General features: G+C 72.9%; 50 protein-coding genes and 2 pseudogenes (1 of these 52 cut by a window edge). 25 read left to right on the forward strand and 27 right to left on the reverse strand.

Features of this window, described 5'->3' with window-relative positions; translation table 11 throughout:
* Positions 1-464: 464 nt before the first annotated feature.
* A complete protein-coding gene (locus tag ACZ6JY_RS14010) occupies positions 465-1,694 on the reverse strand; it encodes an amidohydrolase family protein (RefSeq protein WP_469196140.1) in 1,230 nt (409 codons plus the stop codon).
* Positions 1,695-2,068: 374 nt separating this feature from the next.
* On the opposite strand from ACZ6JY_RS14010, the gene afsR reads away from it, so the two are divergent.
* The 3 genes from afsR (at position 2,069) to ACZ6JY_RS14025 (ending at position 5,807) form a co-directional block, all read left to right on the forward strand.
* Positions 2,069-5,044, forward strand: coding sequence for an SARP-family global regulator AfsR (gene afsR, locus ACZ6JY_RS14015; protein WP_469195622.1), 2,976 nt, complete (start codon positions 2,069-2,071; stop codon positions 5,042-5,044).
* A 208-nt stretch (positions 5,045-5,252) separates the two neighbouring features.
* Positions 5,253-5,435 (forward strand): sigma-like protein, encoded by a 183-nt coding sequence (locus ACZ6JY_RS14020; RefSeq protein WP_469195624.1) that lies wholly within the window; start codon positions 5,253-5,255, stop codon positions 5,433-5,435.
* A gap of 183 nt (positions 5,436-5,618) precedes the next feature.
* Entirely contained in the window at positions 5,619-5,807 is a 189-nt protein-coding gene (locus tag ACZ6JY_RS14025; protein WP_469195626.1) for a hypothetical protein, read from the forward strand.
* Here ACZ6JY_RS14025 and ACZ6JY_RS14030 read toward each other — a convergent pair.
* Positions 5,792-6,231, reverse strand: a pseudogene (locus ACZ6JY_RS14030) (ATP-binding protein). The gene ACZ6JY_RS14025 and the pseudogene ACZ6JY_RS14030 sit on opposite strands and share 16 nt — an antisense overlap.
* 215 nt (positions 6,232-6,446) lie before the next feature.
* On the opposite strand from ACZ6JY_RS14030, the gene ACZ6JY_RS14035 reads away from it, so the two are divergent.
* Together ACZ6JY_RS14035 and ACZ6JY_RS14040 are read left to right on the forward strand one after the other, a co-directional pair.
* On the forward strand, positions 6,447-7,298 hold the full coding sequence (locus ACZ6JY_RS14035) for a Scr1 family TA system antitoxin-like transcriptional regulator (protein WP_469195628.1): 852 nt from the start codon (positions 6,447-6,449) through the stop codon (positions 7,296-7,298).
* Positions 7,299-7,309: 11 nt separating this feature from the next.
* Entirely contained in the window at positions 7,310-7,573 is a 264-nt protein-coding gene (locus ACZ6JY_RS14040) for a DUF397 domain-containing protein (protein ID WP_469195630.1), read from the forward strand.
* Here ACZ6JY_RS14040 and ACZ6JY_RS14045 read toward each other — a convergent pair.
* Positions 7,570-8,550 (reverse strand): hypothetical protein, encoded by a 981-nt coding sequence (locus ACZ6JY_RS14045; RefSeq protein ID WP_469195632.1) that lies wholly within the window; start codon positions 8,548-8,550, stop codon positions 7,570-7,572. The two genes, ACZ6JY_RS14040 and ACZ6JY_RS14045, sit on opposite strands and share 4 nt — an antisense overlap.
* Before the next feature lie 55 nt (positions 8,551-8,605).
* Positions 8,606-9,487 (reverse strand): ATP-grasp domain-containing protein, encoded by an 882-nt coding sequence (locus tag ACZ6JY_RS14050; RefSeq protein ID WP_469195634.1) that lies wholly within the window; start codon positions 9,485-9,487, stop codon positions 8,606-8,608.
* A gap of 164 nt (positions 9,488-9,651) precedes the next feature.
* On the opposite strand from ACZ6JY_RS14050, the gene ACZ6JY_RS14055 reads away from it, so the two are divergent.
* Positions 9,652-10,230 carry a hypothetical protein gene (locus ACZ6JY_RS14055; protein ID WP_469195636.1) on the forward strand — a complete coding sequence of 193 codons (579 nt, stop codon included), beginning with the start codon at positions 9,652-9,654 and terminating at the stop codon, positions 10,228-10,230.
* Positions 10,231-10,286: 56 nt separating this feature from the next.
* Positions 10,287-10,682 carry a VOC family protein gene (locus ACZ6JY_RS14060; protein ID WP_469195638.1) on the forward strand — a complete coding sequence of 132 codons (396 nt, stop codon included), beginning with the start codon at positions 10,287-10,289 and terminating at the stop codon, positions 10,680-10,682.
* A 37-nt stretch (positions 10,683-10,719) separates the two neighbouring features.
* Here ACZ6JY_RS14060 and ACZ6JY_RS14065 read toward each other — a convergent pair whose 3' ends face one another.
* Positions 10,720-12,321: a FadD3 family acyl-CoA ligase gene (locus ACZ6JY_RS14065; protein WP_469195640.1), complete on the reverse strand. Its 1,602-nt coding sequence runs from the start codon at positions 12,319-12,321 to the stop codon at positions 10,720-10,722.
* 171 nt (positions 12,322-12,492) lie between these two features.
* On the opposite strand from ACZ6JY_RS14065, the gene ACZ6JY_RS14070 reads away from it, so the two are divergent.
* From ACZ6JY_RS14070 to ACZ6JY_RS14080, 3 genes are all read left to right on the forward strand, one after another.
* Positions 12,493-13,644 (forward strand): lipid-transfer protein, encoded by a 1,152-nt coding sequence (locus tag ACZ6JY_RS14070; protein ID WP_469195642.1) that lies wholly within the window; start codon positions 12,493-12,495, stop codon positions 13,642-13,644.
* A gap of 76 nt (positions 13,645-13,720) precedes the next feature.
* Entirely contained in the window at positions 13,721-14,176 is a 456-nt protein-coding gene (locus ACZ6JY_RS14075) for a Zn-ribbon domain-containing OB-fold protein (RefSeq protein WP_469195644.1), read from the forward strand.
* Positions 14,173-14,967, forward strand: a complete 795-nt coding sequence (locus tag ACZ6JY_RS14080; protein WP_469195646.1) for an enoyl-CoA hydratase/isomerase family protein — start codon at positions 14,173-14,175, stop codon at positions 14,965-14,967. The genes ACZ6JY_RS14075 and ACZ6JY_RS14080 overlap by 4 nt, the downstream gene beginning before the upstream one ends.
* A 60-nt stretch (positions 14,968-15,027) precedes the next feature.
* On the opposite strand, the gene afsK is transcribed toward ACZ6JY_RS14080, so the two are convergent.
* Positions 15,028-17,412, reverse strand: coding sequence for a protein serine/threonine kinase AfsK (afsK, locus tag ACZ6JY_RS14085; protein WP_469195648.1), 2,385 nt, complete (start codon positions 17,410-17,412; stop codon positions 15,028-15,030).
* Between the two features lie 194 nt (positions 17,413-17,606).
* Complete coding sequence (locus tag ACZ6JY_RS14090; RefSeq protein WP_469195650.1) at positions 17,607-18,491, reverse strand: VOC family protein; 885 nt, start codon at positions 18,489-18,491, stop codon at positions 17,607-17,609.
* A gap of 156 nt (positions 18,492-18,647) precedes the next feature.
* Here ACZ6JY_RS14090 and ACZ6JY_RS14095 point away from each other — a divergent pair, with 156 nt between their 5' ends.
* Positions 18,648-19,295 (forward strand): TetR family transcriptional regulator, encoded by a 648-nt coding sequence (locus ACZ6JY_RS14095; protein WP_447039105.1) that lies wholly within the window; start codon positions 18,648-18,650, stop codon positions 19,293-19,295.
* A gap of 187 nt (positions 19,296-19,482) precedes the next feature.
* Here the strand turns inward: ACZ6JY_RS14095 and ACZ6JY_RS14100 are convergent, their stop codons facing one another.
* The 3 genes from ACZ6JY_RS14100 to ACZ6JY_RS14110 form a co-directional block, all read right to left on the reverse strand.
* On the reverse strand, positions 19,483-19,962 hold the full coding sequence (locus ACZ6JY_RS14100) for a nitroreductase family deazaflavin-dependent oxidoreductase (RefSeq protein WP_469195653.1): 480 nt from the start codon (positions 19,960-19,962) through the stop codon (positions 19,483-19,485).
* A complete protein-coding gene (locus tag ACZ6JY_RS14105) occupies positions 19,962-21,206 on the reverse strand; it encodes an acyl-CoA dehydrogenase family protein (RefSeq protein ID WP_469195655.1) in 1,245 nt (414 codons plus the stop codon). The genes ACZ6JY_RS14100 and ACZ6JY_RS14105 overlap by 1 nt, the downstream gene beginning before the upstream one ends.
* Positions 21,207-21,361: 155 nt before the next feature.
* On the reverse strand, positions 21,362-21,487 hold the full coding sequence (locus ACZ6JY_RS14110) for a hypothetical protein (RefSeq protein ID WP_469195657.1): 126 nt from the start codon (positions 21,485-21,487) through the stop codon (positions 21,362-21,364).
* Between the two features lie 46 nt (positions 21,488-21,533).
* On the opposite strand from ACZ6JY_RS14110, the gene ACZ6JY_RS14115 reads away from it, so the two are divergent.
* Positions 21,534-22,676 carry a thiolase C-terminal domain-containing protein gene (locus ACZ6JY_RS14115; RefSeq protein WP_469195658.1) on the forward strand — a complete coding sequence of 381 codons (1,143 nt, stop codon included), beginning with the start codon at positions 21,534-21,536 and terminating at the stop codon, positions 22,674-22,676.
* Positions 22,677-22,811: 135 nt separating this feature from the next.
* Positions 22,812-23,501, forward strand: a complete 690-nt coding sequence (locus tag ACZ6JY_RS14120; protein WP_469195660.1) for a pyridoxine/pyridoxamine 5'-phosphate oxidase — start codon at positions 22,812-22,814, stop codon at positions 23,499-23,501.
* Between the two features lie 81 nt (positions 23,502-23,582).
* On the opposite strand, the gene ACZ6JY_RS14125 is transcribed toward ACZ6JY_RS14120, so the two are convergent.
* The 3 genes from ACZ6JY_RS14125 to ACZ6JY_RS14135 form a co-directional block, all read right to left on the reverse strand.
* Positions 23,583-24,446 carry a GNAT family N-acetyltransferase gene (locus tag ACZ6JY_RS14125; protein WP_469195662.1) on the reverse strand — a complete coding sequence of 288 codons (864 nt, stop codon included), beginning with the start codon at positions 24,444-24,446 and terminating at the stop codon, positions 23,583-23,585.
* Between the two features lie 425 nt (positions 24,447-24,871).
* Complete coding sequence (locus ACZ6JY_RS14130) at positions 24,872-25,312, reverse strand: Zn-ribbon domain-containing OB-fold protein (RefSeq protein ID WP_469195664.1); 441 nt, start codon at positions 25,310-25,312, stop codon at positions 24,872-24,874.
* Positions 25,312-25,761 (reverse strand): DoxX family protein, encoded by a 450-nt coding sequence (locus ACZ6JY_RS14135; RefSeq protein ID WP_469195666.1) that lies wholly within the window; start codon positions 25,759-25,761, stop codon positions 25,312-25,314. The genes ACZ6JY_RS14130 and ACZ6JY_RS14135 overlap by 1 nt, the downstream gene beginning before the upstream one ends.
* A 205-nt stretch (positions 25,762-25,966) precedes the next feature.
* On the opposite strand from ACZ6JY_RS14135, the pseudogene ACZ6JY_RS14140 reads away from it, so the two are divergent.
* The 4 genes and pseudogenes from ACZ6JY_RS14140 to ACZ6JY_RS14155 all read left to right on the forward strand — a co-directional run.
* Positions 25,967-27,124, forward strand: a pseudogene (locus ACZ6JY_RS14140) (flavin-containing monooxygenase); the annotation flags it as partial.
* A gap of 496 nt (positions 27,125-27,620) precedes the next feature.
* Entirely contained in the window at positions 27,621-29,855 is a 2,235-nt protein-coding gene (locus ACZ6JY_RS14145; RefSeq protein ID WP_469195667.1) for an acetate--CoA ligase family protein, read from the forward strand.
* A gap of 232 nt (positions 29,856-30,087) precedes the next feature.
* Complete coding sequence (locus ACZ6JY_RS14150; protein ID WP_469195669.1) at positions 30,088-30,951, forward strand: enoyl-CoA hydratase/isomerase family protein; 864 nt, start codon at positions 30,088-30,090, stop codon at positions 30,949-30,951.
* 125 nt (positions 30,952-31,076) lie between these two features.
* Positions 31,077-31,703 carry a flavin reductase family protein gene (locus ACZ6JY_RS14155; protein ID WP_469195671.1) on the forward strand — a complete coding sequence of 209 codons (627 nt, stop codon included), beginning with the start codon at positions 31,077-31,079 and terminating at the stop codon, positions 31,701-31,703.
* Here the strand turns inward: ACZ6JY_RS14155 and ACZ6JY_RS14160 are convergent.
* Positions 31,693-33,033: an MFS transporter gene (locus tag ACZ6JY_RS14160; RefSeq protein WP_469195673.1), complete on the reverse strand. Its 1,341-nt coding sequence runs from the start codon at positions 33,031-33,033 to the stop codon at positions 31,693-31,695. The genes ACZ6JY_RS14155 and ACZ6JY_RS14160 overlap by 11 nt on opposite strands.
* A 59-nt stretch (positions 33,034-33,092) precedes the next feature.
* On the opposite strand from ACZ6JY_RS14160, the gene ACZ6JY_RS14165 reads away from it, so the two are divergent.
* Positions 33,093-34,127, forward strand: a complete 1,035-nt coding sequence (locus ACZ6JY_RS14165) for a GlxA family transcriptional regulator (RefSeq protein ID WP_469195675.1) — start codon at positions 33,093-33,095, stop codon at positions 34,125-34,127.
* Here ACZ6JY_RS14165 and ACZ6JY_RS14170 read toward each other — a convergent pair.
* From ACZ6JY_RS14170 to ACZ6JY_RS14185, 4 genes are read right to left on the reverse strand one after another with little or no spacing between them, the layout of a single operon-like run.
* A complete protein-coding gene (locus ACZ6JY_RS14170) occupies positions 34,059-35,327 on the reverse strand; it encodes an MFS transporter (RefSeq protein ID WP_469195677.1) in 1,269 nt (422 codons plus the stop codon). The two genes, ACZ6JY_RS14165 and ACZ6JY_RS14170, sit on opposite strands and share 69 nt — an antisense overlap.
* A gap of 25 nt (positions 35,328-35,352) precedes the next feature.
* The gene (locus tag ACZ6JY_RS14175) at positions 35,353-36,402 is read right to left on the reverse strand and encodes a Zn-dependent alcohol dehydrogenase (protein WP_469195679.1); all 1,050 of its coding nucleotides are present in this window, start codon (positions 36,400-36,402) and stop codon (positions 35,353-35,355) included.
* 24 nt (positions 36,403-36,426) lie between these two features.
* Positions 36,427-37,644, reverse strand: a complete 1,218-nt coding sequence (locus ACZ6JY_RS14180; protein WP_469195681.1) for an acyl-CoA dehydrogenase family protein — start codon at positions 37,642-37,644, stop codon at positions 36,427-36,429.
* Positions 37,645-37,652: 8 nt separating this feature from the next.
* Positions 37,653-38,564, reverse strand: a complete 912-nt coding sequence (locus ACZ6JY_RS14185; RefSeq protein WP_469195683.1) for an SDR family NAD(P)-dependent oxidoreductase — start codon at positions 38,562-38,564, stop codon at positions 37,653-37,655.
* Positions 38,565-38,648: 84 nt separating this feature from the next.
* Between ACZ6JY_RS14185 and ACZ6JY_RS14190 the strand changes: the two genes are divergently transcribed.
* On the forward strand, positions 38,649-39,614 hold the full coding sequence (locus ACZ6JY_RS14190) for a cyclase family protein (protein WP_469195685.1): 966 nt from the start codon (positions 38,649-38,651) through the stop codon (positions 39,612-39,614).
* A gap of 323 nt (positions 39,615-39,937) precedes the next feature.
* On the opposite strand, the gene ACZ6JY_RS14195 is transcribed toward ACZ6JY_RS14190, so the two are convergent.
* The 3 genes from ACZ6JY_RS14195 to ACZ6JY_RS14205 form a co-directional block, all read right to left on the reverse strand.
* Positions 39,938-40,420 (reverse strand): ATP-binding protein, encoded by a 483-nt coding sequence (locus ACZ6JY_RS14195; protein WP_469195687.1) that lies wholly within the window; start codon positions 40,418-40,420, stop codon positions 39,938-39,940.
* A 388-nt stretch (positions 40,421-40,808) separates the two neighbouring features.
* A complete protein-coding gene (locus tag ACZ6JY_RS14200) occupies positions 40,809-41,672 on the reverse strand; it encodes an acyl-CoA dehydrogenase family protein (protein ID WP_469195689.1) in 864 nt (287 codons plus the stop codon).
* Positions 41,673-41,680: 8 nt separating this feature from the next.
* A complete protein-coding gene (locus tag ACZ6JY_RS14205; RefSeq protein ID WP_469195691.1) occupies positions 41,681-42,844 on the reverse strand; it encodes an acyl-CoA dehydrogenase in 1,164 nt (387 codons plus the stop codon).
* A 304-nt stretch (positions 42,845-43,148) separates the two neighbouring features.
* Between ACZ6JY_RS14205 and ACZ6JY_RS14210 the strand changes: the two genes are divergently transcribed.
* Positions 43,149-44,786 (forward strand): class I adenylate-forming enzyme family protein, encoded by a 1,638-nt coding sequence (locus ACZ6JY_RS14210; RefSeq protein WP_469195693.1) that lies wholly within the window; start codon positions 43,149-43,151, stop codon positions 44,784-44,786.
* Here the strand turns inward: ACZ6JY_RS14210 and ACZ6JY_RS14215 are convergent.
* Positions 44,770-45,282 carry an EF-hand domain-containing protein gene (locus ACZ6JY_RS14215; RefSeq protein WP_469195695.1) on the reverse strand — a complete coding sequence of 171 codons (513 nt, stop codon included), beginning with the start codon at positions 45,280-45,282 and terminating at the stop codon, positions 44,770-44,772. The genes ACZ6JY_RS14210 and ACZ6JY_RS14215 overlap by 17 nt on opposite strands.
* A gap of 208 nt (positions 45,283-45,490) precedes the next feature.
* On the opposite strand from ACZ6JY_RS14215, the gene ACZ6JY_RS14220 reads away from it, so the two are divergent.
* The gene (locus ACZ6JY_RS14220) at positions 45,491-45,919 is read left to right on the forward strand and encodes a hypothetical protein (RefSeq protein WP_469195697.1); all 429 of its coding nucleotides are present in this window, start codon (positions 45,491-45,493) and stop codon (positions 45,917-45,919) included.
* Positions 45,920-45,951: 32 nt separating this feature from the next.
* Here ACZ6JY_RS14220 and ACZ6JY_RS14225 read toward each other — a convergent pair whose 3' ends face one another.
* Positions 45,952-46,326 carry an STAS domain-containing protein gene (locus ACZ6JY_RS14225; RefSeq protein ID WP_447039076.1) on the reverse strand — a complete coding sequence of 125 codons (375 nt, stop codon included), beginning with the start codon at positions 46,324-46,326 and terminating at the stop codon, positions 45,952-45,954.
* A gap of 238 nt (positions 46,327-46,564) precedes the next feature.
* Between ACZ6JY_RS14225 and ACZ6JY_RS14230 the strand changes: the two genes are divergently transcribed.
* The gene (locus ACZ6JY_RS14230; protein ID WP_469195699.1) at positions 46,565-47,155 is read left to right on the forward strand and encodes a sigma-70 family RNA polymerase sigma factor; all 591 of its coding nucleotides are present in this window, start codon (positions 46,565-46,567) and stop codon (positions 47,153-47,155) included.
* Positions 47,152-48,444, forward strand: a complete 1,293-nt coding sequence (locus ACZ6JY_RS14235; RefSeq protein ID WP_469195701.1) for a zf-HC2 domain-containing protein — start codon at positions 47,152-47,154, stop codon at positions 48,442-48,444. Before ACZ6JY_RS14230 ends, ACZ6JY_RS14235 begins: the two co-directional genes overlap by 4 nt.
* 24 nt (positions 48,445-48,468) lie before the next feature.
* Here the strand turns inward: ACZ6JY_RS14235 and purU are convergent, their stop codons facing one another.
* Both purU and ACZ6JY_RS14245 read right to left on the reverse strand, forming a co-directional pair.
* Complete coding sequence (gene purU / locus ACZ6JY_RS14240) at positions 48,469-49,350, reverse strand: formyltetrahydrofolate deformylase (protein WP_469195703.1); 882 nt, start codon at positions 49,348-49,350, stop codon at positions 48,469-48,471.
* An 85-nt stretch (positions 49,351-49,435) separates the two neighbouring features.
* On the reverse strand, positions 49,436-49,936 hold the full coding sequence (locus tag ACZ6JY_RS14245; RefSeq protein ID WP_469195705.1) for an SCO4402 family protein: 501 nt from the start codon (positions 49,934-49,936) through the stop codon (positions 49,436-49,438).
* 118 nt (positions 49,937-50,054) lie between these two features.
* Here ACZ6JY_RS14245 and ACZ6JY_RS14250 point away from each other — a divergent pair, with 118 nt between their 5' ends.
* Positions 50,055-51,329: an ABC transporter substrate-binding protein gene (locus tag ACZ6JY_RS14250; RefSeq protein ID WP_469195706.1), complete on the forward strand. Its 1,275-nt coding sequence runs from the start codon at positions 50,055-50,057 to the stop codon at positions 51,327-51,329.
* A 31-nt stretch (positions 51,330-51,360) separates the two neighbouring features.
* On the opposite strand, the gene ACZ6JY_RS14255 is transcribed toward ACZ6JY_RS14250, so the two are convergent.
* Together ACZ6JY_RS14255 and ACZ6JY_RS14260 are read right to left on the reverse strand one after the other, a co-directional pair.
* On the reverse strand, positions 51,361-53,313 hold the full coding sequence (locus ACZ6JY_RS14255; protein ID WP_469195708.1) for a hypothetical protein: 1,953 nt from the start codon (positions 53,311-53,313) through the stop codon (positions 51,361-51,363).
* A gap of 180 nt (positions 53,314-53,493) precedes the next feature.
* Positions 53,494-54,882, reverse strand: a complete 1,389-nt coding sequence (locus tag ACZ6JY_RS14260) for a transcriptional regulator (protein WP_469195710.1) — start codon at positions 54,880-54,882, stop codon at positions 53,494-53,496.
* Between the two features lie 326 nt (positions 54,883-55,208).
* Here ACZ6JY_RS14260 and ACZ6JY_RS14265 point away from each other — a divergent pair, with 326 nt between their 5' ends.
* Positions 55,209-55,565, forward strand: the 5' portion of a protein-coding gene (locus tag ACZ6JY_RS14265) for a bifunctional DNA primase/polymerase (RefSeq protein WP_469195712.1). Its footprint extends 303 nt past the window's final position; 357 of the gene's 660 nt are visible here — the first part of the coding sequence; its start codon is at positions 55,209-55,211; its stop codon lies off the right edge, out of view.

The raw sequence follows: 55,565 nt of genomic DNA on the forward strand, positions 1-55,565 counted from the left end.
GCGACGCCGGAAGGCGAGGCGCGACGCCGGAAGGCGAGGCGCGACGCCGGAAGGCGAGGCGCGACGCCGGAAGGCGAGGCGCGACGCCGGAAGGCGAGGCGCGACGCCGGAAGGCGAGGCGCGACGCCGGAAGGCGAGGCGCGACGCCGGAAGGCGAGGCGCGACGCCGGAAGGCGAGGCGCGACGCTGCCGGTCGAGGTGCTGTCGGGCGCGTCTGAGCCGCTGCGGCTCGCCCCCCCTTGCCCTTCCGGCCGGATCAGCGCCCGCCCGCCCCTACGTCACCGCATCCGCCGCGGCGAGACGGGCGGGCCGGGTGGGAAACCCTTCGCCGCGAAGCGGCGGCTTGAAGCCCCTACGCCCCGCGCCGCAGCCCCGGAGACCCGCGAGGTCCCGCCCCGGCGGAGCCTCGGCCGCAGGCGGCGACGGCACCCCCGGGCGGCGGAGCCCACCCCCGGGGACACGGTTCACGCACCCGCCCAGAGGCCCGCCTCCGACAGCCCCAGAAGATCAATCGCGTTGCCCCGCACAATGCGGGAGACCACGTCAGGGGCGAGGTGCCCCATCTGACTCTCCCCCACCTCCCGGGACTTCGGCCACGTGGAGTCCGAGTGCGGATAATCCGTCTCGTACAACACGTTCCCGACCCCGATGGAATCCAGGTTCCGCAGCCCGAAGGCATCGTCGAAGAAGCACCCGTAGACATGCGAGGCGAACAGCTCCGACGGCGGCCGGTGCACCTTGTCCGCGACCCCGCCCCACCCCCGGTTCTCCTCCCACACCACGTCCGCCCGCTCCAGGATGTAGGGGATCCACCCGATCTGCCCCTCGGCGTACATGATCCGCAGCCCGGGGAACCGCTCGAACTTGCCGCTCATCAGCCAGTCCACCATCGAGAAACAGCAGTTGGCGAAGGTGATCGTGGAGCCCACGGCCGGCGGCGCGTCCGCGGACGTCGACGGCATCCTGCTGGACGAGCCGATGTGCATGGCGATGACCGTCCCCGTCTCGTCGCACGCCGCGAGGAAGGGGTCCCAGTCGTCGGTGTGGATGGACGGCAGCCCGAGATGCGGCGGTATCTCGGAGAACGCGACCGCCCGCACCCCGCGCGCGGCGTTGCGCCGCACCTCGGCGGCGGCCAGTGCGGGGTCCCACAGGGGGATGAGGGTCAGCGGGATGAGGCGGCCCCCCGCCTCGGGACCGCACCACTCCTCGACCATCCAGTCGTTGTACGCGCGTACCGCGAGCAGCCCCAGCTCCCGGTCCTTGGCCTCGGTGAAGGTCTGGCCGCAGAAACGCGGGAAGGTGGGGAAGCAGAGCGCGGACTGGACGTGGTTGACGTCCATGTCGGCCAGGCGTTCGGGCACGCTGAACGACCCCGGGCGCATCTGCTCGTAGGTGATGACCTCCAGCTTGATCTCGTCCCTGTCGTAGCCGACGGCCGTGTCGAGCCGGGTCAGCGGGCGGTGCAGGTCCTCGTACACCCACCAGTCCCCGATGGGCCCTTCGTCGCCTTTCTCCCCCATGACCGGCGCGAACTTCCCGCCGAGGAACGTCATCTCCTTCAGGGGCGCGCGGACGATACGGGGGCCGATGTCCCGGTACTTCGACGGGAGCCGGTCCCGCCAGACGTCCGGCGGTTCGACGGTGTGGTCGTCCACCGAGATGATCTTCGGGAAGGTCTCCGAGCTCTCCATGGTCTCCATACGCCCAAGGTAGCGCGCATCTGACACCCCGTCAGCTACCGGTGCGCGACCCGGCACCCACCCCGTCGCGCCCCGGAGCCGATACGGAACCACGACCGGAACCACGACCGGAACCATGACCGGAACCGGCGCGTAATCGGCATCCCGTCACGAACTCCGTGCGAGGACCCTGTGAGAGCCGTCTCCCACGGCTGACGCATCAGCCATGAACAAGGCAAACTGACGGGTGCAAGAAACCGAGGTACGGCTGAGGCGCGCCCGGCGCGCCGCCTTGGCACCGCCGAGGTGACCGGAGAACGGCAAGACCGCGGGACGGGCAGCCCGCGACCGGCAGGACTGGGAACGGCAGGGCAGCAGGGGGAGCGATGGTCGATGTACCGCGAGTACCGGAGCAGTGGCGTCCGGCCTCGGGGGACGCCCCCGAGGAGCGGACCGAGGGGAACCCCGAGGTCCAGGCGTCACGTTTCAGCGTGCTCGGGCCGGTGCGCGCATGGCACGGTGAGGAACAGCTCCCGCCCGGCTCTCCGCAGCAGCGGGCCCTCCTCGCGGCCCTCCTGCTGCGGGACGGCCGCACGGCCACGGCCTCGGAGCTGATCGACGCCCTCTGGGGGGAGGAACCGCCCTCGCAGGCACTGGCGGCGGTACGTACGTACGCCTCCCGGCTGCGCAAGGTGCTGCCCCCCGGCGTTCTCGTCAGCGAATCCGGGGGCTATTCCATCCAGGCCGCGGACGGCGCCCTCGACCTCGCCGTGGCGGAGGACCTCTGGGCCGCGGCGGAGAAGGCCCGTAGCGCCGGTGACCTGTGCCGGGCGCGGACCCTGGTCAACAAGGCGCTCGCCCTATGGCACGGCGAACCCCTGGCCGGCGTGCCCGGGCCCTACGCCGACACCCAGCGCACGCGCCTGGAGGAGTGGCGCCTGCAACTGATCGAGACCCGCCTGGACATGGACCTTGAGCAGGGCTGCCACGCGGAGGCCGTCTCGGAACTCACCGCCCTGACGGCGGCGCACCCTCTGCGCGAGCGCCTGCGCGAACTGCTGATGCTGGCCCTCTACCGCAGCGGGCGGCAGGCCGAGGCCCTCGCCGTCTACGCGGACACGCGCCGCCTGCTCGCGGACGAGCTGGGCGTGGACCCGAGGCCGGGCCTCAAGGAGCTCCAGCAGCGCATCCTCAAGGCCGACCCGGCCCTCGCGGAGCCCGCGGCGGCCGCCGCCGAGCCGACCGCCACCGTGGTGCGGCCCGCGCAGCTCCCGGCGACCGTCCCCGACTTCACGGGACGCGCCTCCTTCGTCACCGAACTGAGCGACATCCTCTCCTCCGCCGAGGGGCGGGTGATGGCGGTCTCGGCCCTGGCGGGCATCGGCGGCGTCGGCAAGACGACCCTCGCCGTGCACGTGGCGCACGTGGCCCGCACCCACTTCCCCGACGGCCAGCTGTACGTGGACCTCCAGGGCGCGGGCGCGAGGGCGGCGGAACCGGAGACGGTCCTCGGCGCCTTCCTCCGCGCCCTCGGCACGCCCGACTCGGCGGTCCCCGACTCCCTGGAGGAGCGGGCGGCCCTGTACAGATCCGTCCTCGACGGCAGAAGGATCCTCGTCCTCCTGGACAACGCCCGCGACGCGGCCCAGGTGCGCCCCCTCCTGCCCGGCATGGAGGGCTGCGCGGCCCTGGTGACGAGCCGCGTCCGCATGGTCGACCTGGCGGGGGCGCACCTCGTCGACCTGGACGTGATGTCTCCCGAGGAGGCCCTGCTCCTGTTCACCCGCATCGTCGGCGAGGAGCGGGTCACCTCCGAGCGCAAGGCCGCCCTGGACGTCGTCGCGGCCTGCGGCTTCCTGCCCCTGGCCATCCGCATCGCGGCCTCCCGCCTGGCGGCCCGCCGCACCTGGACGGTCTCGACGCTCGCGGTGAAGCTGGCGGACGAACGCCGCCGCCTGGACGAACTCCAGGCCGGCGACCTCGCCGTCAAGGCCACCTTCGAACTCGGCTACGGCCAACTGGAGCCCGCCCAGGCCCGCGCCTTCCGCCTGTTGGGCCTCGCGGACGGCCCCGACCTGTCCCTGGCGGCGGCCGCGGCCGTCCTCGACCTCCCGCCCGAGGAAGCGGAGGACCTCCTGGAGGCCCTGGTCGACACCTCCCTCATCGAATCCGCCGCCCCCGGCCGCTACCGCTACCACGACCTCGTCCGCCTCTACGCGCGTGCGTGCGCCGAACGCGACGAACAACCCCCCAGCGAACGCACCGCGGCCATGTCCCGCCTCCTCGACTTCTACCTGGCCTCGGCGGCCCGGGTGTACGCCATAGAACGCCCCGGTGACCGTACGGTCGACCACCTGGAGCGCACGGGCCATCCGGGCCAGGACTTCAGCGACGACACGAAGGCCCTGGACTGGCTCCACTCGGAGGCGGCCTGCATCCTGGCCTGCGTCCAGCAGTCCCTGGCCCCGGAAACGCTCCGCCGAGCGGTCGACCTCCTCCTCGCCTCCAAGGACCTGGCGGAATCGGGCGCGAGCTCCCTCCGCTACGAACTGGCCACGTCGGCCGCACGTGACGCGGCGGCAGCCCTGGGCGACGCACACGCGGAGGGCCGCGCACGGGTCACGCTCACGCAGGTGCACAGCAACGCCGGGCGATTCGACGAGGCGAAGCTGGAGGCCGAACGGGCCACCGCGCTCGGACTGGTGGCCGAGGATCCATGGATCAGCAGCAACGCGCCCAACGAGCTCGGAATCATCGCCAACTGCACGAGCCACTACGCCGACGGGGAGACTTACCTCCTCAAGGCCATCCAGGCCTTCCGCGCCGATGGGAACCGCCCGGGTGAGGCCAGCGCGCTCTGCAATCTCTCCCGTGTCGTGGCTTCGATGGGCGACACCTCACGCGCCGTCGGACTCGCTCAGCGCGGTATCACCATCTATGACGAACTCGGCATGACGGTCCGCCTCGCGAACGCCCGGTACGCCCTGGGGGTCGTCCTCGCCCAGTCCGATCGTCTGGACTCGGCGCTGGAGCAGCTTGTCGACTCCCTGCGCATCTTCGTGGAGAGCCGCCAGCGACTGTGGGAGGGTACGACGCACTTCCGCATCGCCCAGGTCCACCTGGCCGCCCACCGCCCGGCACAGGCCGCTCGGCACGCGGAACAGGCCCTCACCGCGGAATGCATAGGCGGTGACTGGATGCGCGCCAACACGCTCACCCTGCTGGGCAGGACGCTGAACGCCCTGGGGCAGCAGGGCCGCGCGAGGGCTTGCTGGCAGGATGCGCTAGCCATCTACAAGGAGCTGGGCGCGACCGAGTCGGACGAGGTGCGCAGCCTCCTTGCCCCACTCACCGCAGTCTGAACTCACCCCCTGAGGCACGTTCATCGAACGTTTATGGATGCCTGGCACTCTCAATGCATCGAACCGTCGCATCGGGGGGCAGACGGGTCGCCTTGGGCCTCACAACTAGAGTGAGCGCCTCCAGAACGCCCGCTCAGCGATCCTCGGGGGAATTGCTGAGCGGGCGCTTCTACCACATAAGCGACGTTGACTCTAGGAGTTGTCAATCATGAGCGACATCGGAAAGAACGAGGACGTCACCACTCAAGGTGACAGCCACTCGCCCGCCCCGCCCGCCAAGAGCGGCGTGACCACGCAGGGCGACAGTCACTCACCCGCTCCGCCGGCCGACGGCGGCATCACCACGCAGGGCGACAGTCACTCGCCCGCTCCGCCCGCCAAGGACGCCTAGAGACTTCCTTCCCGACGGGGGTCGGCCGCGGCGGCGCGGAGGGGGAGCCGTCGCGGCCGACATAAGCGCAAGGCCCTGTTCCGGCCAATCGGTGACCAGTTCCAGGCAAGGTGCTCGAACTCCAGTGCCATATGCCACTAGCGTCACGTGCAGCCACTAGTGCCTTACTGCATGGGAGTTGGAATGACCCGCACCAAGAAGGTTCTCGTCACCCTGGCCATCGCGGCCGCCGCTGCGGGCGGCACCGCCGCCCCGGCCCTGGCCGACAGCCACATGCCGGTCACGCCGCAGGGCGACAGCCACATGCCGGTCACCCCGCAGGGCGACAGCCACATGCCGACTCCCCCTCTGGCTGATCACGCGGCCCTCTGAGCCGCCACCAGCTCGCACCACACGTACTTGCCGCACCCCTCCACCCTCCCTGGGCGAGGGCGTACCACCCCCACCCGTCGGAGCACTTCCGCACCAGATCCAACCCACGTCCCTCCTCCGCATCCGAGGCAGCGGCGTCCGGCGGTGGCTCCGGCGGGGTTGGATCGGCGTCCCACACCCCGATACGAAGCACCGGCCCCGCCCAGCGCAGCCGAAGCGCGGCGGGCCCTTTCGTATGCCGCAACGCATTGCCCACCAACTCCGTGGCCACCAGCTCGGCAGCCTCGCCGAGGTGCGGCAGCCCATGCGCGGCGAGGATCAGCCGCAGAGTACGACGCCCGATCGTGACGGCACGGAGGTCGTGCGGGACGTAGAGGGTGTACTCCCAGGGCTCGTCCGGCTGGACGCGACTGTTTTCGGGCATGGCGGTACTCCCGTTCGTGGAGGGGGCGAAGGCGGACACCCGTGGGCCGGTGGCAATGCCGACTCCACCAGGGCGTGACGGAGCGGTGCGCTTCCGGCTTCCGCCGGTTCCGCAACGTGTGCGGTGCGTCACTGACCGTAAGGGTTATCAGTAACCCCGGTCAAGCCGTTCACGTAGGCTGGTGCCGTCCTCAACTGACGGGAGCGCAGCGGAACATGCCGGCGCGGAAGGTGATCACAGCCAGGCAAGTGCGCCTGGCGACGGAGCTGCGCAAGCTGCGCGAGCGGGCAGGGCTCTCGGTACGCGAGGCCGCCCAACTCCTCGGCATCGCGCCGCCGAAGCTGTCCAACACCGAGGCGGCGCAGGTCGGCGTCAGCCCCGAGCGCGTACGCCACTTCGCCAGCCAGTACGCGTGCGAGGACGCCGCCCTGGTCAAGGCCCTGGCAGCCATGGCCGGCGAACGCGTGCGGGGGTGGTGGGAGGAGTACCGGGAAGCCGTCCCGTCCGGTTACCTCGACCTGGCCGAGCTCGAAGAGAACGCCACCCGTCTGTGGACCTTCCAAACCGTCCACGTTCCCGCCTTGCTACAGACCGAGGACCAGGTACGCGCGATCTTCACCTCTACCGTCCCACGGCTGCCCACGGAGGAAGTCGGCATACGCGTACGCTTCCGCCTGCGCCGCCAGGAACTCCTGGACCGGCCCGGAGGCTTCGGTTACGTGGCGGTGATCCATGAGGCCGCCCTGAGGATCAGGGCCGCCGACAGCGAGGTCGCCCGCAGCCAGTTGCGGCACATCCTGGAGCAGGCAGAACGTCCACACGTGACGGTTCGCGTGGTCCCGTTCGACGTGGACGGTTTTGCCGCCCTCGGCGATCCGCTCCTCTACGCCGTGGGACCAGTCCCGCAGTTGGACACCGTCCTGACGGACACCCCGCACGGTGGCGCCTTTCTTGACGGTGAGGCGCAACTCAGCCGCTACCGCGAGGTCATGCGCAAGGTGGAGGGGGCGGCGTTGGGGGTCCTAGAGTCGAGGAACCTCATCGACCGCATCCGCCAGAGCACGTGAAGGGCCCCGTCATGACCCACGAAACCGCATGGCAGAAGTCGTCGTACTCCGGCGGCGGTGACTCGTCCGACTGCGTCGAGCTGGCCGCCACCGCGGCCACGATCCACCTCCGCGAAAGCGAAACCCCCACGCTGCGCCTGACGACCACCGCCCCCCGCCTGGCCGCCCTAATACGCACGCTCAAATCCACCCCGCCCCACCCCCGCGGCCGCCAGGTTCAACGGTTGCACGAAAGTGCCGCCCCTCCCCCGCAAAACCCCAGGTCAGAGGCCTAACCCCACTCCGCCCGTGGGACTTTTCCGCAATCCGCCATCCCAGACCTCGCCAGCGCCTGCCGTACTCGGCGTACGAAGCGGGTCGGGGTGTGGAAGACCTCCTCCGCCGTGACGCGGACGATCAGCCGGATCTCCGGGCACGAGCCCAGTTCGTTGAAGCGGTGCAGGTCGCGGCGGTGGGCCTCGCGGGTGCCGTGGTAGGCGTAGCCCTCCACCTCGACCGCCACGCACTCCTCCCGGAAGAGGAAGTCGGGGCGGAGCCTCCGGCCGGCCGGGGTCAGCAAAACCGCCTGGGAAGTCGGGTGCAGGCCCGCGTCGTGCATCCGGAGGCGGGCCATCGTTTCCGCCGGGGAGCCCGACGCGGGGTCCGCCAGCGTCAGCCGCCGGCTTGCGCGCGACGCGCCGGGGAGGGGGGACGACAGGGCCTCGGTCAGCGCCCCACGGCCCGTGATCAGCGGGCTCCGCCTCAGGCCGCCGTACGCCCGGCGGGACAGGGCCGAGTCGACGGCCACCAGGGCGTCCTCGCGCGAGGCGCCGCGGAGGAGGTCGGCCAGCGTACGGGTGACCGTCGTGACCCGGAGGCCGTCACGGAGCGTGGTGTCGGTGGGCGCGAGCGGGAGCCAGTGGACGCGGGCCGCTGCCTTGCGGCGGCACCGGCGCGGGTCCGTGAACTCCAGCGCGTCGGTCAGGACTTCGATGCCCCAGAGCCGCGCCGCCGAACGGTGGCTGGCCACCAGGCCCGGCATCGACAGCTGACCGGCCCGCAGCCGGAGCCGCCAGTCCACCGCGCGGCCCGGCTCCGCCCAGCCGCCGCCCGGGATGCGCGTCCAGCCGTCGGCCGCCAGCTGCCGGAACAGTGAGACCCGCGGGTGCCCCGCCTCCAGCGCCCAGCGGCTGAGCAGCACCCCTCCGACGGCCAGGGCCCGCAACGGCTCCCCCGCCCCGCATGCCTTCCGTGGTCCCCCCGTATGCCCCATGCCTCAAGGCTGCCGCAGATCGGTCGGCCATGGGGCACCTGTGGATAACCCTCCGTCACGTCCTCGACAGGGTCCGCAGTGACGACTTCAGCGCGGTCACGAAGGTGTCCCGGGTGGGGGCGTCCAGGAGGGCCAGGGACAGGTACGGGTTCAGGTCCTCCAGTTCCACCAGGAGCAGGGCGCCCTCACGGGTGCGGCAGGCGTCCACGCGTTGGATTCCGTGGTCGATCGCGTTCCAATCGATGAAGCGCTGGGCGAAGGCCAGGTCGGCGGGGGTCGCGTCGTAGCGCCGCAGGTCCCAGCGGCGGTCGGGGGCGGGGGCGTACAGCGCGTACTGGAAGGTGTGGTCCACGTAGTAGAACGAGACCTCGTACGTGAAGTCGATCAAGGGCTGGATCAGGACCCCGGAGGGACCGCCGGCGAGGGACGCCCGCAGGTCCGCCGCCGGCACGAAGCGCAGGCCTATCGAGTCCGCCCCCTGCTTCGGCTTGATCACGTACGTGTCCGTGGGCGGGAGCCGGTCGGCCGCCCCGGGGGTGTCGACCGTGGGGATCACCGGGTAGCCCGCTGACGTCAGGTCCAGCAGGTACTGCTTGCCCACCATGTCCGCTCTGCCGGAGAGCTGGTTGTAGACGGGCGTCCCGCTGACCGCCGCGCGCTCGCGGAAGTCGTTCCACGCCTCCAGGTAGTGCAGGACGGGACCGGTGTTGCGGATCACCGCCACGTCGAAGGCCGCCGTCTCCAGCAGGGACGCCGCGTCCAGCGGATGGCACAGGGCCACGTCGAAGTCCTCGCGGAGGCGGGCGGTGAGGTGGATGTCCTCGTCGCAGTAGCGGCGGCCCTTCGCCTCGTAGGTGAGGTCCGTGACGAAGAGGACACGCGGGCGGGGGGACGAAGGGCCCGTCAGGGGGGCTTGGCGCGGTGGTTCGGGTGACATCGCGCAATCGTTTCAGAGTCGGGCAACCGGTCTCCGCCGTGTGCGCCGCCCTCCGTGGCAGAGTCGTGCGCATGGTCACCTCTACGTGTAACCGGCATCCCCGGCGGAGCGGTTCTCGAAGACGCCGTGCCGCCGCGTGCGGCCTTCTCCTCGGCGCTGTCCTCATGTCCCTCACCGGCTGCGGTGAGGAGGGTCGTCCCGGCTCGGCCGTCGGCACCAGCGACGACGTGCCGCCGCCCAGCAAACCGTCCTCCGCCACGGCCTCCCCCGGTTCCGCCTCCGGTTCCGCTTCCGGCGGCTCCCCCTACGTGGAGCCCGGAGTCGTCGACGGCGCCCCGCACAACGGCGAGAACAACGCCTACCGCAGGCCCGGCAGGATGTCCGCCGCCGACGCGGAGGCCGCCGAACGCGAGGCCGCCCGTATCCGGCCCGTCCTGAAGCGGCTCTGGGAGCGGAAGAAGTGGGACCCCGACAGCGTGCGCGCCGCGCTCACCGGCAAGCTCGGGTACGAGACCCGGAAGGCAAGCGGCGCCGACAAGCCGCTCGGCGGCACGCTGGAGGTGCGGGAGATGTACGGGCGGTACGAGGAGAAGCGGTACGTGACGCCGGATGGCGCCCTCATCGGCCTCTACGTGGGGGACGGCGCGTGCGTCACCGGCTTCGTCCAGAAGACCGACTTCGACGTGAAGACGAACGGGCGGTTCATGGAGTCCGGCTGCCTGGAACCGCTCACCGGTCACTGAACCCGCCCCGGATATCCCGTGGACAGCCGCTCCGCCCGCGGCGGATAGTGCCGCCCATGACTTCTCTCGTGCGCCACCTCACGTTCGATTCCCACGACGCGTACCGCCAGGGCACCTTCTGGGCCGAGGTGCTCGGCGGTTCGATCGCCGACGACGACTTTCCCGGTGACCCGGAGGCGCTCGTTCAGGCGGACGGCATCACGCTGCTCTTCGTGACGGTGCCGGACACCAAGACCGTCAAGAACCGCGTGCACGTCGACCTCCAGCCGCAGGACCGCACCCGCGACGAGGAGGTGGAGCGGCTCCTCACGCTCGGGGCCAAGGTGCACGACGACCAGCGGCGGCCCGACGGCCGTGGCTGGGTCACCCTCACCGACCCGGAGGGCAACGAGTTCTGCGTGGAGCGCAGCGCCGCCGAGCGCAAGGCCTTCGTCGAGGCCGCCGGCGCCTGACGACGCGGCCCCCGAGCACCGAGCACGCAGCCATGCCTCAGCGCGCCGCCCGCAGCTCCCCCTTCACCACCTTGCCGCTCGCGTTCCTCGGCAGCTCGGGGACGAACTCGACGGCCCTCGGCACCTTGTAGTTCGCCATCTCGCGCCGTGACCAGGCGATCAGGTCGTCCGCCGTCACCACCGCGCCGGGGCGCCGCACGACGTACGCCCTGCCGACCTCACCCAGCCTCGCGTCGGGCACGCCGATCACGGCGACGTCCGCCACGTCGGGGTGGAGGCCGAGGAGCTGCTCTATCTCGGCGGGGTAGGCGTTGAAGCCGCCGACGATGAACATGTCCTTGACGCGGTCCGTGATGCGGAGGTTGCCGTCCTCGTCGAGGACGCCCACGTCACCGGTGCGCAGCCAGCCGTCGGGGGAGACTGCGCGGGCGGTGCCCTCGGGGTCCTCGAAGTAGCCGCGCATGACGTGGTGGCCGCGGACCAGGATCTCGCCGGGGCGGTCCGGTGGCAGCGGCTCGCCCCGCGGGGAGACCACCCGTACCTCCGTGCCGGGGATGGCCCGGCCCGAGGTCCGCGCGATGACCTCGGGCGGGTCGCCGCGGCGGCACATCGTCACGATGCCGCTCGCCTCGGAGAGCCCGTACGCGGTGAGGACGGTGCCCACCCGCAGTTCGCCGCGGAGCCGCTCGACGAGCCGGAGCGGCACCACCGCCGCGCCCGTCACCACGAGCCGCAGCGCGGACAGGTCGTGCCTCTCGCGCGCCGGGTGGTCGAGGATCGCCTGGTGCAGGGTGGGCGGGCCCGGCAGGACGGAGATGCGTTCGGCGGCGACGTTCGCGAGGACGGTGTCCACGTTGAAGACCGGCTGCGGGACCATCGTCGCGCCGCGCGTGAGGCAGGCGATGACGCCGGCCTTGTAGCCGAAGGTGTGGAAGAACGGGTTCACGATCAGATAGCGGTCGCCCTCGCATAGCCCGGCCAGCTCGCTCCACACGTCGTAGCAGCGCAGGGTCTGGGCGTGGGTGATGACGGCGCCCTTGGGGCGGCCCGTCGTGCCGGAGGTGAAGATGATGTCCGAGGGCGCCGATCCCTCGACCGAGGCCGCGCGGGCGCGGACCGCGGCCGCGTCCACCGCGTCACCGCCCGCAAGGAACTCCTTCCAGGTGCGGAAGTTCTCCGGGGCGTCGTCCGAGAGCACCACCACCTGCTCCAGGTGGGGCAGGCCGGGCAGCGGCCCCTCCCCCGGGCCCTCGGCGGCCGCGCGGCGCAGGGACGCCACGTACGACGTACCGAGGAAGGTGCCGGTGACGAAGAGGAGCTTCGCGCGGCTGCGGGCCAGGACGTAGGCGGCCTCCGCGCCCTTGAAGCGGGTGTTCAGCGGTACGAGGACGCCGCCCGCCGAGACCGCGCCGAGCGCGGAGACGATCCAGTCGAGGGTGTTCGGGGCCCAGACGGCGACGCGGTCGCCGGGCTCGACGCCGTTCGCCAGGCAGGCCGCGGCGGCCCGCTCCACGCGCGCGCCCAGCTCCTCGTACGAGACGCGGGTGCGGCCGTCGACGACCGCCTCCCGGCCGCCGTACCGCTCGGCGGCCGTCCGCACCAGTCCGGGGATGCTGCCCCACTCCAGGTCGCCGCGCATCGCAAGCCTCCCGCTCCCCCCGAGCCCCCGGGCACTTAGGGGCAAGGGTCGCACCGTTGCTGACTACCCGTCAGATTAACGCTAGCCTGACGCACTGTCAGCAGCAGGGACGCCGTCCGCGCACGCCGACCGGGTCCCACGTCTCGCGAGCTCGCGGAGGTGCCGCCGCCCATGACCTCACTCAAGGACGCCACAGCGATAGCCGGGATCGGCCGGACCCCCTTCGCGAAACACCTGCGGGAGCCCGAGAAGACGCTGGCCTGCCGCGCGATCCTCGCCGCGCTCGACGACGCCGGCATCGCACCGTCCGAGGTCGACGCCTTCGCCTCGTACACGATGGAGGAGACCGACGAGGTCGAGGTCGCCAAGGCCATCGGCGCCGGTGACGTCACCTTCTTCAGCAAGGTCGGCTACGGCGGCGGCGGTTCCTGCGCGACCGTCGCCCACCTCGCCTCCGCCATCGCCACCGGGCAGGCGAGCGTCGGCATCGCCTGGCGTTCCCGCAAGCGCGGCAGCGGCCCCCGCCCGTGGAAGAACACCGCCGTGCAGCTCCCCACCCCCGCCCAGTGGACGCGGCCCTTCGGGCTCCTGCGCCCCGCCGACGAGATCGCGATGCTGACGCGCCGCTACATGCACGAGTACGGCGTGACCCGCGACCACCTCTTCAACGTCGCCCTCGCCTGCCGCAACCGGGCCAACCAGAACCCGGCCGCGATGATGTACGAGCGCCCGCTGACCCGCGACATGTACATGAACTCGCGCTGGATCAGCGAACCGCTCTGCCTCTTCGACAACTGCCTGGAGACCGACGGGGCGCTGGCCTGCGTCGTCGTCTCCGCCGAGCGGGCGCGCGACTGCCGCACCAGGCCCGTGTACGTCCACTCCGTCGCGCAGGGCCTGCCCGCGCAGCACCACGGAATGGTCAACTACTGGAACGACGACCCGCTCTCCGGGCCCGCCTGGACCGCGGCCCGCCGGCTCTGGAAGCAGGCCGACTTCGGGCCGCACGACGTGGACGTGGCGCAGATCTACGACGCGTTCACCCCGCTCATCCCGCTCTCCCTGGAGGGCTACGGCTTCTGCGGCCGCGGCGAGGGCGGCGCCTTCACCGAGGGCGGAGCCCTGGAGAGCGGCGGCCGCCTCCCCCTCAACACGAGCGGCGGCGGCCTCAGCGAGGCCTACGTCCACGGCTTCAACCTCATCACCGAGGGGGTGCGGCAACTGCGCGGCACGAGCACCGCCCAGGTCCCCGGGGCATCCACGTGCCTGGTGACGGCAGGGGAGGGGGTCCCCACGTCAGCGCTGCTGCTACGGGCCCCATAGGGGGCGTCGGCCCCGTAGGGGCGCGAGGAACTGCGCGAGCGACCACACGAATCCCGCACCCGGCAAAGGACAGGACATGGCAGCCGAGACACCGCCACCAGAGCCCCTGCTACGCCCCACGATCGACGAGGACGGCGCCCCCTTCTGGGACTACGCCGCCCGAGGCGAACTCCGTATCCAAGCCTGCGCGGCCTGCGCCCAGTTGCGCTGGCCGCCAAGGCCCTGCTGTCCGCACTGCCAGTCCTTCGACAGCGAGTGGCGCCACATGAGCGGCCGCGGCCGCGTCTGGTCGTACGTCTTCCCGCACCCGCCCCTGCTGCCCGCCTACGCCGCACAGGCCCCGTACAACGCGGTCGTCGTCGAGCTCGCCGAGGCCCCGCGCATCCGCCTGGTCGGCAACCTCGTCGCCGCGCCCGACGCCCCGCTGGACTCCGTCGCCCCTGAGCGGCTGCGCATCGGCGTGAAGGTGCAGGTCGTCTTCGCGGACGTGGACGGGGTGGCCGTGCCCCGCTGGATGCTGGAGCGGCCATGACGGGGGGCGGCGCGCTGCGGACGAGCGTGGACGCCGGTTCGGGGGTGGCCGTGCTCACCCTCGACCGTCCGGAACGCCACAACGCCATAGACCTGGAGACCGCGGCCGCACTCGTCGCCGCCTGGCGGGGCTTCCGCTTCGACGACTCCGTACGGGCGGTCGTGGTGACCGGTGCGGGGGACCGGGCCTTCTGCACGGGGATCGACCGCTCGGTGGAGGTGCCGCAGCCACGCTCCCCGTACACGATCGACGATCCGCTCGCCGCGATCGGCCCGAAGGCGAACGACCTCTGGAAGCCGGTGATCGCCGCGGTCAACGGCATGGCGTGCGGCGGCGCGTTCTACCTCCTGGGCGAGGCGGAGTTCCTCGTCGCCTCCGAGGACGCGACGTTCTTCGACCCGCACACCACGTACGGGATGGTCAGCGCGTACGAGTCGATGTACATGGCCCAGCGCATGCCGTACGGGGAGGCCGCGCGGATGTCGCTGATGGGCACCGCCGAGCGGGTCTCGGCGCGACGGGCGTACGAGGTGGGCCTGGTCTCGGAGCTCACCCCGCCCGGCGGAGCGCGCGCGGCGGCGGTACGCGCCGCCGAGATCATCGCTTCCCACCCCACGGAGGCGGTACAGGGCACGGTCCGGTCCCTCTGGTCCGCGAGGGAGTCCGCCCTGGCCGCCTCGCTGGCACAGGCGCCGCACCTGGTCACGCTGGGGAACGTGCCGCCGGACCGGCAGGCGGAGCTGTTCGGGGGACGGCGGGAACGGCGGGGCGGGCAGTACCGGCTGCGGTGAGGCCCCGCCGGGCAGGTCATCCCCTGCCCGGAACCTCCGCCCGGACCCCTGCCGGGCAGGTCAAGCCCGCCCGGCGCCTCCGCCTGCCGCCGTTCCGGTGCCTCGCTCGGCGTCCAGCGCGTACACGCAGCGGTCCTTGCTGCACGCGTACACCACCCCGTCCCGCACCACGGGCGCGCCCGTGATCTCGCCGCCGGTGGCCAGCTTCCAGCGGAGGCGGCCGTCGTCGGCCTTCAGGGTGTAGAGGAGGTGGTCCGTGGAGCCGAAGTGGATGCGGCGGTCGGCGACCACGGGGGCGCCGACGACTTCGCCGCCCGCCTGGAAGCGCCACTTGGGCGTGCCCGTCACCGCGTCGAGGGTGTAGAGGCCCTTGCCGCTGCCCACGTGCACGTGGCCGTCCGCGACGAGGACCGGCTCGATCGAGGAGCGTGCCTCCGTGGCGATGCGCCACCGGTCACGCCCGTCCGTGGCGTCGAGCGCGTACACCGTACCGAGGTAGTCGGCGAGGTAGACGCCGCCGCCCGTGACGGCGGGTCCTGGCGCGAAGGCGGGCGGGCAGAGGAAGGCCGCGGGCGCCTCGAAGTGCCAGCGCACATGCCCGGCGGCCACGTCGATGGCGAGCACGCGGGTGCCGGCGGCGACGTACACGTACCCGTCCTGCGCCTGGGCGATCCGCACCGGCACGCCGCCGCAGGAGGCCGCGTCGCCCACGGGGTAGGACCAGCGCTCCTCGCCGGTCCGCGCCTCCAGGGCCCGCAGCCGCGCGTCCTTCCAGACGTACACCGTGCCGTCGGCGACGACGGGCCCGGCCTCCGGCGTCTCGAAGTCGGTCTGGGCCCCGGTGATCTCCCAGAGCTTCTCGCCGTTGGCGGCCTCCCAGGCCTGGACGCCGCCGCCCCGGGTGCCGGTGACGACCGTGCCGCGGGCGGCCTGGAGGGAGTACACCCAGGCGTCGGTCGGCAGCCGCCACAGGTCGGAGCCCTCGGCGCCGTCCAGGGCGTAGAGCGTGGGCCCGTCGGAGGCGTGGATGCGGCCGTCGGCGACCGCCATGGACCAGGCGACGTCCCGCGTCTTGAAGCTGCGGCGGCCCGTGCCGACGTCGAGGGCGTGCACCTCGAAGGAGGTGACGTAGACGAGGTTCCCGGCGACCGCGGGCGTGCCCCAGACGTCGTTCGACATGCGGAAGCGCCACGGCCGCCACGAGGTGCCCGCCGCGTCGGGGGCGGGCGCGGGTGCGGGCACGGCGGCGGGCGCGACGCCGTTCGCCCCGGCCTTGGGCGCCGATGACCGGGTCCAGGAGGCGGCGAGCCCGGAGTCCCCCGGCCCGATGGACGGGCGCGCGGCGACCCTCGGCCCCGGCCCGATCGGCACCTTCGCCCCGGCGAGCCGCACGGGCCCCCCGTCGGGCGCGGCCGAGAACGGCGGCCGGGACGGCGCGGGCGGCGGCTGCCGCGGGGGCGGCGGCGCGATGACGGAGGCGGCGGGCGCGGCGCCACGGCCACCGCTGCGGCCCGCGGTGGCCGGCACCCTGGCCGGCGGCCGGCCGCCCCTGCGGGCCTCGATGAGGGCGACGGCCCGCTCGGGCAGCCAGGCGGAGGCGGTGCCGCTGTCGTCGTTGTCGGCGCTCTCGGAGGCGAAGAGGTGCGGGGCGAGCTGTGTCTGGAGGTCGGCGGGGGACGGCCGTCTCGTGGCGTCCATCTGCATGCAGGACTCGATCAGCGGACGGAGGTCGTCCGGGAGTCCTTCCAGGTCAGGGCCTTCGCGAAGGAGCATGAAGACCGTCTCGACGGGGTTGGCGCCATGGAAGGGCGCGTGCCCGGTCGCGGCGAAGACCAGCGTCGAGCCGAGCGAGAAGACGTCGCTGGCCCCGGTGACGCTGCGCGAGTCCTTCGCCTGCTCGGGCGACATGTACGCGGGCGTGCCGACGGCGACGTTGGTCATGGTCAGCCGCGTGTTGGAGACGCCGGACGCGATGCCGAAGTCGATGACGCGCGGCCCGTCCTCGACGACGAGGACGTTGGACGGCTTGAGGTCACGGTGGACGAGCCCGGCCCCGTGGATGGACTCCAGGGCCTCGGCCACGCCCGCCGCCAGCCACCGCACCGCCTGGGTGGGCAGCGGCCCGTGTTCATTCACTATTTCTTCGAGCGAGGGCGCGGGCACGTACGCCGTGGCGAGCCAGGGCACGGCGGCGCGCGGATCGGCGTCCACGACGGCGGCCGTGTAGAAACCGGACACCGCGCGCGCGGCCTCGACCTCGCGCGTGAAGCGGACGCGGAACAGCTGGTCCTCGGCGAGCTCGGTCCGTACCGTCTTGATCGCCACGCGTCGCCCCGACGCGGAGCGCGCCAGATAGACCAGGCCCATGCCTCCGGCGCCCAGCCTGCCGAGGACCTCGAACGGGCCGATCCGCCTCGGATCGTGCTGCGTCAGCTGATCCACCACTTGCCCTGCCACCTCCCCGTACGCGGCCGCCGAAGCGGGCAGCCCCGTGCAGCGTCTCACCACCGAGCCGCTCCGGCGGCACGCACCCTGATTCTTCCTGTCCGGGGCGGCCGTGGCGAACCCGGGGCGTGATCGGGGTGTCTCGGGTTGTCTCGGGACAAAACCGCGCCGCGAGCGGCCCCGCCGTGGGCGCTTCAGTCCTGGAGGACCGCGAAGACCGCCCCTTGGTTGTCCCTGATCACCGCCATTCGCCCGTACGGGATGTCGGTGGGCGGCATGAGCGCGCGACCGCCGAGCCGGGTGGCCGCCGCGGTCGTGGCGTCGGCGTCGGCGACGTTGAAGTAGACGAGGAAGTGCGGAGGCATCTCGGGGGTGCTGTATCCGTCGGCGGACCGTGCGCCGACGGCACCGGCGTCGGGGAAGAGCTGGCGCCCGCCGACGGCCGTGTCGGGGCCGGGCTCGGAACCGGCCGGTGACCAGGTGCGGAAGGCGACACCCGGCAGGTCGAGGTCGTGGCCCTCGTAGCCGAGGACGCCCTCGTAGAAGGGGTCGGTCCGGCTCTTGTCGCGGGAGTACACCTCGGTCCAGCAGAACGCCCCGGGCGCCTGGGTCAGGCCGAAGCCCCGGTGTGTGCCGGCCTGCCAGATCCCGAAGACGGCGCCCTCGGGGTCGGCGGCGAGCCCCATCGTCCCGAAGCGCCCCACGGTCATGACCTCGGTGACCATGGAGCCGCCCGCCGCCTTGATCCGCCCGGCGAGCGCGGCGGCGTCGGGGGTGGCGAGATAGACCGTCCATACGGTGGGCATGCGGCCGTCGGCCTTGGGCGCGAGGGCGGCGACGGCCCGCCCTTCGCGGTACGCCAGGGTGTAGTGGCCGTACTCCGGCCCCACCCCCTCGTCGAAGGTCCAGCCGAAGAGCTCTCCGTAGAACCGCTTGCCGCCCTCGACGTCGGGGAGCATCGCGTCGGCCCAGCAGGGCACGCCCTCCGCGTATCCGTCCCCCGCGTCCCGGTCGACGTGTTCGCCCCTCGCGTCCCGCTCCGCGTGTCCGTCCCCCGTGTTCCGCTCCGCGTAGTCCATGCCAGTCAAGCTAGCGGCGGTCCGGCCGGCTCGCAGCACAGCAATTCGAACACCTGGTCAATTCTTACGGGCACGCCTCACGCCCCGCTCACGCGCCCCAACCCCATTTGCACTCGGCCGAATCGCGCTCCGATCACCCCTCGGTAAGCTGACGGCATGACAGGACAGGTACGGACCGTCGACGGCCGCGTGGCCGGTCGACGCGGTCAGGCGACGCGTCAGAAGCTGCTCGACTGCCTCAGCGAAATGCTCAGCTCTTCGCCCTACCGGGACGTCAAAGTCATCGACGTCGCCCGGAAGGCGGGGACTTCACCAGCGACCTTCTACCAGTACTTCCCGGACGTCGAGGGCGCCGTCCTGGAGGTCGCGGAGCAAATGGCCGCGGAGGGCGCCGAATTGACCCAGCTCCTCGAAGGCCGGTCGTGGGTCGGCAAGGCGGGCTGGCAGACCTCCCAGGAGCTGGTCGACGGCTTCATGGAGTTCTGGCGCAAGAACGACGCGATCCTCCGGGTCGTCGACCTGGGCGCCGCCGAGGGCGACAAGCGCTTCTACAAGATCCGGATGAAGATCCTCAATTCGGTCAACAACTCCCTCACGGACACCGTCAAGGAGCTCCAGGCCAAGGGCAAGGTCGACAAGGACGTCAGCCCGGCCGCCATGGCGGGCTCCATCGTCGCGATGCTCGCCGCGGTCGCCTCGCACCAGCGCGGCTTCCAGACCTGGGGCGTCAAGCCGGCGGAGCTCAAGCCGAACCTCGCGATGCTGGTGCATCTGGGCGTGACGGGCAAGAAGCCCACGAAGTAACGCCGCGGCGCAACCCCGCGGCAGCCCCGCGCCGCCCCTTTCCTGTCTCACGGCGGCTTCCTGCCTTACGGCGGCTTCCTGCCACTGCGGTGGCCACCTGGCCTTACGGCGGCTTCCTGTCATCCCGGCGGTGGATCACCCAGGTGATCCGCCGCCGTGGCGTTTCACCCACGCGGCCGGCCGTGGTTCACCGGTCGCGCCGCTCCAGGCGGAACAGCCGTATCTCCCGGTCCACCCGCGCCTGGTACGCGGCGTACGGCGGCCAGAACGCGAGCGCGGCCTCCCAGACCGCCGCCCGCTCCTCCCCCGCCAGCAGCCGCGCCCGCACGGCGATGTCCGTGCCGCGCCAGTTGATCTCCGCGTCCGGATGCGCGAGGAGATTCGCGGTCCACGCGGGGTGACCGGGGCGCCCGAAGTTGGACCCGACGAGGACCCAGCCGCCGGACGCCTCGTCGGGCATGCAGGCCAGCGGCGTACGCCTCGGCAGCCCGCTCCTGGCGCCGCGCGCGGTCAGGATGACGCCGGGCAGCATCTGGGCGCTGAGCAGCACTTTTCCGCGGGTGAGGCGGTGCACGGCGCGGTCCAGCGCGGGGATGACGTGCGGCGCGACCTTCGCGAAGACCTTGGTGGACGACACCTTCTGGACCAGGCGGACTCCTGGCGGCATCAGCAGGCCTCCCCCACCGTGACGGCCCCCGTGAAGAGGCCGGCCCGCTCGGCCGCCCTGGCCCGCAGCCGGTGGACGGGCCCGAAGAGGAGTTCGTCCCCTGCGGCCCGCTTGAAGTAGAGGTGCGCGTCGTGCTCCCAGGTGAAACCGATCCCGCCGTGCAGCTGCACAGCCTCGGAAGCGGCGGCCCGCAGAGCTTCGAGCCCTTGCGCGAGCGCGAGCCCGCCGGGCCGCTCGGTTCCTTCTCCAGGCCCTGCGGCCCCGTCCCCGCCGGACCCCGCGCCCCCCGCACCGGCGGCCCACGCCGCGTAGTAGGCGGCCGAGCGCGCCGCCTGCACCTGTACGTACACGTCGGCGAGGCGGTGCTTGACCGCCTGGAAGGACCCGATCGGCCGCCCGAACTGCTCGCGCCGCCGCACATGCTCCAAGGTCCGCTCCAGGGCCCGGTCCGCCGCCCCCACGGCCTCGGCCGCGAGAACGGTGGCGGCCACGTCCCCCACCGCCACCAGCGCCGTCGGCACATCGGCGGCGTCATCACCGCCGAGCAATTCCGCCTCTACGTCGCGGAGTTCGATTCTCGCCTGGGCGCGGGTCTCGTCGAGCGCCGTCTGCCGCGCCCGCGCCATGCCGCGCGCTCCCTCCCGTATGAGGAAGAGGAGGGTACGGGAACGGGCGAAGCCCCCGGTGTGCGCGGCCACGACCAGCAGCCCCGCGCTGTGCCCGTCGAGCACCTGCCCGGCCTGCCCGTACAGCCGCCAGGTCCCGGCGTCGAGCCTCGCCTGCACGCCGCCGGCGCGTCCGCCGCCCGCCCAGTCGCCGTCGTTGTCCCCGATCAGGCCGAGCGCGGTGGCGAGCCCGGCCCCCGGGACGGCCAGGGCCGCGGTCAGCCGGCCTTCCGCGATGCGTGGCAGGATCTCGGCGCGCTGCTCCTCGGTACCGAGCGCGAGGATCAGCGGGGCGGCGAGTACGGCGGTGGCGAGGAGCGGGGAGGGTGCGAGGGCGCGGCCCAGCTCCTCACAGCCGAGCGCGAGCTCCGCGGCCGTGCAGCCGACGCCCCCGTACGCCTCGGGGAGCGCGAGCCCCGGCAGGCCGAGCTGTTCGGCGAGGGCGGACCACAGGGCGGAGTCGTGGCCCGCCGGGGTGCGCGCCGCGGCCTTGACGTCGTCGGGCCCGCAGCGCTTGGTGACCAGTTCGCGAAGGGTGCGGCGGATCTCGTCCTGTTCCGCACTGAAGGCGGCGTCCATGGGCAGACTCCTCCCCCGGGTCCCGTGGGCCGAGCCCGGATCTGACGGGGCGTCATGCTAGGCCTGGGGCGCCGATATGCACAGAGCGGCGACGTGAGGCCGGGGGCTGCCGTGTGGGCCGGCCTCGGGGGGGCGGCTGGGACTGCCCGCACCGCCTAGACCTGATGTACCGTCAGATTCATGACGTCCATGTCATCGATGCCGTACACGTCGCCCACGTCATCCGCGCGGCCCACGTCGTCCAAACCGCCCACGTCATCCGCGCCGTCGACGTCGTCCACGTCGTCGCTGTCTCCTGCCACCCGCTCCGCGCCCCGCAGGGTCGCCGTGGTCGGGGTCGCGCTCTCGGACTGCGGTCGGGTCGACGAGGCCACGCCCTACGCCCTCCACGCCCAGGCCGCCCGCCGCGCGCTCGCCGACTCCGGCCTCGACCGCGGCGTGATCGACGGCATCGCCTCGGCGGGGCTCGGCACGCTGGCCCCCGTCGAGGTCGCCGAGTACCTGGGGCTCAGGCCCCGCTGGGTGGACTCCACCTCCGTCGGCGGTGCCACCTGGGAGGTCATGGCGGCGCACGCGACGGAGGCGATAGCGGCGGGGCGGGCCGACGCCGTGCTGCTCGTGTACGGGTCGACCGCGCGCGCGGACATCAAGGCGGGGCGGCGCACGTCGAACCTCTCCTTCGGGGCGCGGGGGCCGCTCCAGTTCGAGGTCCCCTACGGGCACTCCCTGATCGCCAAGTACGCGATGGCGGCGCGCCGCCACATGCACGAGTACGGGACGACCCTCGAACAGCTCGCCTCCGTCGCCGTACAGGCACGGGCCAACGCGGCGACCAACCCCGAGGCGATGTACCGCGAGCCGGTCACCGTGGACGAGGTGCTCGCGGGCCCGATGATCGCGGACCCCTTCACCAAGCTGCACTGCTGCATACGTTCCGACGGCGGCTGCGCGGTCCTCCTCGCCGCCGAGGAGTACGTGGCCGACTGTGCCTCGCGGCCGGTGTGGGTCCTCGGCACGGGCGAGCACGTCTCGCACACGACGATGTCGGAGTGGGAGGACTTCACGGTCTCCCCGGCGGCGGTCAGCGGGCGTCTCGCCTTCGAACGTGCGGGGGTGCGGCCCGCGGACATCGACCTCGCGGAGATCTACGACGCGTTCACCTATATGACTCTGGTGACGCTCGAAGACCTCGGCTTCTGCGGCAAGGGCGAGGGCGGCGCCTTCGTGGAGAAGGGGCGCCTGCTGCGGGACGGCGAGCTCCCGACCAACACGGACGGCGGCGGCCTCTCGGCCCAGCATCCGGGGATGCGGGGCCTGTTCCTGCTGGTGGAGGCGGTACGACAACTCCGCGGCCAAGCAGGCCCCGGCCAGGTCCACCGCCCGGACGGCAGCCCCCCAGAACTGGCGGTGGCCTCCGGCACGGGCGGCTGGTTCTGCACTTCGGGGACGGTGGTGTTGGGACGGGGGTGAGGTTTGCCTGCGGCGATTGGCGCGAGATGACTGCCGACGGTCGGGCCGGGCAGCGGTGGCTTCTGGTGGGGTGGCTGTCGGCGGTCGGGGTGGGTAGCGGCGGCTGTTGGGTGGGCGGCGGGACACAATCGGGGGATGACGACTTCCGAGCAGGGCCGTGGCGGGCCGACCGCGTTTCAGGAGCTGTTGAGGGCCCAGCGGGTCTGGGACGTCGAGCTGCCGGGCTTCGATCCGGCCGGGGCTCCCGCCGCGCCGCTGCCCCTCTTCCACCAGTGGTTCGCGGAGGCGGTGGCCGCCGGGCAGGCCGAGCCGCACACCATGGGCCTGGCGACGGTGGCCGAGGACGGCGGCCCCGACGTGCGGACCGTGATGCTGCACGACGCCGACGACCGCGGCTGGCACTTCGCCTCGCACGCGAGCAGCGCGAAGGGCCGCCAACTGGCCGCCCGCCCGGAGGCCGCCCTGCACTTCTACTGGCCCACGCAGGGCCGGCAGATCCGGCTCAGGGGCCGCGTCACCACCGCCCCGCACCCCGAGAGCCTCGCCGACCTGCACGCCCGGTCGACGGGTGCGCTCGCCGCGGCGCTCGTCGGCCACCAGAGCGAAGTGCTCGGCTCGTACGAGGAGTTGGAGCGCGCATCGGACACGTCCTGGGCCCGCGCCCAGGCCGAGCCCGACGCGGACTCGCCGACGTGGACGCTGTACGTCCTCGACCCCCTGGAGGCCGAGTTCTTCCAGGGCGACGCCCGTCGCAGGCACGTCCGGCTCCGGTACCGCAAGCCAGCGGAGGGAGGGACCTGGGCACGGGACCTGCTCTGGCCCTGACGGGGCGGCGGCAAGCTTCCGCGTGCGCCCCGCTTCCGTGTGGACCCGCTTACGTGTGGACCCGCTTCCGTGTCGGCCCGATCAGTCGCGGGCGAAGTCGATTTGGGTGAAGTCCCGCACGGGCCGGTAGCCGAGCCGCTGGTAGAGGCCGTTGCTCGTGGGGTTGGCGAGGTCCGTGAAGAGCAGTACCTCCGCCGCGCCCGCGTCCAGCGCCGCACGGGTGACCGCGGCCGTGACGGCACCGCCGTAGCCACGGCCGCGCAGGTCGGCCGGGGTGTAGACGGGGGCGACACGTACCTGGCCCGCGGTGCGGCGGGTGACGCCTGCCATGGCGACCGGGGTGCCGTCGGGGGTCTCCCACAGGGTGACGCCGCCATAGGCGATACGGGCCTCCGCCCACTCCTCGGCGGCCATGGCGGGGCGCTCGCCCACGGCCTCGCCGAACGCTTCGTGCCAGCGCGCGAGCAGGCCGCGGTCGGCGGCGGTGGCGACGCGCGGAGCCCCGGGCGGGGCGGGCTCGGGCGGGGTGAGGGTGCCGAGCCGGTACAGGCGCTGCCGCAGGCCGACGCTCACGCCGGTACCGGTGTGCTCCGCCCAGGCCTGGGCGAATATCTCCGCCGTGGCGCGGTCTGCGGCGACTCCGGGCAGCTCGGGGCTGGCCTCGGCGAGCCGCCCCGCGAGGGCGAGGGCGGCCTCGGGCGCCTCGGGGCCGAGATCGCTGAGCGGGCTGAGGAGCGGCCGGTGGGGCGGGGTGCGTACGAGGGCTCCCCTGACGGTTCCGTCGGCCCCGGCGTACGTACCGAAGAGGGGCGCCCCGTCCCCGTACACCTGAAGCCCGCGCACGCGGAGGGTGTCCGTGACGCTGAGCAGTGCGGTGTGCAGGGCGGGTTCAGAGCGCAGGAACTCCTGGGCACGGGCGAGGAAGACGCCGAGATCGGACGTCAACTGCCAGGCATCCGCGCGGCCACGGGTGCCGCCCCGGGCCGACGCGGCAGGCGAGCCCGGAGCCAACGAGACCGACGGGGCAGGCACGGCTGACGGGGCAGGCGGGGCAGGCGGGGCAGGCACGGCTGATGGGGCAGGCGGGGCAGGTTCGGGGTTCGGGTCCATGCGCCATGATCCCCCGGTACGTGCGCCGACGCCTCGGAATTTCCCCGCGCCGCCCGGAGGCCGGGCGCACGTTGAAACCTCCCCGCGGCACGCTCCGGGCTCCGGGCTCCGGGCTCCCGGCTCCCGGCTCCCGGCTCCCGGCTCCCGGCTCCCGGCTCCCGGCTCCCGGCTCCCGGCTCCCGGCTCCCGGCTCCCGGCTCCCGGAGCAGAAACGAACCCGGGCGCACCCCGGCTCCGGGCGCTCACCCATCCCCGCCAAGTCAAGCCACCCCCGGCCGGAACACCGCGACCGCCACCCGCGCCCCCTCCACCCCCTCCACCCGGCGGAACGTCACCTCCAGTGGCATCCCTATCCGCAGCGCGTCCTCCCCGCAGTCGACGATCTCCGTCATCATGCGCGGGCCCTCCGCCAGGTCGACGACCGCGGCGGTGTACGGGACCCGGTCGCCGGAGGGGGGCAGGTCGTTGCGGTGCACCACCGACCAGGTGTAGAGCGTGGCCCGGCCGCTCGCCCGCTCCCAGGTGACGTCCTCGCTCCAGCAGCGGGGGCAGAACTCGCGAGGGTAGTGGTGCGCCACGCCGCACGCCCCGCAGCGGCGGACCAGCAGCGTGCCCTCTGCGGCCGCGTCCCAGTAAGGGCGGGTGAAGGCGTCCGGTTCCGGGAGGTCGAAGCGCGGGGTCGCCCGCGAGGCCCCGGCCATCAGAAGAGCCCGAGCGCGTGGTCGAGGGACCAGGTCTGCCAGGACATGGCGAAGAGGGCGACGAGCGAGATCAGCGCCATCATGCCGTTCTGCCCCTGCTCGGCCCAGTCGTGGATCATGAGGACGAGATAGATGATGTTGAGGAGAAGGCCGCAGACCAGCGCTATCGGGGTCAGGAAGCCGACGATCAGGCCGAGCCCGAGGGCGAGTTCGGCGTACGCGACGACGTACGCCATCACCTTGGGGCGCGGCGCGACGACCGTGTCGAAGCCGCTGCGGACCACCGCCCACCGGTGCTTCCCGGCCACGTCCGCCGCCCACGCGATCCCCGTGCCCCGCTCGAACCAGCCCTTCTTGTCCTTGTGGCGCCAGCTCTCCAGCCACCACAGGCCGAGACCCACGCGGAGCACGGCGAGCCATTCGGCGCCGGTGAGCCAGATCGAGTCCATGCCGGTCATCTCCCACTTCGGCTGCGTACACGATTTCGTACGCGAGTTTCTGACGGTACGTCAGTTCAGCGCAACCGGGCTCCGGTGCGCAAGAGGCCTGCGCCCCGCACGCGGGAAGTGAGGCCCTGTGGAACCGTGATCGATTCGCAGCCGGTTCCGGACTTGACCGATACCCATCAAGTAGACGCGCGGTTACTCTCCAGTCATGGCCGACCCGACATCCCCGCCAGCCGCCCAACAGGACCGCCCGGTGTACGTCATCGGCGCCGGCCCAGGAGGCCTCGCCACGGCGGCGGCCCTGGGCTCCCGGGGCGTCCGCGCAGTCGTCCTGGAGAAGTCCGAGCGCGTCGGCGCGTCCTGGCGCGGCCACTACGACCGGCTGCGTCTGCACACCACGCGGCGGCTCTCCGCGCTGCCCGGACTGCCGATCCCGCGTTCGTCCGGGCGGTGGGTCTCCCGCGACGACCTCGTCCGCTACCTGGAGAAGTACGCGGAGCACCACCGCATCGACGTCGTCACCGGAGTCGAGGTCACCGGCCTGGAACGCACCGCTGACGGAACCGGCTGGCTGCTGCGCGCGACGGGCGGCCGGGAGCTGACCGGCAGCGCGGTGGTGGTGGCCACCGGCTACAACCACACGCCCCGCATCCCCGACTGGCCCGGCCGCGACACGTACTCCGGTGAACTCCTGCACGCCCGCGACTACCGCAACCCCTCCCCCTACACCGGCAAGGACGTCCTCGTCGCCGGCGTCGGCAACACCGGCGCCGAGATAGCCGTCGACCTCGCCGAGGGCGGCGCCGCCCGGGTCCGCCTCGCCGTACGCACCGCCCCGCACATCGTGCGCCGCTCCACCGCCGGGTGGCCCGCGCAACTCACGGGCATCCTGTGCCGCAGGCTGCCGGTCGCCCTCGTCGACCGGCTCGCCGTACTGGTCGCCATGATCAGTGTCCCCAACCTGTCCCGGTACGGGCTGCCGCGGCCGGGCACCGGCCTGTACTCGCGGGTCAGGCAGGGGGCGATACCGGTGCAGGACGTCGGCCTGATCAACGCCGTGCGCAAGGGCCGGGTCGAGCCGGTCGCGGCCGTACGGTCCTTCGCGGACGGCCAGGTCGCCCTCGCGGACGGCAGCGTGATCTCCCCGGACGTCGTCATCGCGGCCACCGGCTACCGTCGCGCCCTCGAAAGCCTGGTCGGCGACCACGTCACCCTCGACGAGCGCGGCCGCCCGGCCACCCACGGCCGCCGCACCTCCCGGCAGGCGCCCGGCCTCTACTTCACCGGCTTCACCAACCCCATCAGCGGCATGCTCCGCGAGCTCGCCCTCGACGCGGAGAAGATCGCGAAGTCGATCGCCAGAACACTCGCCACGGCGAGGACCACGGCGACGACCACCGCAGGGACCACGGCAGGGACCACCGCGGGGACCACAGCAGAGGCCACCGCAGAGGCCGGCGCAAAGCCCGGGACGGCAACCGCAGCCGCCGCCGTCGCCGTCGCCGCGGACACAGCCCCAGCCGCAACCGGCGCCGAGCCCGCCACCGCGACCAAGGCCGAAGCCAAGGCCGAGTAGGCCAAGCCCGGAGACCGCCCCGCCCCACTGACCCCAGCAGCCACCCCGCCACTCCCCCGGGGCCGATTCGCGACCTTGGCACCGCGCGGATTCTGCGGTTCCGTGGAGGGAGGGCATGCGCGCCCCTCCCGTCCCATGCCCGGCGCGCCGCCCGCGTTCGCCCGCGCCACCCGCGCCACCCGCCCCGCTCACAGGCTTTGCGTGCAGCACCATTCCTGACACAACGTCAGTTCAGTAATCTGACTAGGCGTCAGTTAAATGCTGTCACACAGGAGCGGGCGGACCGATGCTTGGATCGACTCACGGCACCTTCACCACCGACCCCCGCCGCGCGCATGTTGTGGCCTGCGGCGAACTCCCCCGACACGCCGTCCACGGCACGGCCGGTACGGCCGCCACGGCCGACGACCTGGACGTCAGCGGCCGGCCGCTGCACGCCGACGTGCCCGACCTGGACCGCTTCTTCCGCCCCGAGTCCGTCGCCGTCGTCGGCGCGTCGGACACCGAGGGGCGGCCCAACACCGGCATCACCCGGCAGCTCATCGCCTGGGCCGAACGTGTCGGCGCGCGCCTGCACCCCGTGCACCCCACCCGTGCCTCAGTCTTCGGCATCACCTGCTTCCCTTCCGTCGCCGACCTGCCCGAACAGGTCGATCTGGCCGTCCTTCTGGTCGCCGATCCGCTGCCCGTCGTCGAGCAGCTCGCCGAGGAGAAGGTGCGGTTCGCCGTGGCCTTCGCCTCCGGGTTCGCCGAGACCGGTGAGGAGGGCGCCCTCGCCCAGGCCCGGCTCGCCGCCGCCGTCCAGCGCTCCGGCCTGCGGCTGCTCGGCCCGAACACCAACCTCAACGCCTTCGAGCACTTCCGCGAGGACCTCGAAGGCCCCGCCATCGCGCTCATCACCCAGTCCGGCCACCAGGGCCGCCCCGTCTTCGCCCTCCAGCAGCTCGGCATCCGCCTCTCGCACTGGGCGCCCACCGGCAACGAGGCCGACCTGGAGACCTCCGACTTCCTCTCCTACTTCGCCGAACGGCCCGAGGTCGGCGCCATCGCGGCGTACGTCGAGGGCCTCAAGGACGGCCGCGCCTTCCTGCTCGCCGCCGACCGGGCGGCCCGGCGCGGCGTGCCCGTGGTCGCCGTGAAGGTCGGCCGCACCGAGGCCGGTGCCCGTACGGCCGCCTCACACACCGGCAAACTGACCGGCGCCGACGCGGTGGTGGACGCGGCGATGCGGCAGTTCGGCGTGATCCGCGTCGACGGGCTCGACGAGCTCCAGGACACCGCGGCGCTGCTGGCCAGGGCCCGCCCGCCGCGGGCCGAGGGCGTCGTCGTCTATTCGATCTCGGGCGGCACGGGCGCGCACTTCTCCGATCTGGCGACGGAGGCGGGCCTGTCCCTGCCCGCGCTCGGCGAGGCCAAGCAGGCGGAGCTGCACCAGTGGATACCGGAGTACCTCGACGTCGCCAACCCCGTGGACAACGGCGGACACCCCGTCGGCGACTGGCGCGGGCGGAAGATCATCGACGCGATCCTCGACGACCCGCAGGTGGGGGTGCTCATCTGCCCCATCACCGGGCCGTTCCCGCCGATGAGCGACCAGCTCGCGCAGGATCTCGTGGACGCGGCGGAGGGGACGGACAAGCTGGTCTGCGTGGTGTGGGGGTCGCCCGTGGGCACCGAGGACGCTTATCGCGAGACGCTGCTCGGCTCCTCGCGCGTCGCGACCTTCCGCACCTTCGCCAACTGCATCACGGCGGTGCGCGCGCATCTGGACCACCACCGCTTCACCGCCCACTACCGCTCCCCCTTCGACGAGGCGCCGCGCACGCCCTCCCCGTCCTTCCGCAAGGCGCAGGCGCTGATGCGGCCCGGCCAGCAGCTCAGCGAGCACGCGGCGAAGCAGTTGCTGCGCGCGTACGGGATTCGCGTACCCCGGGAGCAGTTGGTGACCAGTGCGGCGGCGGCCGTGCGCGCGGCCGGTCTTGTCGGCTATCCGGTGGTCATGAAGGCCTCCGGGGCGCAGCTCGCCCACAAGACCGAGCTGGGTCTGGTGAAGGTGGGGCTGACCTCCGCCAGCCAGATCCGCGACGCCTACCGGGAGCTGACGGACATCGCCCGCTACGAGGGCGTCGACCTGGACGGCGTCCTCGTCTGCCAGATGGTGGAGCGGGGGGTCGAGATGGTCGTCGGCGTCACGCACGACGCGCTCTTCGGGCCGACGGTGACGGTCGGTCTCGGCGGTGTGCTCGTCGAGGTCCTGCGGGACACGGCCGTGCGGGTGCCGCCCTTCGGGGACGACCAGGCGAAGGCGATGCTGTCGGAGCTGCGGGGGCGCGCCCTGCTCGACGGTGTCAGGGGCGGGCCGCCCGCCGACGTCGACGCGCTGGTCGAGGTCGTGCAGCGGGTGCAGCGGATGGCGCTCGAACTGGGCGACGAGCTGTCCGAGCTGGACATCAACCCGCTGATGGTGCTGCCCCGCGGCATGGGAGCCGTGGCGCTCGACGCACTCGCCGTCTGCCGGTGACGCATGGCCGCCGCCGGCAGATGAAGCCCCGCCGCTGTCTGCCGGTGACGCAGGACCGGCGACTACCGGTGACGCACCGCCGCTGTCTGCCGGTGACGCAGGACCGGCGACCACCGGTGGCGCACCGCCACCGCCTGCCCGTGACGCGCGGCGGGCGAGTGCCGAGCGGGCGCTGCCGAGCACGGCTGCCACCAACCGCACCCCATCCCGTACGAAACGGAGCCACCCCCGCATGACACCCTCCCCCGACGCCCACGCCCACACCAATGCCCGACCCGGTACCGGACCCCTGTCCAGCGATCCGCCCGTTGACTCATTGATACGACACGCCACTGACAACGGCGTCTCGTGGATCACGCTCAACCGGCCCGAGGCCATGAACGCCGTCACCTGGGACCAGCGCGAACGCGTCATCGCGCTGCTGGACGAGGCGTCCGGCGACCCCGGCGTACGGGCCGTGGTGATCACCGCGACCGGCAGGGGCTTCTGCGCGGGCGCCGACCTGCGGGGCGCGCCCGCGGCGGCCGAGCGGGTGCCGGGTGACGTGGCCCGCACCATCCGGCGAGGCGCCCAGCGGCTGGTCTCGGCGGTCCTTGACTGCGAGAAGCCGGTGGTCGCGGCGGTGAACGGCACCGCGGCCGGCCTCGGCGCGCACCTGGCGTTCGCGTGCGACCTCGTACTGGCCGCCGAAGACGCGCGGTTCATCGAGGTGTTCGTCCGCCGCGGCCTCGTGCCGGACGGCGGTGGCGCGTATCTGCTGCCGCGTCTGGTGGGGCCGCAGCGCACCAAGGAGCTGATGTTCTTCGGCGACTCCGTGTCCGCCGCGGAGGCCCACCGGATCGGCCTGGTCAACCGCGTCGTACCGGCCGACGAGCTGGCGAAGACGGCCCGGGAGTGGGCGGAACGCCTGGCCGAGGGCCCGACGCGGGCCCTGGCCCTGACCAAGCAACTGGTCAACGCCTCCCTGGAGTCGGACCGGGCAACGGCCTTCGCGGCGGAGGCGACCGCCCAGGAGATCAACATGACCACCGCCGACGCGAACGAGGGCGTGGCCGCGTTCGTGGAGCGCCGCAGCCCCACGTACCGGGGCCGATAGGCGCAAGGAGGGCACGAGGGCACGCACGTGCGAGACCGCTGGACCGCTGGACCGCGAGAGCGACCCGCACCGCCGCGCCCCCACCCTTCCAATCTGACGCCCCGTCAGCTTCAATGAAAGGTGTGATGGGACACGCAGGAATGGCGGCCACCGCTGTCCGGTACCTCAAGTCGGTCGGGGCTCTTCCCGCCCCGGGACCCGTCGGGATTCCGCCGGTGGCGGCCGCGGGGTATCCGCGGCTGCGGGCGGTCGGGGACGACGAGCGGGTGCCGGTCGATCCGGGGGAGTTCCGGCGGGTGCTGGGCAACTTCGCCACGGGCGTCACGGTGATCACCGCGCCGTCCCCGGAGGGCGGGCCCGCGGGCTTCGCCTGCCAGTCCTTCGCCTCGCTCTCCCTCGAACCGCCGCTCGTCTCCTTCATGGTGGCGCGTACGTCGACGTCGTGGCCGCGCATCGCGCGCGCGGGCGTCTTCTGCGTGAACGTACTCGGCGCCGACCAGGGCGAACTCTGCCGCGGCTTCGCGGTCAGCGGCGCCGACAAGTTCGCCGGGGTGGTGTACGACGCGGCGCCCGTGTCCGGGTCGCCGCGCCTGGCCGGGGCGCCGGCGTGGATCGACTGCACGATCCAGGCCGTGCACACCGGCGGCGATCACCTCATCGTGGTCGGCCGGGTGGACGCGCTCGGCGCCGCGGAGGGCGACGCGGACCCGCTCCTGTTCCACCGCGGGGTGTTCGGCCGCTTCACACGCTGACGGAGCCTGCGACGACCGGTTCGCCGACCGGTTCGCGGCGCCGGATCACCAGCGCCATCAGGGCGGCCGCCGCGCACAGCGCCCCGGAGGCGTACCACATCACGTCGTACGAGCCGAAGACGTCGCGTGCGACGCCGCCGAGGAAGGCGACGAGGGCGGCGCCGATCTGGTGCGAGGCGAGGACCCAGCCGAAGACGATCGCGCTGTCGTCGCCGTACTGCTCGCGGCAGAGGGCGAGGGTGGGCGGGACGGTGGCGACCCAGTCGAGGCCGTAGAAGACGATGAAGAGCAGCATGGGCGGGTGGACGCTCGGCGCGAGCAGGACCGGCAGGAAGAGCAGCGAGACGCCGCGCAGCGCGTAGTAGACGGCGAGCAGGCGCCGCGCGTCGAAGCGGTCGGTGAACCAGCCCGAGGCGATCGTGCCCACGACGTCGAAGACGCCGATGACGGCGAGGAGTGACGCGGCGGCCTGTACGGGCATGTGCTCGTCGTGCGCGGCGGGCACGAAGTGGGTCTGTACCAGGCCGTTCGTCGAGGCGCCGCAGATCGCGAAGCTCCCCGCGAGCAGCCAGAAGGGGCCGGTGCGGGCGGCGTCGCGGAGCACGTTCAGCGTGCGCCGGGCGGCTCCCGTGACGGGCGGCGGCTTCGGCACGAACGCGTCCGCCCCGTACGGCTTCTCTCCGACGTCCGCGGGGTGGTCGCGCAACAGCAGCCATACGAAGGGGACGACGGCCAGAGCGGCGAGCGCGACCGTCACGGCGGCCGGCCGCCAGTCGTGCTCCGTCACGACCCAGGAGAGGAGCGGAAGGAAGATCAGTTGCCCGGAGGCCGAGGCGGCCGTGAGGACGCCGGTGACCAGGCCGCGCCGCTCGGTGAACCACCGGTTGGTGACGGTGGCGGCGAAGGCGAGCGCCATGGAGCCGGAGCCGAGCCCGACGAGCAGCCCCCAGCACAGGAGCAGTTGCCAGGCGGAGTCCATCCACACCGTGAGGCCGGAGCCGAGGGAGATGACGACGAGGGCGACCGCGACGACCTTGCGGATGCCGAAGCGGTCCATCAGCGCGGCGGCGAACGGGGCGGTCAGTCCGTACAGCGCGAGGTTGATGGAGACGGCGAGGCCGATGGTGCCGCGCGACCAGTGGAACTCCTCGTGCAACGGGTCGATGAGCAGGCCCGGCAGGGAGCGGAACGCGGCGGCGCCGATGATTGTCACGAACGTGACGGCGGCGACGTACCAGGCGCGGTGGATACGGCGGGGCCGGCGGTCGGCGCCGCTCGGCGAGGCGGTCCGCTCGGGCGGCTTGGTTGTCTGGGTCACGTCAGACAGCATCCGGCCACGGCGGTTCCGGTTCGAGTGGCCGGGGGGACAGCGTTCGCTAGGATCGGGCCATGGCCGCCCAGGAAGCACCCCGCACCGCGCCAGGCACCACGGCAGGCACCGCGGCACCCCGCCGCCACCGTGTCGTCGTCCTCGCCCTGGACGGCGTGATCCCCTTCGAACTCGGCATCCCGCAGCGGATTCTCGGCCGCGCGCGCACTCCCGAGGGCAGGCGCCTGTACGAGATCGTGACGTGCGGGGTGCGCGGCCCGGGACCGGTCCGTACGGACGCCGACTTCGACATCACGGTCGCCTGCGGCCCGGAGGCGCTCGCCACGGCGGACACGATCGTCGTCCCCGCCTCGTACGAACTGGGCCCGGTGTACGAGGAGGGGCGGCTGACCGACGAACTGGCCGCCGCCCTCGGCCACCGCAATCCGGCCGCGCGTCTGGTCGCGATCTGCACGGGCGGCTACCTCCTGGCCGCCGCCGGTCTCCTCGACGGCCGCCCCGCGACCACGCACTGGGCGTCGGCCGAGCACTTCCAGGCACTGTTCCCGCGGGTCGAGGTGGATGCCGATGTGCTGTTCATCGACGACGGCGACGTCCTGACGTCGGCGGGCGTGGCGGCGGGGGTCGACCTCTGCCTCCACCTGCTCCGCCGCGACCACGGCAGCGCGGTGGCCAACGACGTGGCCCGCCGCACGGTGGTGCCGCCCCACCGGGACGGCGGCCAGGCCCAGTACATCCAGCGCCCGGTGCCCGAGCCGCAGCTCGCGACCACGCGGACGGCCCGCGCCTGGGCGCTGAGCCGCCTCGACCAGCCGCTGCCGCTGCGGGACATGGCGGAGCAGGAGGCGATGTCGGTGCGCACCTTCACGCGCCGGTTCCGCGAGGAGGTCGGGATGAGCCCGGGGCGGTGGCTGACGCAGCAGCGGGTGGAGCGGGCGCGGCACCTGCTGGAGTCCAGCGACCTCTCCGTCGACCAGGTGGCGCGGGAAGCCGGGTTCGGCACGGCGCAGTCGATGCGGCAGCACCTACAGGTCGCGCTGGGGGTCACTCCCACCGCGTACCGCCGTACGTTCCGTGAGGTCGCCGCGGGGTGAGGGCGGGCCCGCGGGCTCCGCGGCTTCCGGCGGCCCGGCCGGTTCCGGAGCCTTGACCTCCCCCAGGACGCCGACCACGGTGAGCGCCACCCCGAGCCCCACGCCCGCCAGGATGGCCGTGGACGGCGAGACGACGCTGAGCAGGCCTCCGGCGAGCGAGCCGCTGGCCGCGTATCCGGCGCCGACGGCCGCGTACATCACCGAGTAGCCCGCGGCGAGGGCGCTGGGCGGCAGCACCTCGCGCAGCGACAGGTTGCGGGTGAGCATCGCCCCGGCCTGGAGCAGACCCGCCACGGCCAGGGCCCCGAACATCCAGCCGAGCCCCGGCAGTACGGCGACGGCCGCCAGGCACGCGGAGACGGCGAACATCAGCACCATGCTCTGTGTCCGCAGCCGCCCCGGCCAGGTGCGCAGCCCGTAGACGAACGAGCCGACGGCGGAGCCCGCCGCCAGCGCGGCCAGCAGCGGTCCCGCCCAGCCGACGGCCGTGCCGCGCTGTTCGAGCAGGGCGGGCAGGACGAGTTCGGCGAGGGCGAGCATCGAGAGGCTCGCGGCGCCGGTCACGTAGATCGGCCAGGCGCGCGCGAGGATCCGCGTCATCGACTCGCCGCCGCGGTCGTCGGCGTCCGAGCGCCACCCCGCGGGCAGCATCCAGAGCCCCGCCACGGCGGCCGCCATCAGCGCCCCGTCGAGCAGCAGGGGCGCCGCCGGTGAGACGCCGAGCGCGAGTCCGGTGACGGCGGCCGGGGCCACGCCCCAGATCACGAAGGTGAGGACGGACTCGGCGGACAGGGCCTGGGTGACGGCCTTGTCCGGTACGAGGCTCGTCAGCAGGGCGCGGAGGCCGCCGGGGCAGGCGGCGGGGCCCGCGCCCGCCACGAAGGCGAGGGCGGCCAAGGCCGCGGGGTGGGCCTGCGGGAAGGCGCCCAGGCCGGCGAAGGCCAGGGCGCCGACGGCCAGGCCCGCGGCCATCTGCGGCCTCGCGCGCTCGGGCCGCATGCGCGTGCCCAGGATGGGGGCGCCGATGACCTCACCGACCACGTACGCCGCGGCGAGGGCCGCGCCCAGGGCGTAGCCGCCGGGCCGCTCCCTCACCAGGAAGACGAGGGCGAGCGGCGCGCCCGCCACGGGCATCCTCGCGGCCACGGCCACGACGGCCCACCGGGCGACGCCCCCCGACCACACCTCCCGATAACTCATCCCCCGAAGCTACCGTCCCCCCGGCTCAGAACGTGAGGACCGCCCGAGCCACCCGTCCCGCCCCCGCGTCCTGCGCCGCCTTCGCGAAGTCCTCCACCGGGTATGTCGACGTCACCAGTTCGTCGAGCAGCAGCCGCCCCTCCCGGTACAGGGACGCGTACAGGGCGAAGTCCCGCTGGGGGCGTGAACTCCCGTAGCGGCAGCCCAGGATCGACTTGTCCAGGAAGAGCGACGAGACCACGAACGACGCCTCGGCCGTGGCTCCCGGCATGCCGAGCAGGATCGCCTGGCCGTGCCGGTCCAGGAGGTCGATCGCCTCCCGCACCAGCGAGACCCGCCCCACGCATTCGAAGACATGGTCCGCCCCGCCCGGCAGCACGTCCCGGACCGACGCCGTGGAGGCGTAGAAGTGCGTGGCCCCGAACTGCCGTGCCGCCGCCTCCTTGTCGGGGTTGGCGTCGACGGCCACCACCGTCGACGCCCCCGCGATCCGCGCGCCCTGGAGCACGTTAAGCCCGATGCCTCCCGCCCCGATGACGACCACCGAGTCCCCCCGGTCGACCCGCGCCCGGTTCAGCGCGGCCCCCACTCCCGTGACCACCGCGCAGCCGATCAGCGCCGCGGACGTCAGCGGAATGTCGTCCGGGATCCTCACCGCCTGCACGGCCTTGACGACCGTGCGTTCGGCGAAGGCGGAGTTGGCGGCGAACTGGTACACCGGGCGCCCGCCCCGCGTGAACGGCTGGTCGGGCCGCCCGATGGCCGACCGGCACATGGTCGGCCGTCCCCGGTCGCACTCGGCGCAGGTGCCGCAGCTCGCGATGGTGGAGAGCGCCACGTGGTCGCCGGGAGCGACGTGCGTGACCCCGGCGCCGACCGCCGAGACCACCCCGGCCCCCTCGTGCCCGAGCACCACCGGCGGCGGAAACGGAATGGTCCCGTCGATCACGGAGAGGTCGCTGTGGCAGAGCCCCGCGGCGGCGATCGCGACCAGTACCTCGCCCGGCCCGGGATCACGTACCTCCAAGTCGTCGACGACCTCGACGCGCTTCCCGTCAAAGAGGACACCCTTCACGACACACCCCTCACGACGCACCCCTCACCGAGGCCCTCGGGCCTCTCTCGGCAGACCGAGCACGCGCTCGGCGATGATGTTGCGCTGAACCTCGTCGGAGCCGCCGTAGACGGTGTCGGCGCGGGAGAACAGGAAGAGCCGCTGGGCGGCGTCCAGTTCGTACGGCAAGGCCTCTGACCAGTCACGGGGCCCGACCGCCCCCACCGCACCCCGGACCTCCACGGCCAGCTCGCCCAGCCGCCGGTGCCAGCGGCCCCACAGCAGCTTGGCCACACTCGGGGCGCCGCCCGCAGAGCCCGCACCGCCGTGGGCACCCAACGTACGAAGCGCGTTCCACCGCATCACCCGCAGCTCCGCCCACTGCCGCACCAGCCGCTCCCGCACCACGGCGTCGCCCACCGCCCCCGAGGCGACGGCATCCCGCACGACCCCGGCCAGCTCCTGGGCGAAACCGATCTGCTGCACCAGCGTGGACACGCCGCGCTCGAACGCGAGGAGCCCCATGGCGACGGGCCACCCCTGCCCCTCCCCGCCCACCACGTGCGAGGCACGCGCCCGCGCACCGTCGAAGAAGACCTCGTTGAACTCACTGGTCCCGGTCAGCTGCCGGATGGGCCGCACCTCGATCCGCCCCGGCTGGTCCATCGGCACCAGGAGGAGCGAAAGCCCCCGGTGCCCCGAGGACCCGGCCTCCGTACGCGCGAGCACGAAGCACCAGTCGGCCTCGCGCGCCAGCGACGTCCAGATCTTCTGTCCGGTGACGGCATAGGCACCGCCGCCCGGATCGAGCACGGCCCGGGTGCGCACCGCCGCCAGGTCGGAGCCGGCCTCCGGCTCGCTGTACCCCTGGCACCACAGCACCTCGCCCCGGGCGATCCCGGGCAGGAACTCGGCGCACAGCTCGGGGCCGCCATACGCCAGCAGTGTCGGCGCCAGCAGGTTCTCCCCGATGTGCCCGCACCGCCCGGGGGCACGCGCGCGTGCGTACTCCTCGGCCCAGACGACCTGCTGGGTCAAGGTGGCCCGCCGATTGCCGTACGTGTCCGAGTCCCACCCCAGGCCGATCCACCCGCCCCGGCCCAACTCACGCTCCCAGGACCGCCGTTCCGCCACGCCTTCATGCTCGCTGCCAGGCCCCCCGCTCCCCGAAGCGCTGGAGTACTCACCGGTGAGGTGCTCGGCGAGCCAGGCCCGCGCCTCGGCCCGGAACCGCTCGTCCGCAGGGCCGAACCCGAAGTCCACGGCCGGGCCTAGGCGTTCGGACGCCGATCGCCGGCCGCCGCCTCGGCCATGGCCTCGAGGCGCGCCAGCAACGGCATCGGATCGGTGCCGACCGTCCCGGGAAGGAAGTCCGCGATCCTCTCCGGGGTCCAGGCGCCCTCCGCGTATCCGGCGCGCAGCTCCCGCGGTTGCGCCCATACGGCGATCTTGGGCCCGGCGATCGTGTAGACCTGCCCGGTGATCTTCTCCGCACGGGCCCGGTCGCTGAGCAGATAGGTGACGAGCGCGGCGACGTCCTCCGGCTCCCCGATCTCCGTGAGCTCCATGGGCACCTGGGCCGACATGCGCGTACGCGCCACGGGGGCCACGGCGTTGGCGGTCACCCCGTACTTGTGGAGCCCCAGCGCCGCGCTGCGCACCAAGGAGATGATCCCCCCTTTGGCGGCGCTGTAGTTGGCCTGCGAGACGGAGCCCTGGTGGTTGCCGCTGGTGAAGCCGATCAGGGTGCCCGAGCCCTGCTTCCGCATGACCGCCGACGCCGCCCGGAAGACCGTGAACGTGCCCTTCAGGTGGGTGGCGACCACCGGGTCCCACTCCTCCTCGGACATGTTGAACAGCATCCGCTCGCGCAGGATGCCGGCGACGCACACCACGCCGTCGACGCGCCCGTACTCGGCGAGCGCGACGTCGACGACGCGTTGGCCGCCCGCCATGGCCGAGATGTCGTCGGCGACGGCGACCGCCTCGCCGCCCGCGGCCCGGATCTCCTTGACCACGGCGTCGGCCACCTCACTTGCCGGCTCGCCGCCCGCCATGGAGACGCCGTAGTCGTTGACGACGACCTTGGCGCCCTCGGCCGCCGCGGCGAGCGCGACGGCCCTGCCGATGCCGCGCCCGGCGCCGGTCACGGCCACCACCTTGCCTGCCAAGAAGTTCCCCACGCCCGGCCCCTTCCCGCGGTTTCTGACGGACCGTTAGATTCTAGGGCCCGTCGGATACGGAAAGACAAGCCCCGGGGAGCACCCATGTCAGACTCAGGTATTACCGTTCCCGTCCCGACCGCCTCCGCACTGCCTCCCGAATTCCACGACCTGGCCAAACGCGTGAACAACTGGGGGCGTTGGGGGGCCGAGGACGAGATCGGCACGCTGAACCTCATCACCGACGAGGCCGTGCGCGCGGCCGCCGCCGAGGTCCGCACGGGCCGCCGCGTCCCGCTCGCGCTGCCCCTCAAGGAGGACGGCGTCCAGACGGGCCTGATACCGGGCCGCGCGAACCCCCTGCACACCATGGTGCAGATCAACCAGGAGCTCTTCGGCCCCGGCACGGTCGCCACCAGCGACGACGCGGTGACGATGGGACTACAGGCGGCCACGCACTGGGACGCGCTGACGCACGCCTCGCACTCCGGGAAGATCTACAACGGCCGCCGCGCGGACACCATCACGGCACACACCCGCGCCCGGTTCAGCGGCATCGACAAGGCCCCGCACGTCGTCTCGCGCGGCGTCCTGCTCGACGTGGCGCGCGCCAAGGGCCTCGACCGGCTGCCCGGCGACCACGCGGTGACGCCCCAAGACCTCGACGAGGCGTCGGAGTTCGGGCGTGTCGCGGTCCGCGCGGGGGACATCGTCCTCGTACGCACGGGCCAGATCCAGGTGTATCTCGCGGGTGACAAGCACGCGTACGGGTATCCGTCGCCCGGCCTCTCGGTGCGTACGCCCGAGTGGTTCCACGCGCGCGACGTGGCGGCGGTCGCCAACGACACCCTCACGTTCGAGATCTTCCCGCCGGAGATCGAGAACCTGTGGCTGCCCGTGCACGCGCTCGACCTGGTGGAAATGGGGATGATCCAGGGCCAGAACTGGAATCTCGAAAAGTTGTCCACAGCCTGTGTAGAACTTTCGCGGTACACCTTCCTGCTGTCCGCGATGCCGGAGCCGTTCGTCGGCGGCACGGGCACGCCCGTGGCCCCGGTGGCCGTGCTGTAGGGGCCGCGGGAACGGCGGCGCGCGGACTCCGCCCCCCGAGTGCGGTGCCGCACGCCGCCATCCGGCTCGGCACCCGGCACTCACCCTCGCGCGCGAGGGGACCGACGCCGACGCGACTCGCGTCTCGGCAAGGGCCACCGTGACCGGCGCCCTCGTCGTCCCCTCGCGGCGAATCGCTGTCCACAAGCGTGATCAATTGGACACTGCGCGTCAATACCCGCTTGGCGACAAGGGAATTATGCCTACTTTGCCCCACCCGCGCACGGGCGCGCGCACCGCGTCACGCGACGGCGCACACGGCGCAGGAGCACGAGCCCCAGGGCTCAGACGGCCTCGTACGCCGCGTCGACGTCGGTTTCTCCGTAGGACACCCCGTCGAAGGCGACGGCGGGGGCGTCCGGATCGCACCGGTCCACCTCGCACCAGATGCTCTTGCCCGCGCCCTCGGGCTGCCAGCCCCAGCGGTCGGCGAGGCCGCTCACAAGCTCCAGGCCTCGGCCGTTGGTGTCGTCACCCTCGGCGTGGCGCTGCTTGGGCGGCCTGGCGCTGGTGTCGACCACCTCGACGCGGACCGTCCTCGGCGCGTCCTCGGGAACGCCGGGGAGCAGCATGCGCAGGACCGCTGGGCAGCCCGTGTGCACCACCGCGTTGGTGACCAGTTCCGAGATCAGCAGGATCAGCGTCTCGGCCACTGGTTCGTCGGCTTCTATACCCGAACCCGCGAGTCGCGAGCGGGCCCAACGCCTGGCCCGTCCCACCTCCGCGGGGTCAGCCCCGACCTCCAGCTGAACATGAAGCACCTGCACCGCTCACACCATCCGAACCGGCGGACACATCGCCTCGCGACTCCACAGGGTCACGGAACGTGAACCCCGACGGAGACAGCATGATTGACGTTCAGTCACCCCAACAAGCGCTTCAGGCATATTCCAGCGCGAAGGAGTACGCGTGCTGCATACTGTGCGACGCGTACGGCGGGGGGTCGAACAGGCGGGCACGGGACCGTGCCCTGCGTGGCGAGCGGCGCGCATCGCCGGATCCGGCGCCGCCGCTGAGGCAACACCGGGATGGCTCAGACCCAGAACCACTCGCATCTGAGACAAGGTACCCGAGCCGGACACCGACTCCATGCCGTGACGAGTCACGCGTAGGACACAACCCGGTATCAACGCTCCGTAGCGTCACCGTCCGCTGTCAGAGAGCTTCGGCAAGCGCTTCCTCGGTCTCGGCCGCCGTGCGCCCCAGTTCCGCGCGCACCCAGGCCCGTTTGAGGTGCAGATGCACCTCCGCCTCCCAGGTGAAGCCCATGCCGCCGTGCACTTGCAGGCAGTCCCGGGCGTTGCGCGTGGCCGCGTCGTCGGCCAGGAGCTTGGCGCCGGCGATCTCCTGCTCGTCCCTGGTCACGGCGGCCGCATAGACGGCGCCGCGGGCGATCTCGGTCCGTACGAGCATGTGTGCGCAGAGGTGCTTCACGGCCTGGAAGGACCCGATGGGCTGCCCGAATTGTTTGCGTTCGCTCGCATACCGCACCGCCATCTCGCACGTCCGTCCAGCACTGCCCAACTGTTCGGCGGCCGTCAGGAGCACCGAATCGGCGGGCGCCCGCGTGCCCGCCCCCGGCACGCGGTGCAGGGGCGTGAGCGGGTCGACGGACCGCAGGGGCACGGCTCCGGTGACGTCGCCCCGTACGGCGTCGGCGTCCGCCAGCCACGGGACGAGCACCCCGTCGACCGCGGTCACCACCGCCGTCCCCTCGGCCGCGCCCGGCACCTCCCCGGCCGCCAGGAACGTCGCCACCGCGGGCCCGGGCAGCAGCGCCCGCCCCGCCTCCTCGAAGGCGAGCACGGCCTCCGGGAGCCCGAGGCCGACCCCGCCCCGGGCCTCGTCGAGCGCCAGGGAGAAGAACCCGGCGTCGCCGAGCGCGCGCCACAGGTCCCTGTCGACGAGGCCGGGGGTGTCCATGGCGTCCATGGCGTCCCGCAAGGAGAACCTCCCCGCGAGGATCTCCCGCATGCCCTTCCGCAACGCCTCTTGATCATCCGTGAGTTGGAAGTCCACGTCCGGCCTCACCGCCCCTTCGGGAGGCCGAGTATCCGCTCGGCCACGATGTTCCGCTGGATCTGCGAGGTCCCCGCGGCGATCGTGTACGACAGCGAGGAGAGCCGGTCCAGGGTCCACTCGCGCCCCAGGTCGAGCGCGCCCGCGCCGAGGACGTCCGCGGCGGCGTCGTACAGCTCCTGGCGCGCGTGCGAGTACCGCAGCTTGAAGACCGAGCCGCCCGCTCCCGGCACGCCGCCCGAGCGCTGCGCCTCGCTCACGTTCCACTGCGTGAGCCGCCACAGGGCCGTGAACTCGGCGCTCAGGCGGCCGAGCCTCCGCCGCAGTACCGCGTCGTCCCAGCGGCCGTTCGCGCGCGCCTCACGGGCCAGCTCGCCGAGGACGCGGCGGCAGGCCACCACCTCGCCGACGAAGGCCGTGCCGCGCTCGTAGGAGAGGGTCACCATGGTCACGCGCCAGCCGTCGTTCTCCGCGCCCACGCGGTTGGCCACCGGCACCCGGACCTCGTCGAGGAACACCTCGGCGAACTCCGTGGAGCCTGCGAGGGTGCGCAGCGGGCGCACGGTGATCCCGGGGGCGTCCATCGGCATCGCGAGCCAGGAGATGCCCCGGTGCTTGGGCACGGCCTCGCTCACCGGCTCCGTGCGCACCAGGAGCTCGCACCAGTCGGCGACCTCGGCGTGGGAGGTCCAGACCTTGGAACCGCTCACCACGTAGTGGTCGCCGTCCCGCCACGCGCGCGTGCGCAGCGACGCGAGGTCGCTTCCCGCGTCGGGCTCGCTGAAGCCCTGGCACCACACCTCGTCGCCCCGCAGCACGGGCGGCAGCCAGCGCGCCCGCTGCTCGGGCGTGCCTTCGGAGGCGATGGTGGGGCCCGCGTGCAGCAGCCCGACGAAATTGGCCCCTACGTAGGGGGCGCCCGCCTTCTCGGTCTCCTCCAGGAAGATCAGGTGCTGGGTGGGCGTGGCACCCCGCCCGCCCGCGTCGACGGGCCAGTGCAGGCCCGCGTACCCGGCGTCGTACAGCCTGCGCTGCCACCCGGTGTCGTACGCCCGCCGACCGGGCCAGTCGAGCGGGTCGGGGCGCGGCGGCAGGCCGGGGAGGGTGCGCGCGAGCCACTCGGTCAGGTGCGCGCGGAACTCCTCCTCCGCTTCGGTGTACGTGAGGTCCACGGCCGCGCCTACTCGCCCGGTCCCGGTACCGGTACCGCGTCGGGCGGCCCGGTCGCGTGGCCGTCGCCGCCGAGGGCCGGCGGAAGCTCGGTCATGGTGTCCCCTCCGGTTCATCCGCCCGGACCCCGCGGACGGCAGCGGACGGCATCCGTACGAGCGACGCCGCCTCTTCGCACAGAGCGAGCTGACGGTTCGTCAGAGCGCAGGTTAGTCCCGCACCCCTGGACCGGCAAGGCGCACCGGCCTACGCTTCCCGCAGCTTCTGACGCTGCGTCAGTTATGGCCCCGGCAGGAGGGCGACCGCATGAGCACCGCGCAGAACGGGACAGCGGACAACGGGAACGCGCAGAACGGCACCGTGCACGAGCGGAACGAGGCCGCGTACGAGCTGGCCTCCTCCCGCACGCTCTGGGAGCTCGTGGAGCGCCGTGCCGCGCTCACCCCCGACGCGCCGGTCCTGATCCAGGCCGCCGACGACCCCGCCGACGACCGCACGCTCACCTTCGGCGCGCTGCGGGACCGCGCGGAACGCGTCGCCGCCGGTCTTTGCGCCAGGGGCGTGCGCCCCGGCACGGTCGTCGCCTGGCAGCTCCCGACCCGTATCGAGACGGCCCTGCTCTCCTTCGCGCTGGCCCGGATAGGCGCCGTCCAGTCCCCGGTCATCCCCTTCTACCGCGACCGCGAAGTCGGCTTCGCGCTGCGGGAGTCCGGGGCGGAGCACTTCGCGGTGCCCGGGGTGTGGCGCGGCTTCGACCACGGGGAGATGGCGCGGCGGCTCGGCGCCAGGGGCGTCTTCGAGGCGTACGAGGAGCTGCCCGACGCCGATCCGTCCGTGCTGCCCGCACCGCCCGCGGACGGCACCGCGGTGCGCTGGATCTACTGGACCTCGGGCACGACCTCCGACCCCAAAGGTGTCCTGCACACCGACCGTTCGCTCATCGCCGGGGGCTCCTGCCTCGCCCACGCGCTGCGCCTGCGGACCAGTGACGTGGGTTCGATGGCGTTCCCCTTCGCGCACATCGCGGGCCCCGACTACACGGTGATGCTGCTGCTCTACGGCTTCCCCGCGGTGATGTTCGAGCACTTCGCGATGCCGGGCGCGCTCGACGGCTACCGGCGGCACGGCGTGACCGTGGCGGGCGGGTCGACGGCCTTCTACTCGATGTTCCTGGCCGAGCAGCGCAAGATGCCGCCGGGCGAGAAGGTCCTTCCCGCGCTGCGGCTCCTCGCGGGCGGCGGGGCACCGAAGCCGCCGGAGATCTACCACGCCGTCGTACGCGAGATGGGCTGCCAACTGACCCACGGCTACGGCATGACCGAGGTCCCGATGATCACCATGGGCGCCCCTGACGACACCGCGGAGAACCTGGCGGCCACGGAGGGGCGGCCGCCGCCGGGCATGGAGATCCGGATCACCGACGCCGACGGCAAGGGGCTCGGTCCCGGCATCGACGGCGAGGTGCGGCTGCGCGGTGAGGCCGTCTGCCGGGGCTACTTGGGCCGCGCGCCCGACGCGGGGGCCTTCGACGCCGACGGGTTCCTGATCACCGGGGACCTCGGCCACCTCACGGGGAGCGGCCACCTGGTGCTCACCGGGCGCGCGAAGGACGTCATCATCCGCAAGGGGGAGAACATCTCCGCCAAGGAGATCGAGGATCTCCTGCACGGCCACCCCACCGTCGGTGACGCGGCGGTCATCGGTCTGCCCGACGACGAACGCGGGGAACGGGTCTGCGCGGTGGTGGAACGGCGGGCGGGGGCCGGTGAGCTGACGCTGGCCGCCGTGACCGCGTATCTGCGCGGGGAAGGCCTCGCCCCCTACAAGTTGCCGGAACAGCTTGAGGTCGTCGAGGCGCTCCCCCGCAACGAGACGCTGCGCAAGGTACTCAAGTACAAGCTGCGGGAGCGCTACGCGCGCGTGCCGCTCACTCCGGAACCGTGAAGTACTGGGCGAAGGCCGTCACGATCTCCTGCTCCGCAACCCGGCCGTCGCCGTCCGCGTCGAGACCGGCCGCCACCGCGCCCGCGACGTCCTCGGGCACGCCGAGCGCCTTGAGCGCGCGTCCGATCTCGGCGGGGGCCACCGCCCCGTCGCCGTCACCGTCGGCGATGCGGATCACGGCGTTCAGGAAGGGCCTCGCGATCTCGGCGAACCGCTGCGGGTTGTCACGCAGCCGCTTCACCGCGCCGCCGACGAACTCGTCCCGCGTGATCCGCTGGTCCCCGTCACGGTCCGCGATCCCGGCCATGCCCTGCCAGAACGCCTCGGCGCCCAGGTACAGGGCCTGCCCCTTGTCGGACCGCGCCGTCACCCCGAACTCCTTGCACAGGGCGGCGGCCGCCGTGCTGAAGTCCTCACGGGAGATGTATTGGTTGCCGTCCTGGTCGAAGGTGGCGAACCGGGCCGCGATCTTACGCTCGTACTCGGCACTGTCCATGGTCTTCGGGCCGCCTCATTTCCGCGGTTGGGTGCAGTTCAGGAGGGTGGATACCCCCGGCAGCAGCGAGCGTACGTCGTCCCGGGCGCCCTGAGGCGGTAAAGCGGGGCTTGTGTCAGGACCGCCTGAATTCCGGTACAGATATGTGCCACACACGTGATGTGCTGCACTGTTCCGCGTGGAAGCTGTCGCGGCGAGTGTCATAGCAGTGCTCGGAACCCTCCTGGGCGCGGGAGTCACGCACTCCTTCCAGCGCAGGACGGCCGAGCGGACGGAAGCGTTCACCCGGAGCGAGAAACTGCGCCAGGAGCGGATCGACGCGTACTGCGCGTACGCGGGCGCGCTGGTCAACTACCGGCGGGTGCTCATGGACCGCTGGTTCAGCAGGGCCGAGAACCGCGAGGACAGCGAGGAGGCCCGCTTCCGTTCGTACGAGATGCGCTCAGAGGCGCACGAGACGCTGTTCCGCGTGCAGTTGCTCACCGACGACGAGCAACTGATCAGTCAGGCCTGGCAGACGCTCGACACGGTCAGTGACGTGCACAAGGCGGCCGACAGGGACGAACTCGCCGAACGCAGCCGTGGCTCCCGGCAGGCCATCAACGCCTTCGTCGCGACGGCGAAGCGGCACGTGTAGGGGCACGCCGGGGGCTCAGGCGGAGAGCGGGCTCAGGCGGAGAGCGGTGTCGCCTCCTCGTCGAGCGCCTCGGCCACGTCCGGGAAGACCTCGAAGAGCCTGCGGACGCCGAGGGCCGCGAGGACCCGGTTGACGTGGGAGCCGTCGACGGCGCCCTGGGCCGGGAGTATCAGCCGCAGCCGGCCCTGGCAGGAGCGGATCAGACGGCGGGTGGCGATCAGCACGCCGACGCCGCTGGAGTCGCAGAACAGCACGTCGGAGAGGTCGAGGACGACACTGCGACGGCCGTCGGCCACTGCCTCGTGCACGCGCTGGCGCAGAACGGGCGAGGTCAGCAGGTCCATCTCGCCGGAGACGCACAACACGGCCCAGCCGCCCTGCTCGCCCACCGTCACCTTGAGCGTCACGCGTCACGCCTCTCGCTCGCCTGCTCTTCCCTCCGGCCCGAAGTGATCCGGAAGCGGTCCTTACGCTTCGTTCAGCCTCGGCTGCCCAACTACTCCACCCATGAAACACCAGCATCGCCGCCTCAATATCATCCGGGCCTTCGCGGGGAACGCCCTTTGCCGTAAACAGAGGTGCTCTGTCAGTGGCGCCGACTACATTCGAGGGAGAGTCGGACACGGCGAGCGCAGAGGGGGCCGCATGCCGAAGGACGCACCGCGGCGCTGGGACCGCAGGATGCAGCAGCGGCTGGCGCACGGGGAGGCGGCCGCGCTCGGCGAGCTGTACGACCGCTTCGCCTCGCTGGTGCACGGCCTCGCCCACCGCGTCCTCGGCGACGAGAGCGGCGCCGACCGCATCACCCGCGAGGTCTTCGCCCACGTATGGGAGAACCCCGACGCGTATGACGCGAAGCAGGGCCCCCTGCGCTCCTGGCTCGCCACGCTCGCCCATGAGCGGGCCGTCCGCAGGCTCCGCCAGACCGAGTCGGCCGCCCTCGCGGGCGGCGAAGGCACCGCGGAGGAGCTGGAGCGCAAGGTCCGCCACGCCTCGGCGGCGGCCCGCGCGGACTACATCGTGACGGCCATGCCCACTCCCCTGCGGGCCGCGCTCGAACTGGCGTACTTCCAACGGCGTGACTACCGCCAGGCCGCCGCCGACCTCGGCGTCACCGAGGACGAGGCCCGGCGCAGGCTCCGCCTCGGCCTCCAGCTCCTCTCGACGGCCAACGACACGGACGCCCCCTCCGCCGGCCGCGCCGGCACCTCACCCGGTCCCGGGACGTCGCTGTGACCGGCTCCGACCGCCCCGGGCCGCACGAGGCGGCGGACGGCCAGGAAGGGCAGGGCGGCCAGGGCACCCCCGCCGCCCCGCGCATACCCGTCCCGCGCGTCTCCGCGGAGGACTCCGGAGTCCCGCTGCCCGCCCCGCCGCCCGCCCCGCTCGTCCTGGAGCACCCCGTTCTGAAGTCCCTGCTCGGCGCCTGGGCGCTCGCCGCGTGCTCCACGGAGGAGGCCACCGCCGTCGAGGAGCACCTGGGCGAGTGCGGCCCCTGCGCGGAGGAGGCGCTGCGGCTGCGGGACGCCGTCGGCCTGCTGCACCCCGAGGAGAGCCTCGACCTCGACCCCGGTCTGCGCACCCGCGTCCTGGACAGCTGCCTGGGCCGCCGCCCGCCCCGCATCCCCGTCCCCCAGTGGGCCGTGCCCTACGACGCGGAGAGCGCCCGCCTGGACGCCCTGCTCCGCGACATCGGCGACTCCGAGTGGCACGCCCCGGTGCGGCTGCGCTGGTTCGAGCAGGGCGGCCCGGCGAGCCGCAAGACCACCGTGGCCGGAGTCATCGGGCACCTTCTCGCCGTGGACGGCCTGGTCGGGCTCGCCCTCGGCCTCGGCGACCCGCTCGGCCCGAAGGCCAAGGACCCCCAGCTCCCCGGGCAGCGCACCGAGGCGTACTGGAAGGCGTCGTATTTCCCGCCCACACGTGCCGTGCGCGGGCCCTGGCGTGACCAGACGCACGAGCTGATCCGCACGGTGTCCTTCGCGGGCGACGGCTCGGGACGGATGCCGGTTCCGTACGGGACGGTGCCCGACGGCGGCGGCGGGGCCGGGCAGAAGATCGAGCTGCCGCTGCGGGACGCCATGGTGGACCGCGCCTTCGAGTGCTGGATCCACGCGGGCGACATCGCCCACGCCGTCGACTATCCCTACGACCCGCCGGCGCCCCGCCACCTCCACCGCATGATCGACCTCGCCGCGCGGATGCTCCCCGACACGCTGGCGGGCCGCCGCCGCTCCGGGCTCGCGGCGCCCTCGCGTGACCTGGTCGCGGCGGGCGCCCCCGGCCGCAGCCTGCGCCTGGAGATCGAGGGGCTCGGCGGCGGCGAGTGGTTCATCCCGCTGGACTCGCCCGGCGCCACCGCGTCGGCCGAGCGCGAGGTGGCACACGTGGCGCTCGACGGCGTGGAGTTCTGCCGCCTGGCCGCGGGCCACGTCTCGCCCGAGGAGGCGGCCGCCGGTCAGGACGGCGATCGCGAGGCGATCCGCGACGTCCTGTTCTCGGCGGCGTCACTGAGCCGGATGTGACCCACCCGCCCCCGTAAGGGCCGGTCAGGCGAAGACGACCGTGCGGCGGCCGTTCAGCAGGATCCTGCGCTCCGCGTGCCACTTCACGGCCCGGGCGAGCGCCTGGCACTCCACGTCACGGCCGATCGCCACGAGCTGGTCGGGGGTCACGCCGTGTCCGACCCGCTCGACCTCCTGCTCGATGATCGGCCCCTCGTCGAGGTCGGCCGTCACGTAGTGCGCGGTCGCGCCGATCAGCTTCACGCCGCGCGCGTGCGCCTGGTGGTAGGGCTTCGCGCCCTTGAAGCTCGGCAGGAACGAGTGGTGGATGTTGATGATCCGCCCGCTGAGCTCCTTGCAGAGGTCGTCCGAGAGCACCTGCATGTAGCGGGCGAGGACGACGAGCTCCACGTCCAGCGAGCGCACCACTTCGAGCAGCCGCGCCTCGGCCTGCGGCTTGTTCTCCTTGGTCACCGGGATGTGGTGGAAGGGGATGTCGTACGAGGCGACGAGCTCGGCGAAGTCCGTGTGGTTGGAGACGACCGCGGCGATCTCCACGGGCAGCGCGCCGGTCCGTGAGCGGAACAGCAGGTCGTTCAGGCAGTGCCCGAACTTCGACACCAGCAGGACGATCCGCATCTTGTCCTCGGCCCGGTGGATCTGCCAGTCCATGCGGAAGGAGTCACCGATCGCGGCGAAGCTCGCCCGCAGCTTGTCGACGGTCACCGGGGCCTCGGCGGAGAAGTGGACGCGCATGAAGAACAGACCGGTGTCGTGGTCGCCGAACTGCTGACTGTCCTCGATGTTGCAGCCGGTCATGAAGAGATAGCTCGACACGGCGTGCACGATGCCCTGCTTGTCGGGGCACGAGAGGGTGAGGACGTACTGATCGGCGGGGACGGCGGGGGCCACGGACTGCTCGTTCATGCGGGCAAGGTTCCCACAGCGGGTCGCGCCGCGGGCAATCGTCCCGCGAGCCGGGACGGCCACGCCCGGTACCCGGGCCCCATGCTCAGCCGGACCGCGTCAGTATCCGCAGCACCTCAAGCGTCCGCGGCGGCTCGTCCGGGTTCTCCCCGTCGCTCGCGGCCAGGTGGACGTGCGCCTCGCGCGCCGCCCGCACGGCCTCGGGCCAGCCCGGATGCTGGAGGTAGACGGAGACCAGCGCGTCGGGCCCGACCTCGTGCATGATCCGCAGGACCCGCAGCACGGCCGTGTCGACGAGCGCCGCCTCCTGGGAGTCGCGGAAGATCGTGCCGACGTACTTCTCGGCGGACCAGTTGTCCAGCCACGTGTCCTCGACCAGCCGGTAGACGGCGTCGGTCACGTCCCCGTACTCCTCGCGTCCTGCGAGCCAGCACTCCCGCTGGAAGTCGGGGTCGGAGAGCATGTGCAGCGCCGAGCGCACGTTGCTGCGCCAGCGCCACCACGGCATGTCGTTGGTCGGCATGCCACCCATGGTGCTGGAGCGACGGCCGCGACGGGAAGAGTTCTCCGAACCTTGCACGGTCATCGATCGTACGTTCCCACGCCACGCTCCCGAACCGGCCCCCGCCCGTTCACCGTGATGTCACCGTCCGTTGAGAACGCGTCACTCCTCGGTTGGCCCTTGACCGGAAGGGTGCGGGGACATGACCGGCCGGCGACACTCCTTCCTGAACCGCCCCCACCGACACGCCGCGCTCTCCGCGGCCGCCGCGGCGGCGTGCGTCGCCCTGACAGCCGGATGCGGGGTCATCCCCGGCACCACGGGGGGTTCCGGGGACGACCCCATCACCGTCATGACCTGGGCCCCCGAGAACACCAAGGCCACCAACAAGCCCGGCGTCCCCGCCATGGCCCAGGCCTACGCCCGCTGGGTCAACTCCCACGGCGGCATCGACGGCCACGAGCTGCGGGTCCTGACCTGCAACGACCACAACGACTCGGCAGGCGCCGCCAAGTGCGCGCGCAAGGCCGTCGACGAGGACGTGGTCGCGGTCGTCGGCGCCTACAGCCAGCACGCCCGCTCCTTCCTCGCCCCCCTGGAGGTCGCCGGCATCCCGTACATCGGCGGCTACGGCATCACCGACGACGAGTTCTCCAGCCCGCTGTCCTACCCCGTCAACGGCGGCGAACCGGCCCTCCTCGCGGGCAACGGCCGCCAGCTCGCCGACCGCTGCGACCGCGTCTCCCTCGTACGCCCCGACACCCTGGCCGGCGACGAACTGCCCGAGCTCCTCAACGCCGGGCTCGCCGACGGCCACCACAAGCCCGTCGCCGACATCCGCGCCCCCGAGGACAGCACCGACCTCACCCCGCAGGCCGAGCAGGCCCTGCGGCACGCGGGCACCCGGGACGGCTGTGTGACCACCGCGCTCGGGGCGCGCACCGACACCTTCTACGACGCCTTCCGGCGCACCAGGACCGACTATCCGCCGGTACGGATCTCCTCGGTGCTCGGCAGCGTCGACCAGTCGCTCATCGACCGCACCGGCGGCGCGAACGGTCCCTACGAAGGGGCGTACGTCACCGGCTGGTACCCGGCGTCCGGCGATGCCAGGTGGTCGCAGATGCGCGACGTCATCCGCGAGCAGGCGTTCGGCGACAACCGCGTCGACCCGGCCGACGCGGGCGTGCAGACCACGTGGATCGCGTACACCGTCCTGAAGCAGGCCGTGGAGTCCCTCGGCGGCGGCGAGGTGAGCGCCCGCACGCTGCGCCGCGCCCTCGACGACGGCCTGCGGGTCCGCACGGGCGGCCTCACGCCCACGCTGAGCTGGCGCTTCGAGGACCTGATCGCGGCCAGCGAGTTCCCGCGGCTGATCAACTCGGGCGTCACGTTCCAGACCGTGCGGGACGGCCGGCTGGTCCCCTCCCGCAAGGGCTTCGTGGACGTCGAGAAGACGCTGGAGCAGACCGCGTAACCCGGGGGTCGCGCGGTCCGCCCGCGAAGGCTCAGAGCTGGGTCTTCTCGCGCGTGGTCAGGCCGTACTTGCCCGCGATCGCGTTCCAGTACTTGGCGGCCTGCTCCTTGGCGGTGGTCGCCTCCCCGCTCGCCCGGTTGCCCGCCGCCTGGTGCGAGGTGCTGCGGGCGTGGCCCTTGCGGCAGCCCCGCTTGCCCGCCACCTGGTCCGCCCACGAGGCGTAGTGGTTGTCGGCCGACGCGGACGCCTTCCAGGCCCTGTTGAGGGAGGCGGTCAGCTGCTCGTTGGACGGGAGCTCGTCGACCTCCAGCTCGGCGAGCCGGGTGACCAGGCCGTTGCGCTGCTTGGCGGCGTCGCGCAGGTCCTTCGCCGACTGGCCGAGGTTCTCGCACTTGCCCACGTTGCGTACGGAGGTGATCACCGTCGCGCGGCTGTTGTTGCTGTCGGCCAGGAGCTTGTCCAGGGCGACGGCCTGCTCCTTGCCGGGGTCGGCGGACGGCGAGGGCTCGTCGGCGGGGGCGGACGCGGAGACGGGCTTGCCGTCGTCCGCGCTCTCGTCGTCACCGCCGCCGGAGCTCAGGAGCGCGCCCGCGCCGACGCCGAGCACGGCGATGCCGACGCCGACGGCGATGATGAGGGGCACCTTCGAGCCGGTGCGGCTGCGGCGGCCGCCATGGCCGCCGTCGCCCTGCGCGGGCGCCGGAGCGGGGGCGCGAGCGGGCGCCGGCGCGGGGGCCGCGGGCGCCGAGGCGTCGAAGCGGGGCATCTGCTGGGTGGACGCGGGCCCCTCGGCCTCCGGCTCGGTGCGGAAGAGGCTGTCGAACTCTGCGGGCGGCTGCCGGTCGCCGGGGGCGCCGGGGCGGATGCCGTAGGGCGCGACGGCCGGCTCGGGCGGCGCGCCGGGCCCGGCGGGGCCGCTGTTGCCGGGGACGGGCGCGATGAACTGCGTGGGCTCGCTGTCGGACGCGGGGCCGGGTCCGGCGGGCGTGGCACGGCCGAGGAACTGCGTGGCATCGGCGACGGGCGCCTCGGGCGGCAGAGCGCCGGGGGCCACCGGGGGGATGTACTGCGTGGCACCGTCGTCCATGGCCCCCTGGACACCGAACGCGGGACCGCCGGGCAGGGAGCCGCCGGGCATGGGGCCGCCACCCGGCATGGGACCGCTGCTCGGTATGGGCGCTATGTACTGCGTGGCGCCGTCGTCCATGGCCCCCGGGCCACCCGGCATGGGACCGCCACCCGGCATGGGACCACTGCCCGGCATGGGGCCGCCGCCCGGTATGGGCGCTATGTACTGCGTCGCGTCGGCGTCCGGTCCCGTGGCGGCCGGCGGCAGGGGCGCGCCGCCCTGGCCGAGCGGCGGCAGCGGCATGCTCTGCCCGCCGTACCCCTGCTGACCGCCGTACGAGGCCTCCCCGTGGCCGGACTGGGCCGCGTGCGCGCCGTGTGCGGGCGGCCCGGCGTGCGCTCCATGGCTCTGCTGCGCCGCCTGTGCGCCCTGGGCGGGCGGCCCGGCGTGCGCTCCGCGCCCGTGCCGACCGCCGCCCTGGCTCTGGCCCTGGATCTGCCCCTGATCCTGGCCCTGCTGTACGGGATAGCCGCCCTGAGCCGCGTACGGGTCCTGTGCGGCGTACGGGTCCTGGGCCGCGTACTGCTCCGGCGCGCCGTAGCCCTGCTGCGGGTAGCCGTAGCCCTGTGCGGGCGGCGGGGTCGCGCCCTCGGGGGGCAGCGGCATGGCCTGGGCGGGCTGCTGCGGCGGGGCGCCCCAGGCCTCGCCCTGGCCGGGCTGCGGCGGGCTCGTCGTGTCGGGCCCCCAGGGACTGCCCCACGGGGTGCCGCCCGCAGGGGTGGTTTGCCGTCCTGCGGTACCGGGCAGCAGCGGCTCACTGCCGTCCGCGGGCAGCACGACGCCCTCATGGGCTTGCCGGGCCGCGGGCTGCCGCGGATCGGAGGAAGCAGCGCCCTGACCGCTCTGCTGCGTCACCGGGACTCCTACGTATGGGGGACCTACGGAACCGTCGGCTCACGCTACCGGGTCGCCACAGCCCTTAGCCACGCAGCTCAGAGCGGAGCCGTCCGCTCGACGTCCGCAGTAACAATTCCTCCCGCTCAGGCGCTGTTTACTGGACGGAGATCCCTTTAGGACCGCGCACGCGCGCGTGGGTCACGCCGCCTGCACGTCGACGCGGGAGCCGAACTCCCTGACCACCGGCTCGTCGCGGTACGGCTCAAGGCGCTGCTGGAGGTCCTCCAGGTACTCGGCGCCGCGGTTCGAGCGAAGGGTGCCGAGGAGCTCGACGGCCTTCAGGCCCGTGTGGCAGGCCTGTTCGACCTCGCGGCGCTGCACCTGGGCCGTGGCCAGCAGGACGAGGCCGATCGCGCGCCGCCTGGCCCGTGTCTCCGGGTGCCCGTCGAGCGACTCCTGCGCGCTGCGCGCCGCGGCGTCCGCCTGGCCGAGGTCACGGTGACAATGCGCCAATTCATCGGCCAGATACGCGTGGTCGAAGTGCCTGATCCAGACGGGGTCGTCGCCCGCCTCCTCCTCGCCCGCGGCCCGGTCCATCGCCTCGACGGCGCGGCCCGCCACCGACTGCGTCGCCCGCGCGTCCCCGAGCAGGGCGTGGCCGCGCGCCTCTGCGGCGTAGAACATGGCCTCCGCGCGGGGTGTGACCCGCCCGCGCGTCCCCTCCTGCGCGGCCCGCGCCAGCTGCGCGATCTCGCGCGGGTTCCCGAGCTGGGCGGCGAGGTGACTCATCGAGGCGGCCAGTACGTACCCGCCGTACCCCCTGTCCCCGGCCGCCTGGGCCAGGCGCAGCGCCTGGATGTAGTAGCGCTGGGCGAGGCCGGGCTGGCCCGTGTCGACGGCCATATAGCCCGCGAGTTCCGTCAACCGCGCGACGGCGGCGAACAGTTCACGCCCGACCGCCTCCCGGTAGGAGCCTCCGAGGAGCCCGGAGACCACGGAGTTGAGGTAGTGCACGACGACGGGACGCACATGCCCGCTGCCGAACTGGTGGTCCAGCTTGGTCAGCGCCTGGGTCATCGCCTGGACCGCGGCCACGTCCGGCATCCCGACGCGCGGCCCGGCGGTCCGGCCGACCTGGGAGTCCGCCGAGGAGATCAGCCAGTCGCGGCTCGGCTCCACGAGCGCGGAGGCCGCCACGGTCGAGCCGGACAGGAAGTCCCTGCGCCCCACGTCGCTGCGCCACAGCTCACAGACCTGTTCGATGGCGCCGAGCACGGTCGGCGAGAACTGGAGACCGACGCCGGAGGCGAGGTTCTTGCCGTTCGCCATGCCGATCTCGTCGATGGTGACGGTACGGCCCAGCTTGCGGCCGAGCGCCTCCGCGATGATGCCGGGCGCCCGCCCGCGCGGCTGCTGCCCGCGCAGCCAGCGGGCCACGGACGTCTTGTCGTAGCGCAGATCGAGACCGTGCTCCGCGCCGCACATGTTGACCCTGCGGGCGAGTCCGGCGTTGGAGCAGCCGGCTTCCTGGATGAGCGCCTGCAGCCTTTCGTTGGGCTGACGCGCGACGAGTGGCCTGGCGGCCATGGCGTACCCCCTGAACGTGCACCGTGGACCTGCGGAACGGAGCGGCCGCGGCGGCCGACCCACGCTGATCAATGCCCTGGGGACAAGGCGAAGATGCGCCACGAAAGAGGCATAAGTAGCCATACGAACCGTAAGTATGGATCTGCCGTTCCCGGCTCGCTCCGAGGCGTTCTCCGACTGCCCCAGAGCTGGCTACCCGCACATGGGAGCCATTTCCCCCGCGCGCCCCCGCCCGTGCACCCATGCGCCCGACAGCAGGATCGATGCTCCTCCCCCGCCCTCGCGTGCGCCCGTAACCGGCGGTGGTGGCGGGAGTTGAGGTCTGCGTGGAAGAGACCATCGGAGTCACGTCAGCCGCGCAGATCCCGAAGCAGCGCGGAGAAACCTTGCAGGACACGGCCGTGCGATACGCGGAGGAGCGGCACTGGGACGTCTTCGCCGGTACGTGGCTGGAATATTCCGACGGCATGGAGCGGTGCTCGTGCGGCGAGGCCGACTGCGACGCGCCCGGCGCACACCCCGGGCGCGAGGACTGGGCGGCGCAGGCCACCGGCAGCGCCACCGTGGCCCGGCGTCTGTGGCAGAAGCATCCCAAGGCGTCGATCCTGCTGCCCACCGGGCGGACGTTCGACGCGATCGACGTGCCGGAGACCGCCGGGTTCCTCGCGCTCGCCCGGATGGAG

The organism is Streptomyces sp. NPDC046335, from assembly GCF_055587985.1.

What these genes read in the sequence shown, in the direction of transcription:
- ACZ6JY_RS14010 (WP_469196140.1), bottom strand. Translation starts at nt 1,694, where the DNA reads ATGGAGAGCTCGGAGACCTTCCCGAAGATCATCTCGGTGGACGACCAC.
- ACZ6JY_RS14095 (WP_447039105.1), top strand. Translation starts at nt 18,648, where the DNA reads ATGACAGGACAGGTACGGACCGTCGACGGCCGCGTGGCCGGTCGACGC.
- ACZ6JY_RS14070 (WP_469195642.1), top strand. Translation starts at nt 12,493, where the DNA reads ATGACCTCACTCAAGGACGCCACAGCGATAGCCGGGATCGGCCGGACC.
- ACZ6JY_RS14045 (WP_469195632.1), bottom strand. Translation starts at nt 8,550, where the DNA reads ATGGGGCATACGGGGGGACCACGGAAGGCATGCGGGGCGGGGGAGCCG.
- afsR (WP_469195622.1), top strand. Translation starts at nt 2,069, where the DNA reads ATGGTCGATGTACCGCGAGTACCGGAGCAGTGGCGTCCGGCCTCGGGG.
- ACZ6JY_RS14215 (WP_469195695.1), bottom strand. Translation starts at nt 45,282, where the DNA reads ATGGACAGTGCCGAGTACGAGCGTAAGATCGCGGCCCGGTTCGCCACC.
- ACZ6JY_RS14020 (WP_469195624.1), top strand. Translation starts at nt 5,253, where the DNA reads ATGAGCGACATCGGAAAGAACGAGGACGTCACCACTCAAGGTGACAGC.
- ACZ6JY_RS14135 (WP_469195666.1), bottom strand. Translation starts at nt 25,761, where the DNA reads ATGGACTCGATCTGGCTCACCGGCGCCGAATGGCTCGCCGTGCTCCGC.
- ACZ6JY_RS14155 (WP_469195671.1), top strand. Translation starts at nt 31,077, where the DNA reads ATGGGACACGCAGGAATGGCGGCCACCGCTGTCCGGTACCTCAAGTCG.
- ACZ6JY_RS14120 (WP_469195660.1), top strand. Translation starts at nt 22,812, where the DNA reads ATGACGACTTCCGAGCAGGGCCGTGGCGGGCCGACCGCGTTTCAGGAG.
- purU (WP_469195703.1), bottom strand. Translation starts at nt 49,350, where the DNA reads ATGAACGAGCAGTCCGTGGCCCCCGCCGTCCCCGCCGATCAGTACGTC.
- ACZ6JY_RS14170 (WP_469195677.1), bottom strand. Translation starts at nt 35,327, where the DNA reads ATGAGTTATCGGGAGGTGTGGTCGGGGGGCGTCGCCCGGTGGGCCGTC.
- ACZ6JY_RS14250 (WP_469195706.1), top strand. Translation starts at nt 50,055, where the DNA reads ATGACCGGCCGGCGACACTCCTTCCTGAACCGCCCCCACCGACACGCC.
- ACZ6JY_RS14105 (WP_469195655.1), bottom strand. Translation starts at nt 21,206, where the DNA reads ATGGACGCCGCCTTCAGTGCGGAACAGGACGAGATCCGCCGCACCCTT.
- ACZ6JY_RS14260 (WP_469195710.1), bottom strand. Translation starts at nt 54,882, where the DNA reads ATGGCCGCCAGGCCACTCGTCGCGCGTCAGCCCAACGAAAGGCTGCAG.
- ACZ6JY_RS14080 (WP_469195646.1), top strand. Translation starts at nt 14,173, where the DNA reads ATGACGGGGGGCGGCGCGCTGCGGACGAGCGTGGACGCCGGTTCGGGG.
- ACZ6JY_RS14055 (WP_469195636.1), top strand. Translation starts at nt 9,652, where the DNA reads ATGTCCCTCACCGGCTGCGGTGAGGAGGGTCGTCCCGGCTCGGCCGTC.
- ACZ6JY_RS14160 (WP_469195673.1), bottom strand. Translation starts at nt 33,033, where the DNA reads ATGCTGTCTGACGTGACCCAGACAACCAAGCCGCCCGAGCGGACCGCC.
- ACZ6JY_RS14165 (WP_469195675.1), top strand. Translation starts at nt 33,093, where the DNA reads ATGGCCGCCCAGGAAGCACCCCGCACCGCGCCAGGCACCACGGCAGGC.
- ACZ6JY_RS14100 (WP_469195653.1), bottom strand. Translation starts at nt 19,962, where the DNA reads ATGCCGCCAGGAGTCCGCCTGGTCCAGAAGGTGTCGTCCACCAAGGTC.
- ACZ6JY_RS14035 (WP_469195628.1), top strand. Translation starts at nt 6,447, where the DNA reads ATGCCGGCGCGGAAGGTGATCACAGCCAGGCAAGTGCGCCTGGCGACG.
- ACZ6JY_RS14060 (WP_469195638.1), top strand. Translation starts at nt 10,287, where the DNA reads ATGACTTCTCTCGTGCGCCACCTCACGTTCGATTCCCACGACGCGTAC.
- ACZ6JY_RS14090 (WP_469195650.1), bottom strand. Translation starts at nt 18,491, where the DNA reads ATGGACTACGCGGAGCGGAACACGGGGGACGGACACGCGGAGCGGGAC.
- ACZ6JY_RS14040 (WP_469195630.1), top strand. Translation starts at nt 7,310, where the DNA reads ATGACCCACGAAACCGCATGGCAGAAGTCGTCGTACTCCGGCGGCGGT.
- ACZ6JY_RS14145 (WP_469195667.1), top strand. Translation starts at nt 27,621, where the DNA reads ATGCTTGGATCGACTCACGGCACCTTCACCACCGACCCCCGCCGCGCG.
- ACZ6JY_RS14130 (WP_469195664.1), bottom strand. Translation starts at nt 25,312, where the DNA reads ATGGCCGGGGCCTCGCGGGCGACCCCGCGCTTCGACCTCCCGGAACCG.
- ACZ6JY_RS14190 (WP_469195685.1), top strand. Translation starts at nt 38,649, where the DNA reads ATGTCAGACTCAGGTATTACCGTTCCCGTCCCGACCGCCTCCGCACTG.
- ACZ6JY_RS14245 (WP_469195705.1), bottom strand. Translation starts at nt 49,936, where the DNA reads ATGACCGTGCAAGGTTCGGAGAACTCTTCCCGTCGCGGCCGTCGCTCC.
- ACZ6JY_RS14075 (WP_469195644.1), top strand. Translation starts at nt 13,721, where the DNA reads ATGGCAGCCGAGACACCGCCACCAGAGCCCCTGCTACGCCCCACGATC.
- ACZ6JY_RS14065 (WP_469195640.1), bottom strand. Translation starts at nt 12,321, where the DNA reads ATGCGCGGCGACCTGGAGTGGGGCAGCATCCCCGGACTGGTGCGGACG.
- ACZ6JY_RS14050 (WP_469195634.1), bottom strand. Translation starts at nt 9,487, where the DNA reads ATGTCACCCGAACCACCGCGCCAAGCCCCCCTGACGGGCCCTTCGTCC.
- ACZ6JY_RS14150 (WP_469195669.1), top strand. Translation starts at nt 30,088, where the DNA reads ATGACACCCTCCCCCGACGCCCACGCCCACACCAATGCCCGACCCGGT.
- ACZ6JY_RS14025 (WP_469195626.1), top strand. Translation starts at nt 5,619, where the DNA reads ATGACCCGCACCAAGAAGGTTCTCGTCACCCTGGCCATCGCGGCCGCC.
- ACZ6JY_RS14210 (WP_469195693.1), top strand. Translation starts at nt 43,149, where the DNA reads ATGAGCACCGCGCAGAACGGGACAGCGGACAACGGGAACGCGCAGAAC.
- ACZ6JY_RS14230 (WP_469195699.1), top strand. Translation starts at nt 46,565, where the DNA reads ATGCCGAAGGACGCACCGCGGCGCTGGGACCGCAGGATGCAGCAGCGG.